Annotated in this window: 62 protein-coding genes, 4 pseudogenes and 1 riboswitch (1 of these 67 running past the window's edge); of the genes and pseudogenes, 11 read left to right on the top strand and 55 right to left on the bottom strand. The window is 40.6% G+C overall.

The window, feature by feature from the left end; all coding sequences use genetic code 11:
* From UQ64_RS32110 to UQ64_RS13155, 3 genes and pseudogenes are all read right to left on the bottom strand, one after another.
* A pseudogene (locus UQ64_RS32110) lies at positions 1-154 on the bottom strand (IS110 family RNA-guided transposase); the annotation flags it as partial.
* A 154-nt stretch (positions 155-308) separates the two neighbouring features.
* Positions 309-638 carry an HIT domain-containing protein gene (locus UQ64_RS13150; protein WP_060623925.1) on the bottom strand — a complete coding sequence of 110 codons (330 nt, stop codon included), beginning with the start codon at positions 636-638 and terminating at the stop codon, positions 309-311.
* Between the two features lie 391 nt (positions 639-1,029).
* Positions 1,030-1,692, bottom strand: a complete 663-nt coding sequence (locus UQ64_RS13155; RefSeq protein WP_060623926.1) for an NAD-dependent epimerase/dehydratase family protein — start codon at positions 1,690-1,692, stop codon at positions 1,030-1,032.
* Between the two features lie 354 nt (positions 1,693-2,046).
* On the opposite strand from UQ64_RS13155, the gene UQ64_RS13160 reads away from it, so the two are divergent.
* Positions 2,047-2,550 (top strand): AAA family ATPase, encoded by a 504-nt coding sequence (locus tag UQ64_RS13160; protein WP_209445787.1) that lies wholly within the window; start codon positions 2,047-2,049, stop codon positions 2,548-2,550.
* Positions 2,551-2,909: 359 nt separating this feature from the next.
* Here UQ64_RS13160 and UQ64_RS13165 read toward each other — a convergent pair whose 3' ends face one another.
* The 16 genes from UQ64_RS13165 to UQ64_RS13240 all read right to left on the bottom strand — a co-directional run bounded on the left by UQ64_RS13165 (position 2,910) and on the right by UQ64_RS13240 (position 20,301).
* Positions 2,910-3,137, bottom strand: coding sequence for a hypothetical protein (locus UQ64_RS13165; protein WP_060623927.1), 228 nt, complete (start codon positions 3,135-3,137; stop codon positions 2,910-2,912).
* Between the two features lie 92 nt (positions 3,138-3,229).
* Positions 3,230-4,852, bottom strand: a complete 1,623-nt coding sequence (locus UQ64_RS13170; RefSeq protein WP_060623928.1) for a DUF4179 domain-containing protein — start codon at positions 4,850-4,852, stop codon at positions 3,230-3,232.
* A complete protein-coding gene (locus UQ64_RS13175) occupies positions 4,830-5,420 on the bottom strand; it encodes an RNA polymerase sigma factor (RefSeq protein WP_060623929.1) in 591 nt (196 codons plus the stop codon). Before UQ64_RS13175 ends, UQ64_RS13170 begins: the two co-directional genes overlap by 23 nt.
* 302 nt (positions 5,421-5,722) lie before the next feature.
* On the bottom strand, positions 5,723-7,276 hold the full coding sequence (locus UQ64_RS13180; protein WP_060623930.1) for an ABC-F family ATP-binding cassette domain-containing protein: 1,554 nt from the start codon (positions 7,274-7,276) through the stop codon (positions 5,723-5,725).
* A gap of 435 nt (positions 7,277-7,711) precedes the next feature.
* Positions 7,712-8,443, bottom strand: a complete 732-nt coding sequence (locus UQ64_RS13185; protein ID WP_060623931.1) for a MerR family transcriptional regulator — start codon at positions 8,441-8,443, stop codon at positions 7,712-7,714.
* A 13-nt stretch (positions 8,444-8,456) separates the two neighbouring features.
* Positions 8,457-9,194, bottom strand: a complete 738-nt coding sequence (locus UQ64_RS13190) for an ABC transporter permease (RefSeq protein WP_060623932.1) — start codon at positions 9,192-9,194, stop codon at positions 8,457-8,459.
* Positions 9,191-9,907: an ABC transporter ATP-binding protein gene (locus UQ64_RS13195; protein ID WP_060623933.1), complete on the bottom strand. Its 717-nt coding sequence runs from the start codon at positions 9,905-9,907 to the stop codon at positions 9,191-9,193. The genes UQ64_RS13190 and UQ64_RS13195 overlap by 4 nt, the downstream gene beginning before the upstream one ends.
* Positions 9,908-10,073: 166 nt before the next feature.
* A complete protein-coding gene (locus UQ64_RS13200; RefSeq protein ID WP_060623934.1) occupies positions 10,074-11,378 on the bottom strand; it encodes a voltage-gated chloride channel family protein in 1,305 nt (434 codons plus the stop codon).
* Positions 11,379-11,446: 68 nt separating this feature from the next.
* A riboswitch (Fluoride riboswitch) is annotated at positions 11,447-11,508 on the bottom strand.
* A 5-nt stretch (positions 11,509-11,513) separates the two neighbouring features.
* Positions 11,514-12,233, bottom strand: coding sequence for a YebC/PmpR family DNA-binding transcriptional regulator (locus UQ64_RS13205; protein WP_060623935.1), 720 nt, complete (start codon positions 12,231-12,233; stop codon positions 11,514-11,516).
* A gap of 166 nt (positions 12,234-12,399) precedes the next feature.
* Positions 12,400-13,509, bottom strand: a complete 1,110-nt coding sequence (locus UQ64_RS13210) for a 5-methyltetrahydropteroyltriglutamate--homocysteine S-methyltransferase (protein ID WP_060623936.1) — start codon at positions 13,507-13,509, stop codon at positions 12,400-12,402.
* Between the two features lie 16 nt (positions 13,510-13,525).
* Positions 13,526-14,458, bottom strand: coding sequence for a LysR family transcriptional regulator (locus tag UQ64_RS13215; RefSeq protein WP_060623937.1), 933 nt, complete (start codon positions 14,456-14,458; stop codon positions 13,526-13,528).
* A gap of 122 nt (positions 14,459-14,580) precedes the next feature.
* Positions 14,581-15,696: a phosphodiester glycosidase family protein gene (locus UQ64_RS13220; protein WP_060623938.1), complete on the bottom strand. Its 1,116-nt coding sequence runs from the start codon at positions 15,694-15,696 to the stop codon at positions 14,581-14,583.
* Positions 15,697-15,865: 169 nt separating this feature from the next.
* On the bottom strand, positions 15,866-17,413 hold the full coding sequence (locus UQ64_RS13225; RefSeq protein ID WP_060623939.1) for a TPM domain-containing protein: 1,548 nt from the start codon (positions 17,411-17,413) through the stop codon (positions 15,866-15,868).
* 273 nt (positions 17,414-17,686) lie between these two features.
* The gene (locus UQ64_RS13230) at positions 17,687-18,040 is read right to left on the bottom strand and encodes an acylphosphatase (protein ID WP_060623940.1); all 354 of its coding nucleotides are present in this window, start codon (positions 18,038-18,040) and stop codon (positions 17,687-17,689) included.
* Between the two features lie 226 nt (positions 18,041-18,266).
* Entirely contained in the window at positions 18,267-19,205 is a 939-nt protein-coding gene (gene cysK, locus UQ64_RS13235; RefSeq protein ID WP_060623941.1) for a cysteine synthase A, read from the bottom strand.
* A gap of 70 nt (positions 19,206-19,275) precedes the next feature.
* Positions 19,276-20,301 (bottom strand): LacI family DNA-binding transcriptional regulator, encoded by a 1,026-nt coding sequence (locus tag UQ64_RS13240; RefSeq protein WP_060623942.1) that lies wholly within the window; start codon positions 20,299-20,301, stop codon positions 19,276-19,278.
* Between the two features lie 325 nt (positions 20,302-20,626).
* On the opposite strand from UQ64_RS13240, the gene UQ64_RS13245 reads away from it, so the two are divergent.
* Positions 20,627-21,679 (top strand): 2,3-butanediol dehydrogenase, encoded by a 1,053-nt coding sequence (locus UQ64_RS13245; protein ID WP_060623943.1) that lies wholly within the window; start codon positions 20,627-20,629, stop codon positions 21,677-21,679.
* A gap of 79 nt (positions 21,680-21,758) precedes the next feature.
* Here UQ64_RS13245 and UQ64_RS13250 read toward each other — a convergent pair whose 3' ends face one another.
* Positions 21,759-22,355, bottom strand: a complete 597-nt coding sequence (locus UQ64_RS13250) for a GNAT family N-acetyltransferase (RefSeq protein ID WP_060623944.1) — start codon at positions 22,353-22,355, stop codon at positions 21,759-21,761.
* Positions 22,352-23,032: an HAD family hydrolase gene (locus UQ64_RS13255; protein ID WP_060623945.1), complete on the bottom strand. Its 681-nt coding sequence runs from the start codon at positions 23,030-23,032 to the stop codon at positions 22,352-22,354. The genes UQ64_RS13250 and UQ64_RS13255 overlap by 4 nt, the downstream gene beginning before the upstream one ends.
* Positions 23,033-23,165: 133 nt before the next feature.
* On the opposite strand from UQ64_RS13255, the gene UQ64_RS13260 reads away from it, so the two are divergent.
* The gene (locus tag UQ64_RS13260) at positions 23,166-23,660 is read left to right on the top strand and encodes a DUF6803 family protein (protein ID WP_060623946.1); all 495 of its coding nucleotides are present in this window, start codon (positions 23,166-23,168) and stop codon (positions 23,658-23,660) included.
* A gap of 66 nt (positions 23,661-23,726) precedes the next feature.
* Here the strand turns inward: UQ64_RS13260 and UQ64_RS13265 are convergent, their stop codons facing one another.
* Complete coding sequence (locus tag UQ64_RS13265) at positions 23,727-25,175, bottom strand: MDR family MFS transporter (RefSeq protein ID WP_245237955.1); 1,449 nt, start codon at positions 25,173-25,175, stop codon at positions 23,727-23,729.
* 152 nt (positions 25,176-25,327) lie between these two features.
* On the opposite strand from UQ64_RS13265, the gene UQ64_RS13270 reads away from it, so the two are divergent.
* Positions 25,328-25,876 (top strand): PadR family transcriptional regulator, encoded by a 549-nt coding sequence (locus tag UQ64_RS13270; RefSeq protein WP_060623947.1) that lies wholly within the window; start codon positions 25,328-25,330, stop codon positions 25,874-25,876.
* A gap of 59 nt (positions 25,877-25,935) precedes the next feature.
* On the opposite strand, the gene UQ64_RS13275 is transcribed toward UQ64_RS13270, so the two are convergent.
* The 4 genes from UQ64_RS13275 to msrA form a co-directional block, all read right to left on the bottom strand.
* Positions 25,936-27,342 carry a sensor histidine kinase gene (locus tag UQ64_RS13275; protein ID WP_060623948.1) on the bottom strand — a complete coding sequence of 469 codons (1,407 nt, stop codon included), beginning with the start codon at positions 27,340-27,342 and terminating at the stop codon, positions 25,936-25,938.
* Positions 27,339-28,046 (bottom strand): response regulator transcription factor, encoded by a 708-nt coding sequence (locus UQ64_RS13280; RefSeq protein WP_209445788.1) that lies wholly within the window; start codon positions 28,044-28,046, stop codon positions 27,339-27,341. Before UQ64_RS13280 ends, UQ64_RS13275 begins: the two co-directional genes overlap by 4 nt.
* A 96-nt stretch (positions 28,047-28,142) precedes the next feature.
* Positions 28,143-29,333: an ArsR family transcriptional regulator gene (locus tag UQ64_RS13285; protein ID WP_060623949.1), complete on the bottom strand. Its 1,191-nt coding sequence runs from the start codon at positions 29,331-29,333 to the stop codon at positions 28,143-28,145.
* Between the two features lie 153 nt (positions 29,334-29,486).
* Positions 29,487-30,020 carry a peptide-methionine (S)-S-oxide reductase MsrA gene (msrA, locus tag UQ64_RS13290; RefSeq protein ID WP_060623950.1) on the bottom strand — a complete coding sequence of 178 codons (534 nt, stop codon included), beginning with the start codon at positions 30,018-30,020 and terminating at the stop codon, positions 29,487-29,489.
* Positions 30,021-30,185: 165 nt separating this feature from the next.
* Here msrA and UQ64_RS13295 point away from each other — a divergent pair, with 165 nt between their 5' ends.
* The gene (locus UQ64_RS13295) at positions 30,186-31,094 is read left to right on the top strand and encodes an aldo/keto reductase (protein WP_060623951.1); all 909 of its coding nucleotides are present in this window, start codon (positions 30,186-30,188) and stop codon (positions 31,092-31,094) included.
* Between the two features lie 68 nt (positions 31,095-31,162).
* On the opposite strand, the gene UQ64_RS13300 is transcribed toward UQ64_RS13295, so the two are convergent.
* A complete protein-coding gene (locus UQ64_RS13300; RefSeq protein WP_060623952.1) occupies positions 31,163-32,032 on the bottom strand; it encodes a MerR family transcriptional regulator in 870 nt (289 codons plus the stop codon).
* Positions 32,033-32,499: 467 nt separating this feature from the next.
* Here UQ64_RS13300 and UQ64_RS13305 point away from each other — a divergent pair, with 467 nt between their 5' ends.
* Positions 32,500-33,030 carry a GNAT family N-acetyltransferase gene (locus UQ64_RS13305; protein ID WP_060623953.1) on the top strand — a complete coding sequence of 177 codons (531 nt, stop codon included), beginning with the start codon at positions 32,500-32,502 and terminating at the stop codon, positions 33,028-33,030.
* Between the two features lie 99 nt (positions 33,031-33,129).
* Here UQ64_RS13305 and UQ64_RS32680 read toward each other — a convergent pair.
* The 21 genes and pseudogenes from UQ64_RS32680 to UQ64_RS13395 all read right to left on the bottom strand — a co-directional run.
* Positions 33,130-33,354: pseudogene (locus UQ64_RS32680) on the bottom strand (insertion element protein); the annotation flags it as partial.
* Positions 33,355-33,414: 60 nt separating this feature from the next.
* Positions 33,415-33,534: pseudogene (locus UQ64_RS32685) on the bottom strand (class I SAM-dependent methyltransferase); the annotation flags it as partial.
* A complete protein-coding gene (locus tag UQ64_RS32690) occupies positions 33,504-33,689 on the bottom strand; it encodes a hypothetical protein (RefSeq protein ID WP_156417548.1) in 186 nt (61 codons plus the stop codon). The gene UQ64_RS32690 and the pseudogene UQ64_RS32685, both read right to left, overlap by 31 nt.
* A gap of 56 nt (positions 33,690-33,745) precedes the next feature.
* A complete protein-coding gene (locus UQ64_RS13315) occupies positions 33,746-34,375 on the bottom strand; it encodes a class I SAM-dependent methyltransferase (RefSeq protein WP_060623955.1) in 630 nt (209 codons plus the stop codon).
* Between the two features lie 74 nt (positions 34,376-34,449).
* Positions 34,450-34,848, bottom strand: a complete 399-nt coding sequence (locus UQ64_RS13320) for an RrF2 family transcriptional regulator (protein WP_060623956.1) — start codon at positions 34,846-34,848, stop codon at positions 34,450-34,452.
* A 107-nt stretch (positions 34,849-34,955) separates the two neighbouring features.
* Positions 34,956-35,336 (bottom strand): annotated as a pseudogene (locus UQ64_RS30100) (GNAT family N-acetyltransferase); the annotation flags it as partial.
* Positions 35,337-35,516: 180 nt separating this feature from the next.
* On the bottom strand, positions 35,517-35,921 hold the full coding sequence (locus tag UQ64_RS13325; RefSeq protein WP_060623957.1) for a hypothetical protein: 405 nt from the start codon (positions 35,919-35,921) through the stop codon (positions 35,517-35,519).
* A 67-nt stretch (positions 35,922-35,988) separates the two neighbouring features.
* A complete protein-coding gene (locus UQ64_RS13330; protein WP_060623958.1) occupies positions 35,989-36,801 on the bottom strand; it encodes a DUF817 domain-containing protein in 813 nt (270 codons plus the stop codon).
* A 27-nt stretch (positions 36,802-36,828) separates the two neighbouring features.
* Positions 36,829-37,044 (bottom strand): helix-turn-helix domain-containing protein, encoded by a 216-nt coding sequence (locus UQ64_RS13335; protein WP_060623959.1) that lies wholly within the window; start codon positions 37,042-37,044, stop codon positions 36,829-36,831.
* A 10-nt stretch (positions 37,045-37,054) separates the two neighbouring features.
* Positions 37,055-37,528 (bottom strand): DUF2975 domain-containing protein, encoded by a 474-nt coding sequence (locus tag UQ64_RS13340; protein WP_060623960.1) that lies wholly within the window; start codon positions 37,526-37,528, stop codon positions 37,055-37,057.
* 202 nt (positions 37,529-37,730) lie between these two features.
* A complete protein-coding gene (locus tag UQ64_RS13345) occupies positions 37,731-37,946 on the bottom strand; it encodes a helix-turn-helix domain-containing protein (protein WP_042127458.1) in 216 nt (71 codons plus the stop codon).
* 10 nt (positions 37,947-37,956) lie between these two features.
* Positions 37,957-38,439, bottom strand: coding sequence for a DUF2975 domain-containing protein (locus UQ64_RS13350; RefSeq protein ID WP_060623961.1), 483 nt, complete (start codon positions 38,437-38,439; stop codon positions 37,957-37,959).
* A gap of 214 nt (positions 38,440-38,653) precedes the next feature.
* Positions 38,654-39,868, bottom strand: coding sequence for a hypothetical protein (locus tag UQ64_RS13355; protein WP_060623962.1), 1,215 nt, complete (start codon positions 39,866-39,868; stop codon positions 38,654-38,656).
* Positions 39,869-39,892: 24 nt separating this feature from the next.
* Positions 39,893-40,738 carry a hypothetical protein gene (locus tag UQ64_RS13360; RefSeq protein WP_060623963.1) on the bottom strand — a complete coding sequence of 282 codons (846 nt, stop codon included), beginning with the start codon at positions 40,736-40,738 and terminating at the stop codon, positions 39,893-39,895.
* Positions 40,735-41,421, bottom strand: coding sequence for an ATP-binding cassette domain-containing protein (locus UQ64_RS13365; RefSeq protein ID WP_060623964.1), 687 nt, complete (start codon positions 41,419-41,421; stop codon positions 40,735-40,737). Before UQ64_RS13365 ends, UQ64_RS13360 begins: the two co-directional genes overlap by 4 nt.
* Positions 41,418-41,834: a GntR family transcriptional regulator gene (locus tag UQ64_RS13370; RefSeq protein ID WP_060623965.1), complete on the bottom strand. Its 417-nt coding sequence runs from the start codon at positions 41,832-41,834 to the stop codon at positions 41,418-41,420. Before UQ64_RS13370 ends, UQ64_RS13365 begins: the two co-directional genes overlap by 4 nt.
* Before the next feature lie 493 nt (positions 41,835-42,327).
* Positions 42,328-43,824 carry a malate:quinone oxidoreductase gene (locus UQ64_RS13375; RefSeq protein ID WP_060623966.1) on the bottom strand — a complete coding sequence of 499 codons (1,497 nt, stop codon included), beginning with the start codon at positions 43,822-43,824 and terminating at the stop codon, positions 42,328-42,330.
* A gap of 546 nt (positions 43,825-44,370) precedes the next feature.
* On the bottom strand, positions 44,371-45,372 hold the full coding sequence (locus UQ64_RS13380) for a Gfo/Idh/MocA family protein (protein WP_060623967.1): 1,002 nt from the start codon (positions 45,370-45,372) through the stop codon (positions 44,371-44,373).
* A gap of 31 nt (positions 45,373-45,403) precedes the next feature.
* Positions 45,404-46,492, bottom strand: coding sequence for a Gfo/Idh/MocA family protein (locus UQ64_RS13385; protein WP_060623968.1), 1,089 nt, complete (start codon positions 46,490-46,492; stop codon positions 45,404-45,406).
* Positions 46,493-46,521: 29 nt separating this feature from the next.
* The gene (locus UQ64_RS13390; protein WP_060623969.1) at positions 46,522-47,283 is read right to left on the bottom strand and encodes a sugar phosphate isomerase/epimerase family protein; all 762 of its coding nucleotides are present in this window, start codon (positions 47,281-47,283) and stop codon (positions 46,522-46,524) included.
* A 27-nt stretch (positions 47,284-47,310) separates the two neighbouring features.
* Positions 47,311-48,474 carry a Gfo/Idh/MocA family protein gene (locus tag UQ64_RS13395; RefSeq protein ID WP_060623970.1) on the bottom strand — a complete coding sequence of 388 codons (1,164 nt, stop codon included), beginning with the start codon at positions 48,472-48,474 and terminating at the stop codon, positions 47,311-47,313.
* A gap of 155 nt (positions 48,475-48,629) precedes the next feature.
* On the opposite strand from UQ64_RS13395, the gene UQ64_RS13400 reads away from it, so the two are divergent.
* The 4 genes from UQ64_RS13400 to UQ64_RS13415 all read left to right on the top strand — a co-directional run bounded on the left by UQ64_RS13400 (position 48,630) and on the right by UQ64_RS13415 (position 51,863).
* A complete protein-coding gene (locus tag UQ64_RS13400) occupies positions 48,630-49,466 on the top strand; it encodes an AraC family transcriptional regulator (protein WP_342447587.1) in 837 nt (278 codons plus the stop codon).
* Positions 49,467-49,650: 184 nt separating this feature from the next.
* Positions 49,651-50,541 carry a LysR family transcriptional regulator gene (locus UQ64_RS13405; protein ID WP_060623972.1) on the top strand — a complete coding sequence of 297 codons (891 nt, stop codon included), beginning with the start codon at positions 49,651-49,653 and terminating at the stop codon, positions 50,539-50,541.
* 184 nt (positions 50,542-50,725) lie between these two features.
* Entirely contained in the window at positions 50,726-50,959 is a 234-nt protein-coding gene (locus UQ64_RS32115; protein WP_060623973.1) for a hypothetical protein, read from the top strand.
* Positions 50,943-51,863, top strand: a complete 921-nt coding sequence (locus UQ64_RS13415; protein WP_245237956.1) for an asparaginase — start codon at positions 50,943-50,945, stop codon at positions 51,861-51,863. The genes UQ64_RS32115 and UQ64_RS13415 overlap by 17 nt, the downstream gene beginning before the upstream one ends.
* A 68-nt stretch (positions 51,864-51,931) precedes the next feature.
* On the opposite strand, the gene UQ64_RS13420 is transcribed toward UQ64_RS13415, so the two are convergent.
* The 4 genes from UQ64_RS13420 to UQ64_RS13435 all read right to left on the bottom strand — a co-directional run bounded on the left by UQ64_RS13420 (position 51,932) and on the right by UQ64_RS13435 (position 55,859).
* On the bottom strand, positions 51,932-52,624 hold the full coding sequence (locus tag UQ64_RS13420) for an ABC transporter ATP-binding protein (protein WP_060623975.1): 693 nt from the start codon (positions 52,622-52,624) through the stop codon (positions 51,932-51,934).
* A complete protein-coding gene (locus UQ64_RS13425) occupies positions 52,621-53,739 on the bottom strand; it encodes an ABC transporter permease (RefSeq protein WP_060623976.1) in 1,119 nt (372 codons plus the stop codon). The genes UQ64_RS13420 and UQ64_RS13425 overlap by 4 nt, the downstream gene beginning before the upstream one ends.
* Before the next feature lie 69 nt (positions 53,740-53,808).
* Positions 53,809-55,185, bottom strand: a complete 1,377-nt coding sequence (locus UQ64_RS13430) for a sensor histidine kinase (RefSeq protein ID WP_060623977.1) — start codon at positions 55,183-55,185, stop codon at positions 53,809-53,811.
* Complete coding sequence (locus tag UQ64_RS13435) at positions 55,182-55,859, bottom strand: response regulator transcription factor (RefSeq protein WP_060623978.1); 678 nt, start codon at positions 55,857-55,859, stop codon at positions 55,182-55,184. Before UQ64_RS13435 ends, UQ64_RS13430 begins: the two co-directional genes overlap by 4 nt.
* Positions 55,860-56,003: 144 nt before the next feature.
* Here UQ64_RS13435 and UQ64_RS13440 point away from each other — a divergent pair, with 144 nt between their 5' ends.
* Positions 56,004-56,477, top strand: coding sequence for a ferritin-like domain-containing protein (locus UQ64_RS13440; protein ID WP_060623979.1), 474 nt, complete (start codon positions 56,004-56,006; stop codon positions 56,475-56,477).
* A gap of 432 nt (positions 56,478-56,909) precedes the next feature.
* Here the strand turns inward: UQ64_RS13440 and UQ64_RS13445 are convergent, their stop codons facing one another.
* The 3 genes from UQ64_RS13445 to UQ64_RS13450 form a co-directional block, all read right to left on the bottom strand.
* The gene (locus UQ64_RS13445) at positions 56,910-57,089 is read right to left on the bottom strand and encodes a Rossmann-fold NAD(P)-binding domain-containing protein (protein WP_060623980.1); all 180 of its coding nucleotides are present in this window, start codon (positions 57,087-57,089) and stop codon (positions 56,910-56,912) included.
* A gap of 117 nt (positions 57,090-57,206) precedes the next feature.
* Positions 57,207-57,416, bottom strand: coding sequence for a MarR family winged helix-turn-helix transcriptional regulator (locus tag UQ64_RS32120; RefSeq protein ID WP_245237957.1), 210 nt, complete (start codon positions 57,414-57,416; stop codon positions 57,207-57,209).
* Between the two features lie 169 nt (positions 57,417-57,585).
* Positions 57,586-57,671 carry the 3' portion of a metallophosphoesterase gene (locus UQ64_RS13450; RefSeq protein ID WP_060623981.1) on the bottom strand. The gene runs 1,108 nt beyond the window's last position, so the window shows 86 of its 1,194 coding nt (coding positions 1,109-1,194); the start codon falls outside the window, past its right edge; the stop codon is at positions 57,586-57,588.

The raw sequence follows: 57,671 nt of genomic DNA on the forward strand, positions 1-57,671 counted from the left end.
TCATTTGAGAAAGATAGTGGATTGCCAACGACGATCCCGCGGAAATTCACCGCACGAGCGACGTGAGTTAGCTGTGCGATGTCGATTCCGACGACGAGTGAGGGGTAATTTTTTCAATAAGTTGATTTTGTTTGTCCTGGGCTTTAAACTTCATAGTAGAGCGTCCTCCTGGATGATGGGATTTTAAGGGCTGACCCGTTGCGTACTCCCATCGTACCGAGGCGCTTTTCTTTTTGCAAAGCTCGTAATTAACGCTCTACAGGAATGCTAGCGTGTCCCGTTAGATCAACAACGAAGAATAAGATGATTTAGCGTATTGGTTCACCATAAAACACATGAAAATGAAGATGCTTTGAGTCTTGGTATTTCCCTAAATTAGTCAATACTCTACAAGCTCCATGCTCAGACTGCACTTTCGATGCTACTTTTTTAACAACGTCCATCAACTCAATTAAGAGGGCATTGTCACTCTCATCTAGTGTTAAAAGAGATGAGATATGCTTCTTTAGAATTGTAATAATGTGAACGGGATAAAAAGGGCGAGTGTGATGGTACGCAAGAACGTTATCAGTTTCAAGTACTTTCTTTACAGAAGTACGACCACTTAACACCTCATCGCAATAAAAATCCTCAGTCATCAAATCTCCTCCTCCTTATTTTTCTCATTATAACATTCGTTATTATTTGTAACTATCCTGCCCGTTTAATAAAAAAGAGCAGGCTACGAAGCACCTACTCATCATTGTGTAAGCACTCATGGGAGATTAATCCTACTCTGGTTTTTGCACCAGCCTAGTCTTTAGTGATTGTAGAACGAAGTTTGTTGTTTTTCTATCTGCCTAACTTTATTTAAGTACACATAAGGCTCAGCCCCTCCTCATTTAACGGAGTATGATCGCTCGCTTACGCATATTCTGGATGCGCTTTGTGCTTGAAGAGAGCGATACATTGAGAATAATTACCCGGATAAAATAGCTGTATTATTGAGCTCAGATGAATTAGATGATGAGATCAGCCAAAAGTACCCAGTTAGGAACTAGCCAATTTAATGATATCCTTGCTCTCCAGAATTGATTTATCATATCCTTTTGTAACAGTATGAATCATTGCAATACCAAGCTCCTTTAAAGACACGGTAAAGTTTGGAAATAGTCTTCTTAGAATAGGATATAGCCACATCAATGCATAATAAGATTTATGCGTATTTTTTAATCCCTTTATTGGATGGATGTAGGCAGGGCGAAACATATACGTTTTTTTGAAAGGCAGCTGCATGAGGTGGTTTTCTGTCTTGCCCTCCACTCTTGCCCACATCCTTTTTCCTAGTTCTGTACTATCCGTCCCCATTCCGGAAACATAGCAGAATACCATATCTGGATTCAAGCTTGAAAGTATGCCTGCCACATGCATTGTAAGATCATACGAGAAGCGCGCAAACTCTGCCTCCTTCAAACCAACAGAGCTTACACCCAAACAAAAGTAGCATGCATTATAGTTACTTAATTGAGATTTTATTGAAGATAAATCAAAAAAATCTTTGTGGATGATTTCAGTTAATTTGGGATGCGAAACGCCGCATGGTTTGCGGTTAATCACTAAAACGTGTTCCACATCAGGATGCTGCAGGCTTTCATGTAATACACCCTCGCCAACCATCCCCGTAACACCTGTAATTATCGCTCTTATTTTCACGATGGAACCCTCCTTTTTCTCAATTAAATTGTTATTAACTATTCGTCTGTCCATTGTGAAACTTGGCTCTCGCTGCCATTAGCCTAGACGCGACGAGTATAGCCTGTGCGTCTATGTCTAGGTTATAGCGATCAATCTGACGCTTGGATTGTACAAGTAAGGGAATAGCCTCAATGTCATTTATTTTTGTTGTCCATATATAGTATGGTCCCTAACTACTTTTGTGTCAACACATTGTTATAACACATCAACACCCCGCCTTTCTTCATATCTGGAATTTTTTATCTAAAACCCTCTAACATGTATGATTTTGTATTAAACTATTCTAAATGGAAAAGAGGGGCGATGAGTATTATGAATTCAACTACATTATCTAAAGCAATTATTATGGTTACAGGAATGTCAGGGACGGGGAAATCTGCGGTTCTCGCTGAATTGGCTCGTAGAGGGCATCAAACGATAGACACTGATTACGATGGGTGGAGCGAATATCTAGATGATTTCGGTCAGGTATGGCGTGAGGATCGCATAGATACACTACTTACTGAACATAACCAAGGTGCACTATTCATTTCAGGTACTGTATCAAATCAATGGAAATTTTATTCACGATTCAATGCAATCGTGCTGTTAAGCGCTCCGCTGGAAGTAATCCTTGAACGTGTGGCTTCCCGTACGACGAACGATTACGGAAAAACTACTGAACAGCGTGAAGAGATAATAAATTACATTATGACAGTCGAGCCACTCTTACGTTCCGAGGCAACTTTTGAGATTGACACCCGGAAGCCAATAAATCAAGTCGCAAGTGAGCTTGAAGTAATCGCTACGCACCAAGGTATAAAGACTATAGTTTAAACATTATCCTGAGTCACTAAAGGCGGAGGCCGTTCGGCTTTTTATCGAATGGTGCTATCGCAAGATTACAGAACGCTTAGAGATACATGATAAGAATAGGGTTAGAGTCTGGGCGAGGAAGTATCGGGTCAATGGACAAACCGCCTTTGAGGATAGACGTGGAGATCCTCAAAGGATTGAGACTGCGCAGGAACGAGAACTGCGTCGTTTGCAATTGGAGGTGGATGTCATAAAAAAGTGGTTACAAATCTTGAATCGGGAGGGTTGAAAGAGAGTCTACTAAATGGGGTCTTGACCAAAAGAGGGTGAACCCTTAGGTTCACCCGAAATTATACTTACTTATATATTCTCTTTACGAATTAACAAGCACAAGTAACGTCTTTTAAATTTCGTATAGCAATAGCATTGAGTCGGAGCGCTTCTACGATTGAATCTCTTACTGCTAACAATTCAAATCTTTCACGACTGCCAATAGGCAATCTGCAAAGCAATGCTTCAATTCTTTTAAGACTTTCCTTCAGAACCACTCTTTGCTTACGCAAAGCATTCAAAGCTCTTTGAATTTTTCTCTTCTCTGCAGCAGTCATAAACTACCACCTCTTTTCGATTGTGATAGTATATGAGATGCTTATTCCTCCTTTTCTGCTTGTACAATCCGGAAGCTAAAGGATTGATTTTACTATTTTTTGCTAACCTCCATGATAGGAACGGACCAATCTACATTGGTATACAATCGGTTAACTATCGTGCGTATTAATTGAAGCTGATCAGGGATCTTGGTAAGGCCAGCAGCACGGAACTCAAAAAAATTCTTTTTGTTATTTGACTGCGATTCAACGATTACGATATAACCATCTTTCCATCCGGACCCATCAGTAGAATAAGCTCCTTGTCCTGAGAGAGGATACTCTTTACCCTCAAGATCCTTAAATATCCACTCACTGTTCATAAATTCATTTCTCAATCTCCCGCTAAAATGTAATGAACCTTCCTTCTCGGAGCTGTTGGTATTTGGTGGTGATTCCACTGTAAAATCATTTAACATCAGCTCATCCCCATCAAATGCAAAGGGGATTGGATGTTCCTTCAACTTGGATGACTCAAACTGTACCATCGAACCATCCTTTTCTAGAATGAAATACCCATCGAATACAAAAGTATATGGCGTATCCTGGGGTAAATATTTAAATGTATAACTCCAATGCATTAATCCAGGTTTATCACCGGGTGTCGAAGATCGTGACATTACACTATCCTTACTCGGCAATTTTCTCGCATTAACACTGTGAATCTCTTCTCCCGCGTTATCCTCAAAATGGAACTTCATCCCTTGCTGCTTCCATAGTTCACCAGGAGAACGACTCAATGCCTCTTCACTTAACTCCGTATCAAATTCAAAACGGACACCTTGTACCATATGCGTTAATCTTTTCAAGGTCACTGTTAAACCATCCGGAGAGGTGTAGCTCCCCATCAGTGGAGTTGAGGTCGTTTGTTTATTTGCTTCAGTCATATCCATCGAAAAATTGAAATTCCAATCTCCTGCAAGTGTAGGGATATTTTTTCGTTTACTTCCCAATTCTGTAATATGACCTTCGATCGTTATTTGATCGGTTTGCAGTGGTTCCGGGAAATTAACGATCATATAGTAAAAATCGCTGGTAAACCCCATATCATATAATTCCCCTACGACCTTCCCTTGATCATCCTTAACTTCTATGCGGTTTCCATCAGCAAAAACCAAGCGTTCTCTGTCATGCTTCCCACCCGGCCCGAACAACTGTAGAGCGACAATCAGACGAGTAGGATCTGCTACGGCTTCATCTATTTTGATCGTATAGCCTTTATCCTTCACCGTAATATTAGGGTGTTCTACTAACCCAAATTCTTGTGCTCGAAGAAGGCCTATGTCCATATTATTTTTTACGAAAAGAGAACGTAAAGCCTCTGCTAACGAAGGTACGGAATACAAAATCACGGCACTCAGAACAACAAGTAACAAAGCCGCTCCCATGGCTATTCTTAGTGTCTTAAGTATCTTCGGATTTTTTCGCTTCCTGTTGGGTACCGTTACTTTCTCAAGTTCTACAGATTCTATTGAATCCATAACTTGAGCAGTAAAAGAATCTGGCAACTTCTCTTCAAACAACGCTTGCAACCACTCCTCTTGTTCTTCTAATAGTGTATGATAGATTAAATTGCAATGGGTACAAGCAGCGATATGATCAACTACTTCCAATGGCCGGGAGGTGGGTGTACTTAGGATATATTGCTCTATCTCAAATGGACTTAAGCACTTCATCGCTCTTCACCTCCTGGGGTGTCATGATTTGCTTCAATCGCTGCTTTGCACGATAAAGGTCATTTTGGATCTTGCTTAAAGGGACCTCTAAGAGAGTACACATTTCTTCATAGCTTAAATCATTAGTGTAACGAAGCAACAAAGCCGTCCGATAATTAGGCGGTAGCTTCTGCATTAGGTGATGCAGCTCTCTGCGATGCTCCGATCGAATGAATTCTTCTTCTGGATTATCTGAAAGAGAAAGTTCAGTAAGATCGTCCGGTAAGCTCGCTGTAGTACGAGTTTTTTTCCACAGATCCTTCAGTAAATTAGTCGCGATCGTATACAGCCAAGCCGCAAAGTTTTTATCTAAATCATGTGAGGCTAGCTTACGATAAGCTTTTATAAAAGTCTCCTGAGTGATGTCTTGCGCGTCTTGGTGATCGGCCCCCATCCCTCTCAAAAGGCCATAGATTTTATTCTTATATCGATTGACAAGATACGAATAATCTTCCTTATGCCCTTCCAGAACGTTTAGGATCCATTGCCTCTCATCCTCTTTTTCATCTTTCGGTACATGTCCCTTCACCCTTAAGCCTCCTTGAAGCACGATACTGTATAGACGATCCCTATCAGAAAAACTCTCACTTTATACAAAAAAAAGTAGATCTTCAATTGTATTGAAGACCCAACACTGTTATCTAACCATTGCGCTTAAGTGCAAAATATACGAATTGATCACGAAGTTCCGTGTCCCTTGCCTCTTCTAGATTTAAAACTCGAAAATCGGTTCTTTCTGTTTGTGAACCACTTGGACGCTATTAACTAACGGACCAAACAATCGCATATTGAACAAGTGAAGATCCAAATAAAGATATGGTTTGCATTAGCTTATTTAACTCCCTTATTTCTGGTTTCATCTCCAATGTTAAACACACGATCGACCCATCCCTGGTAAAACTGTTCTTCATGAGAAACAAGAATCACAGTTCCGCTAAATTGGATTAAAGCTTTCTGTAAAGCGTCTTTCGTTTCTGCATCTAAGTGATTGGTTGGCTCATCCATGATGAGGAAGTTGTATTCTGAGAGCAGTAAAAGGCACAACTTAACTTTAGACTGTTCACCGCCGCTGAGTGTACGGACAGACTGTGTTACAAGGGTATCTTTAACCACACACTGCGCCAGATGGCGACGTATTTCCTTTACCGTCAGTTTGGGATCATAAGCTGAAATCACCTGAATAGGTGTCATCGTATCATCTTCCCAAGTCAAATCTTGCTCGAAGTAACCGACTTTGACTTGTTCTGCGAACTGAAACCTACCGGTAATTCCTTGGATCTCTCCAACCAACGTTTTAAGTAATGTTGATTTCCCGATTCCATTGAACCCCGTAATCACCAGCTTTTGACCGCCACGGATGGAGAACCTCAATTTAGGCAACAAAGGTTTATCATAACCAACCACTAAGTGATCCACTTTAAGCGCTACTTGTGACGTGCACGGAAGCTCCTTAAAGCGAATAGACGCTTTGGAGACAAATGTCGGAGCAGCGATTCGTTCCAGCCTATCCAGCTGTTTCTGGCGACCACGGGCAATTTTGGAATTGACACCTGCACCGTTTTTTCGAATGAATTGCTCAGTAGTTTCGATTTTTTTCTGCTGTGCATGATATTGCCGGATATGACTCTCTCGTAAATGTTCCTTCTGCTTCACAAATTCCGAGTATTTCCCATGGTATTTTTTAATCGTTTCCCCTTCAATATCACAAATACTAGTGGATATTTTATCGAGAAAGGCATAGTTGTGAGATACGACAATGAACGCTTGATTGAATGCAATCAGATATTCAGCGAGCCAGTTAACATGTTCCTTATCCAGATAATTGGTTGGTTCGTCGAGCAATAGCACATCAGGTTGTTCAAGTAAAAGCTTGGCCAGTATGACTTTAGTCCGCTGCCCCCCACTTAACTGCTCTATGGGGCGGTCGATTCCAATCGCGTTAATCCCTAGACCCGTAACCATTTTACTAATGTTGCTCTCCATCGAATAATAGTCTAGCGCTTCTAATTGTTCCTGGTAGTCTGCTGCCTTTTGCAATAACTTCTCATTGCCAGTTACAGCGCATTCCTCATAAAGCTCATTCATTTTTCGTTCTAGTTTATATAATTCTGAGAAAGCCTGTCTTAAATAATTATGAACCGTACGGTTTCCATCCATGGCAGCATATTGATCGAGATGACCGATTGTAATGTTGGGCTGCCACTTTATCATTCCATCATCCGGAATCACTTCGCCCGTCAAGATGCTAATTAACGTACTCTTCCCCGTTCCGTTCTGTCCAACCACGCCTACATGCTCACCTTTGTACAATTCCATAGAAACATGCTTGTAAAGAACCTTATCTCCAAAGGCATGTGATAAATTTGAAACCTCAAGTAAACTCATTTCCTATTCCTCTTTTCTGAAATGAATGTAACGCAAAAAAAGCAGAAGACACTGCACCCTTAGGTGCAAGCCTTCTGCTTGTCAGTACACGAATGAACGGCACAAACAAATAAATGTCAGTGTAGAAACTGAGCAATATAACACAAAAGGCTGTAGACGAAAATTGTCTACAGCCTCTTAATCATTAACATCGAAAGATAGCATAACCAAATAAGCATGACATTTCACGCTAAATCGGACCCGCTATCATTCGATGATATAAAAGCAAAACGCTTTTGATTAAGCTCCGGACAACGTTTCATCGTTTGTATCCGTTTGTTCGGAGCAGCCTCTGGTATATAACTTTACAGTTTCTACATGAATCATGTTAAACCATCCCTTCATTTGGTAACAGTTTAAAACGCATACCGTTACTTGTCAACTTAGAGCGGGAAATCATTCTTTATTTTTAGACTCCAACATTTGTATAACCTCTTTTGCTTTATCTATCGCTTCTTCTAGAGAATAGATTAAACGATCTGTTACTGTAACAATATCTTCGTATTCTCCAGGCGTATCTAGTATTTCTTTAATGCTTAGTTCCTTTAATTGTCCAGCTGAATTAAGAAGCCGAAGTATGGCACTCATTGAATAGTGAGCTGCTCGCAATGTACGAATAATCTTCATTCTATTTAATTCTTGTTCAGTGTATATGCGATAATTATTCGGTAGTCTAGGAACCGTTAATAAACCATTTCTTTCCCAGTTACGCAGGATCTCAGGCGATAAATTCAATAACTGAGTGATTTCAATCCGAGTATAGGTTTGATTAGGCAATGACTCCTTGCCACTGAGCCATTGTTCAACCAATAGAACCGCTTCTAAAGCTAGTTGATATTCTTGTTCAAGATGAGCCAAATAGTTATGAGCAAGTTCAAATGCCCGCTTAAAATCTCTTTTACCACTAGCCTCAGCAATAGCACGTGCTTTTGCACGGCTATGGCCTTGAATTATCTCACAATGAAAAGCGGTTCTTACGATTTGAAGCTGAAATAAATGGAGCTCTGAAAAAACTCGATATCCATTCACTGCACGAGGAACTGGAGAAATATACTTCCACTCTTCATAAATGCGAACGGTATTGGGATGTACGTTAACAAGACTCGCGATTTCTTTGGTGCTATACATCCATACTCCTCCTTCACTTCCATTTAAAAAATTTGATTGCGCCACTTAAACCAATCAATATACATAAACCAAGAATTATAATGCTTATAAATAAGTGCTGAATAGGCTCACCAATCGAAACTTGTTTTAGTAAATGAATGCCATGTGAAAGGGGTAAAATATCCATTAACCATTGGAAAAATTGTGGCATAATCTCGTACGGAATCGTCGCACCCGAAAATAGAAGCATTGTGAAGTAGGCAACTGAACTCCATAAATTTGCAGACTTTTGATCAGGAACGACACTGCCGATAAGAATCCCAATACTGTACATCGCACACACTACAAATGCATAACTGAGGAGAAAGACTCCCCATGAACCGCCCATTTCGTAATCAAATAATAAAGTATATACAGCAGTTACGCCAATAAATGAAACAAGTGCTGAAGATAACTGAATAACGACTTGTGCAAATAATATGTGTAAAGGGGACACGGGTGTTACTTGGAATCTTTTTAAAATCCCTCGGTGGCGATAGTCAGCAATGGTAAGAGGTACACCCATCACTCCTGTCGCAAGTACCCCTATACAAATGACAGCAGGGTAGGAGATTTCAAACATGGATGCTCCACTGGCTGACACTTCTTTACTCATGACATATCCAAAAAGAGTCGCCAAAATGATCGGGAGTATAATCCCGAATATTAGTATATCCATGCCTTTCCAAACAAGCTTACCCTCTATCTTTAGTAGTGTCCAAAATAATTTCATTCCCATTCCTCCTCACCTGAAAAATATAAATAAGCATCCTCTAACGTTGCTTGTCCACTAAGCTTTATAATTTCCTGAACGGAACCAGACGCGACTGTTTTCCCATCTCTTAAAATGATTAAATGATCGCAGAGAGCTTCTACTTCGTCCATGTAATGAGAGGTGAGTACAATCGATAGTCCTTTTTCTTTCATAGTTAAAAGCTGTTTCCACAGTATTTTACGTGCCTTGGTATCAAGACCCGTTGTTAATTCATCTAGAAAGACGAGCTGAGGATTGGGCAAAAGGGCCAACAATACAGCTAACCGCTGCTTTTCACCACCAGAAAGCGACTTCACTAACTGCTTTTTCTTTTCATGTAATCCAAAGGTTTGGAGTAAGGGCTGGATAGCTTGTGGTTTTTTGTACAAAGCACGCCATTGGATACAAGCTTCTTCTAGGGTTAGGCGATCTTGAAAATTTGTGTCTTGAAATTGCACTCCAACTTTTTGAAACACTTCCTTTCGTTCTGTTATTGGCGATTTCCCCAGTAATACAAGCTCTTGGAATTCACTTTTTTCGATGCCAAGAATTGCGGCAATACTCGAAGACTTCCCAGCACCATTTGCACCTAATAAACCTATCACTTCACCTTCGTGTAAATTAAAATTTAAATCCTGGACAGCCATTTTATCTCCGTATCGTACAGAGAGATCTTTTACGGATAAAACCATATCCCCACCTCATTTCAGATATTAGGTTTACACTATATCAAATGAAGTAAAGGCTGGTGGTATATTGGAGGGTTTGTTTTTTGAAACAAAAAAAAGAGGCGGTCAGCTCGTATTACGAACTAACCATCCTCTGTCAGGTGCTTATATTTTCAAAAATCCAACAAATTTATTTTCTTTTTTTAACATTACTTATCCTAGTCCCTTGAGGAATTGAAATCAACCGGCTCTTCGATACACCAATAAGCTGTGAAGTATAAATACTACTATGTCCGGAGAACAAATAACTCACCACACAAGCGATGAACATGTATACTGCACCCTCTGAACCAAACAGCTCGATCCCCATTAAAAAGCAAGCGATAGGTGTACTTGTAGCTCCACAGAAGACAGCAATAAAACCGAGGGCAGCCAAAAAGGGTCCATACACATGTAATATTCCAGCCAAAGCATTGCCTAATGTGGCACCCATCGCAAACAACGGAGTAACCTCACCGCCCTGAAATCCTGTTCCTAAAGTAAAGGCGGTAAAGATTAGCTTCCATAAAAAAGCGAACGGCGAAACATCTCCCTCAAAAGAATCCTTGATTAATGGAATTCCGAGGCCTAAGTAATCACGGGACCCTACAAGGAATACTAAGGCAATGATAATTATTCCACCTACTGCACCTTTTATCATTGGATTGCTTATCATGACGGTGAAGGTTCTTTTTAGAAAATGAGTCAGTTCACTGAAAAGCATACTCACGAGACCAAAAATTACAGAGGCCAATACCACTTTTAGAATAATCATTAAACTTAAGATTGGAAATTCGTTCACTACATAGTGAGTATGATGAACGCCCCACAATCGAGTGGTGACCAAATCACCAACAAAGCTGGCCACAAAACATGGAAGTAACGCCTGTTGGCTAATGATTCCAATCGTTGCTACCTCTAGACCAAATAAGGTACCGGCCAGCGGTGTTCCGAAAATAGAACCAAAGCCTCCACTAATCCCGCACATTAACAGTATTTTGCGATCCAGTGGGCTGATTTTGATCAGCTTTCCAAACCACTCCGCGAGGCTTCCTCCCATTTGTACAGCTGTTCCCTCACGCCCGGCAGATCCGCCAAACAAATGAGTTACTAGTGTCCCGAACAATACTAAGGGTGCCATCCGTAAAGGAATGGTCTCGTTGCCATCTTGAATTTGTTCTAAAATAAGGTTATTTCCTTTAGCGCTGTTTTTTCCGTAACGCATATATAAGAAACTTACAAGTACTCCCCCAAGAGGTAGCAAATAAAGCAGCCATGGATGCTCTAAACGTTCATCTGTTACATAGTCCAAGCTTTTCAGAAAGAAAGCCGAGGCAGTTCCCGATAAGAGTCCAACCACACTTCCGAGTACAATCCATTTGACAAATGTACTCCATAGTGCAAAATGACTTCTTTTCTTAGCGAATTCATACCATCGTGCAGACCGTTGATTCATAACAGCAACTCCCAAAGTCAGTATAAATTAGTCTCTGGCAACAAAACAGACTCCTACCAGTGAAGCACACTCTGGTAGGAGTCATTAGTCTGAAGAGACAGTTGAGGCGAACTCCATCGCCTAGTTATGTTATTCTTAATCCTCAGAATCTACGTTATGATACACTTGTTGAACATCTTCTAAATCTTCTAAGGCATCAATCAATTTCTCGAACTGAACTTGTGCATCTTCAGGAAGTGTTACATAGTTCTGTGGAAGCATGTTAAGCTCAGCAACAGTAAATTCAGTGATTCCTGCATTCTTGAATACTTCTTGTACGGCATGGAACTGATCAGGCTCAGCGTACACGATAACCGCTTCATCCTCTTCCAATACATCACGTACATCAAGTTCTGCATCGAACATCATCTCAATGACTTCATCGGCAGTTTTACCTTCTATTCCAATAACAGCCGTTGAGTCAAACATGTAGGCTACAGATCCGCTGACACCCATATTCCCGCCATTCTTACTGAATGTGGAACGGATTAAAGGCGCTGTACGATTAACATTATTCGTAAGTGCATCGACGATAATCATCGAACCGTTAGGTCCAAATCCTTCGTAACGAAGCTCCTCATAATTCTCATCACCGCTGCCTTTGGCTTTATCCATCGCGCGGTCAATAATCGCTTTTGGTACATTGTAAGTTTTTGCACGTTCTAATACAACCTTCAAGGCCCGGTTTGCTTCTGGATCGGGTTCACCTTTCTTGGCTGCTACATAAATCTCAACACCAAACTTTGCATAAACGCGACTTGTGTTGGCATCTTTGGAGGCTTTCTTTTCCTTAATATTATTCCACTTACGACCCATATTGTTCCCGCTCTCTTTCAACATGAATTAAAAACAATTGTTACTTATTATACCCTTGATTAATAGCTCTAGTAAAGTGCGCTGGTAGGTTAATCCTCTAAGCTGTCACAATACACGCATAAAAGACCCCTTAATCAGTCAGGAGTCTTCTAAAAACTTATTTTATTTATACCCAAACCTCTTGGGCGGTTTCAATCACGAGACGTATTTTATCCCACTGCTCTTCTTCGGTTAGAATATTTCCTTCCTCGGTTGAAGCAAACCCACATTGAGGACTTAAGCAAAGCTTCTCAATATCTACATATTGCGCCGCTTCTTCAATACGCGCTTTAAGCTGTTCTTTGCTCTCAAGACCACCATGTTTCGTAGTTACTAGTCCCAATACCACAAATTGATCTTTAATAAAACGTAAGGGTTCAAAATCGCCCGCCCGCTCATTATCATACTCTAAGAAAAAAGCGTTCACTTTGGTATTCGAAAAAAGCTCTTCGGCCACAGGCTCATAACCACCAGCAGCGAACCATGTGGAGCGAAAATTACCTCGGCATACGTGAAGCGCGATCGTCATATCATCCGGACGATTGGCAATACTCTCATTGATCAGCCTGACGTAATCCTTAGCTAATTGATCTGGATCTGTTCCTCTGCTTCGTAAATGTGCCCGATGTCTACCACTACACAACGTTCCCCAAGTTGTATCATCTAACTGGAGGTAGCGGCAGCCTGCATCATAGAACGCTTGGATTGCAGTTCGGTAAACAGCAATAATATCTTGTAATAGGGTTTCCTGATCTGGATAAACTTCATTCCCGTTAAACTCCTCCACAAAGTGAAATAAAGCGGGTGAAGGTATCGTCATTTTTGGAATTCGGTCTCCAGCCATTTGCTTCAGAGCGATAAATTGCTCAATCATCGGATGATCTTCAAAGGCAATTCGGTCCACGATTCGAAAAGATTCCGCGCGCTGAGCTGCTTCCGCTCTTCCTTGATTTAAGTTTATCTTCTCCGTCCCTTTAATCCCTACAAAGAAATCGAGATGCCACCAGGAACGGCGAAATTCCCCGTCTGTGACCGCAAATAAACCCACTTCTTTTTGCAGTTCTAGTAACTTGGTGATTTCAATATTCTCTATTTCATGAAGCTGACTGCCCGTGATTTCACCATTGTCATATTGGAGGCGGGCTGCTTTAATCTCATCCGTTCGTAAGAAGCTGCCAACGATATCGTAGCGAAAGGGTGGAGCATTTCTCTGGGTGCCAATTACGGGTCTAATCATACCGATCCTCCTACTGCTATAGTAAAAAATGATTTAGATCAAAATAACTTCCTGAAACCAGGTCATTCAAAATCTCGATATACTTAGATGCCATTACACTCGGTCTGCGATCTTTATGCGCTATCCAGCCAACCGTAAATACTTCATTGCTCTCAAAAGGAATCGTCTTCAGTCCATCTCCATTGAGATCAGATGCCAGAATTCCAGTACCTACCGTATAACAATCTGTACCCATTAATAAATTGGTCAGTGTCGCCCGGTCATTCACCTTAATATTCTTCTCAATTTGTGAAAAGCTTAACATTTCCTCCGAGAAGTGCAGTGAATTGTTCTCACCCTGTTCAAAAGTGATATAAGGGAACGGCACAATATCATTCTGTGTAATGACTTCCTTATGAGCAAGCGGATGTCCGGTTCGAACATACAGATGTGGATCGGTATTAAAGAGTGGAGTGAATTTCAGATTGCCATCACTAAACAGTTTATTCATATGCTTATAGTTACTCTCGTTAATATAAAGAATTCCTAAATCACTGCGCAAGGTACGTACATCTTCGATGATCTCGTAGGTTTGCGTCTCTCTCAAGCTAAAGTTGTATTCTGAGACGTCATTGTGCTTCATGAGATTTACAAAGGCGTCAACCACAAAGGCGTAATGCTGCGTAGAGATGGAAAAATAGACCGGACTACGCTTTTTCCCGGTATAACGATTCTCCATAAGCTCCGTCTGTTCAATAATTTGGCGGGCATAACCCAGGAATTCCATCCCCTCAACAGAAATACTGATTCCACGGTTGGTCCGCTCAAAGATCGTAATCCCCAGTTCACCTTCTAACTCTTTAATGGCATTGGACAGGCTCGGTTGAGAAACAAAGAGCTTTTTTGCCGCCTCATTCATGGAGCCACTATTTGCAATTTCGATAGCGTAGCGGAGTTGTTGCAACGTCACTCCTATTCCCCCTGTTCCAGACCTGTTAGTTCTGTATTCTGTATCATGCTAGGTGATATCGTAGCATATTTTCATATGGCAATCCAAGACAATCCTTTTCTTATTTACGTATTAAGAGTGCTTTAGTGTGTACGCTTCTTAGCAGCATCAATTTGGGAGGGGTCAAGTCCCTTCCAAATATTCGGCATATCGACTTGCTCAGGGTTCTCAAATACAAGAAAAGCCGTAGGTAAATATCGTTCTCCATATTGAGAGGATGGCTTGTTCATAATCTCGTTGTCTTTTACCAGCACGGTGGAAGAACCTCCATCCAGATTCGCTGCAATTACAGCGCCATGCTTAAGAAGGATTTGTTGCACATCATATAGATTAGCACCAATACTATAAGTGGGTTGTCTTCCATCAATAACAACAAATATAATCGCCCCGTCAGCTCGCTGGCCCATCGCTGTTCTTGGTGCAATTCCCCAACCTTCAGCCGCGTTCTTAATCAATCCTTTTCCATTGACGATTAAACGAGGGCTAAAAGTTACTGCCTCCTGAACACCCATTTTACTAATCTCGTCTAAAGTATAATTTCCAGCAACCATTTTCCCTTGTTTATCAAGGCCTACGATCTGTGTTGATTTCTTGCCACCGAGGCCGTTGTAATATAACTTACCTTGTGATATCACAATACCGATAGGCTTAAATCCGTTACCTTTCCAGTTGGGATCAGCGAATCCACCACCGTTAACGCCCGCAATAGCACCTGTGCGCTTCACCATGCTAGTTACTTTCTCACCTGACCCTACTTTATCCGGAATTCCCAAACGAACTTTAGTAGGATCATTAACGATCATGACATATCCGGAATATCCGGTACCTGATACATTTTCTATCTCGACCAGTGGTTTCTCTTTTACTTCTGGTTCAGGAGTGATGGTGTGTGTATCCTTTTCGACCCCCATCTCTTCAAATAGGGAGCTATATTCAGTTACTCTGTCCTTTAATCCATCCTCGCCAATAATATATTTAGCCATGTAACGGTGCTGTGTTGTAATCAGTGTATCAGCGATTGAATAGCGCAGATTTTTAGCCGAAGGTGCAAAGTAAAACCAACCGCCTCCAGCAATCAACAAAATTAAGCAGAATAGAAACACTTTGGATAGTGTTCGGAAAAAGCCCCGTTTCTTACGTTTTTTTGTTGGCTTCTTTTTGCGTACGGTGGAACGTTGAGGTAATGATGAAGTGCTCACTTCTTTTTCCTCCCTGACTATTACGGAATTTGAAAATAAATGTCTAACTTTATCATAGACGATACATTTTATGAAAAGTTACTATTAAGTAACAACCTAAAACAAATAAGTAACCTCCTAAACCAAAACGAGCAGGTTTCCAATAATTCGGAAACCTGCTAGCCATTAACTATCTGTTTCTCCCTGCTCCGCCACCACTGCTTGCGCTACCTCCACCGCCAGATGAACCGCCGCCGGAAGAACCGCCTCCACCTGAAGAGCCTCTATCATTGTTAGAGTAGCTGCTGCTACTGGAAGAACTTGAAGAATGTCTTCCTGCACCTCCACCACTGCTGGAACCTCCATCACCACGGTTCTCGTTGCTTGAGGAGTAACGTCCGGCTCCTCCACCTCTAGTAGATCCACCTCCACCACTGTTCCCCCAGAAGCTTGACTGTGAGTTATTGGATGGTGTGTTTCTATGATGATGGTGGTGATTATGATGGTGATTATGATGGTGATTATAATAACGTCTGTGCCAACGTCTACCATAACCGTAATCCGCTTGACCGTACCAATTCCCATACCGACGAATATTTCTTGGGCTATATGGATTTATTGGCAAACCGTACATTTCAATATATTTATTGCGTCGTGAAAGACCATATCCGAACAGTATGAGCGGAGCAAATATCAATATGTAAATTAGAAGACCTTTGCCTACACTAACACTAGTCTCCTTTGCTGAAGTGGTTGTTGAGGATGCATTAGTGGCTGTAGTGCCTCCACTATTTCCCGTCGCTCCAACGGATTGATCCGCTCTTGCCAACAAGAAACTGTACAAAGCATTGGAAGTCGCCGTAGCTCCAGTTCCATAATCTTTTTTCACAAATTGGGGTTCAAGTACGGTGTCTAAAATACTGCTGATCGCATCATTAGTTAGAACCTTGTCGATGTCCTTCCCTTGCAGAACATGATAGTTCTCTCCACCAATGTCTAGCACGAGCATAACATCCTTAGGGCCAGCAGCAACGGAGGCAAACTTCATGTAGGTATAATCCTGAAGTTTTTTATCCCCTGCATTCTTTACAGTAACCACATAAATTCCGCTGCCAGTTGTAGTTTTATATCTGTTGCTAGATTCGTTCAAATAATCCTTTGTTACTTTTTTGAGTACACCGGCATTATCGGATACATAGTTTTTGGTGCTGACATTTTCCACCCAGGTCCCACCCATGGCTTGAATAAAAGCGCCATAAGTTTTACGTGCACCGTTACTATAAGTTTTAGCTGCAAAATCCGGCTCAAGATATTGAGAGAGAATATCTTTAATCTTACTGTTAGGCAACGTGTCCTCAATACCCTTACCTTGTACCGCCCAGTAGTCATCATCTTTTATAGAAAGCAGCAGCAAAAGCCCGTTATTCTTATCCGCGGAACCTACGCCCCAGCTATTAAACAGCGAGGTTGCATACTCTTCCATCGAAACTCCATTTGTAGAATCAACTGTCACCACCACGACTTGAGCGCCTGTATCCTGGTGTAATCGAATTCCATAGTTCACCATGTAATTCTCAGCTTTCTCGTCGATCACATTTGCAAAATCATTCACATAAAATGACCCGGTATGCTTAGGTACGGCTGTTTTGGCTGAAGTTAAAACCGAAAAAAGCAAAACACTTAACATCAGGGCGGCAAGTGTGGTAAGAAGCATTTTTCTGAAAATTCTGTAGTTCATATGTACCTCCTGCGCTATCATAATCTCTTTTATTTATCGGTTACGCTCATCTCAGATAATAGTTCCATTTTATTCTATTCTGTATATTACACAGCGAAGAATGACATTTCGGCCATCAATTATTCAGAGAAAGCAAAGAAGCTATAGTTAAAATGAACAGAAGAATGAACTGAGAAACTTTAGTCCCAATTAATCTATTCATGTTTTTCTCCTCTATCTTCCTAATCCTAACGCAATATAATCTACTTCAGAATTCTACTAATCCATATGTACTTATTTTACTATCATGAAATCTTTCTCACACTCATTAATAGGCAGATCACTCATAGTTACTTTCTTTACAGATGCCCGTTTCAATGATTGCATGCAATGGACTAGAAAAGAGATTTGCTGCTCTTCTCCTTGTACTTCTACCTCTACACTTCCGTCTTTTAAATTTTTTACCCTACCCTTTAATTTCATTCTTTCAGCAATCGTATATATTTCCAAGCGGAATCCTACATTTTGAACTCTACCCGAGAAAACCACTTTCTTTCTAACGACAGGGCTTGAAGGAAAATCCAGTAACTGAATACGATTTGCATGCCAAATCACATAATTATTTCTAACTTTTTTGAACACATTCACACGTTTCATACTCCTTTTTTAGAACTACTACGATTTATGCTATATTGTACCATAGCCATTGGTAAAATAAGGGGCCAAATTGATCACTCTTCAATTACTAAATACACAAAAAGACTCAGCATTCCGCTGAGCCTCCAAATTTGTATTAACTTCAGTGCTAGCAATTAAAATGATCCGGGTCTGCACCCATCCGATGGTTTACATTCAAGTCATAAGTTGGTTCAATCTATTCGTTAAAATCAAACAAAGTAGTTGTTAAATAACGTTCACCAGTATCCGGCAAAATCACAACAATCGTCTTCCCTTTATTCTCTGGACGTTTAGCAATTTCTGTAGCTGTATATACCGCGGCGCCAGACGAGATCCCTACAAGTAATCCCTCGGTCTTGGCAATTTCACGTGCTACATTAAATGCGTCTTTATTCTTCACCTGAAAAATCTCATCAACAACCTCTTTATTGTAAATCTCCGGAATGAAGTTAGCACCAATCCCCTGAATTCCATGCGCACTAGGCCGGCCACCAGATAATACCGGTGAATCAAACGGCTCGATAGCGACGATCTGTACCGAAGGGTTCTTAGCCTTCAAAGCTTCCCCAACCCCAGATATGGTGCCTCCAGAACCAACACCCGCAATAAAAATATCTACATTCCCATCAGTATCCCGCCAAATTTCCTCTGCAGTTGTCGTTCTGTGAATTTCAGGATTTGCTGGGTTGCTGAATTGTTGTGGAATGAACGCATGTGGAATCTCCGCTGCCAATTCCTCCGCCTTTTTCAGAGCACCGCTCATCCCTTCAGCTCCAGGTGTTAATACAAGCTGAGCACCAAGTGCAGCCATCACCTTACGGCGTTCAATACTGAACGTATCCGGAAGTACGATAATCAACGGGTACCCAAGGCTAGTCGCAGCCATTGCAAGGCCAATGCCGGTATTGCCACTTGTTGGCTCAATAATTACAGAATCTTTGTGAATTAAGCCTTTATCCTCAGCATCTTTGATCATCGCATAACCTATACGATCCTTGACGCTACCTCCAGGATTAAAAGACTCAAGCTTGGCAAGGATTTTTGCTTCAACGTTCTGAGATTTACTATATCTCGAAATTTCCAATAACGGTGTGTTGCCAATCAAATCAGTTACGCTTTTATATATATTAGCCATAATATTCTCCTCATTTCTTATTACCCTATCAACTTACTTAGTATTAAGTCTAACAGGATTTAGAGGATTTTCAACCTGTTGGACTACGTTTAACTGAAACACTAGACTCTCGCACAATTAAACGCGGATCAAGCTGCACCCTTTGGTAGTCGCCCGTAATATTATCCTGAATACGTTGCAAAAGAAGCTGAGTAGCCAATCGGGCCACTTCATTTCCCATGATTGACACCGAACTTATCTGCGGACTTGTAATGGTTGTCAATGCGTTATTATCCACCCCTACCACTGCCACATCCTCAGGAACACGAACGCCTAACTCTTTAAACCGATTTACAATCCCTATAGCGACCATATCATTTACAGCATATATTGCATCTGGCATATGGGTCAGGCTATAGAAATAATCTGCAGCTTGTACCCCCGTTTGCAAGGAGAAATCCTCTCCAAAATAAACCAAAGAAATATCCACTTGATTTAACGCCTGCTGATAGGCAAGATAACGATCCTCAATGAGATCCTTCTGAGCTCCTGCGTAAGCAATTCTAGTTCGACCAATATTGCTTAGATGTTCCATGATTAGCTGGCCCTCAAAACGTGACAAGCTTACGATATCGGCTTTCACATTCTCTGTAATGCGTTTCCCGTAGTTAATGATGGAGACAGGAACACTCGATTTATTAATTAGCTCTACCATAGTCTTTGGATAAGCAAGAGGCATGATAATGAGTCCATCGACATGTAATTTCTTGATCTCACGAATCGTTTCGAGCTCTGTCCGCGGATTTCCGGAAGTATTAATCTGAATGACCCGATAACCGTCCTGTTTAGCTGCTTGTTCCACGGACCAGGCGATATCTGGAATAATGGCATTTCGAATGTCGGGAACTGCCAGAGCAATTTGCTTCGTTTGGCGAATCTTCAGACTTTGTGCAGAGGTATTAGGTGTAAAACCCATCTCCTCAATCACTTGCAGCACTAATGCCTTAGTCTTGGAACTAATTCCCTCCGAATTATTGATCGCTCTTGAAACTGTAGCAATACCTACTCCCGCTCGTTTCGCCACATCCTCTATGGTTACTTTGTTTTTATTAGCCACGCTGATAGTCCCCTCATTTTCGGAATCGTTTCCGTAATCATATCTATTGTGATATCTATTTGGCTCATTCAAGCCGTTTTTCCAATGTATTTATTATAACATAAATGTGCTTATAAAAGCACTTATAGCAAGTACAATATAGTCTAATAATCCTGCTATTGCTGAGTTTAGGTGAAATATTTCACTAATTTTCGTTATTAATTTTTTAGTATTTAAATTTGACAATATGAAAATTGTGTGACATATTTGTTCTCGGAAACGTTTCCTCTTTCCCAGGAGAAAAACACTATTTATAATCAATTAATTAATCTAGGAGATGAATGATATGCAAGCATTAAGATGGCATAACGTCAAAGATCTACGGTTAGAAACGATTGCAGAACCAGCAGCGCTTGAAGGAAAAGTGAAAATCAAAATAGAATGGTGCGGAATTTGTGGCAGCGACCTTCACGAATATGTAGCCGGTCCTATTTTTATTCCCCAAGGTACAGATCATCCCCTTACTGGTGAAAAAGCGCCAGTCGTAATGGGACATGAATTCTCTGGACAAATCGTTGAAGTAGGTCAAGGCGTTAGCAAGTTTAATGTTGGTGATCGAGTTGTCGTTGAACCAGTTTTTGCATGTGGTGAATGTGTAGCTTGTCGACAAGGCAAATACAATCTTTGTGAAAAAATGGGCTTCCTAGGCTTGGCTGGAGGCGGCGGTGGATTCTCAGAATACGTTGCAGCAGACCAACATATGGTCCACAAAATTCCTGATAGCTTGTCTTATGAGCAAGGCGCTCTAGTAGAACCTTCTGCAGTTGCTCTGCATGCTGTTCGTTCCAGTCAATTGAAGGTTGGTGATAAAGCTGTAGTATTCGGCGCTGGCCCAATCGGCTTGCTTGTAATTGAAGCATTGAAAGCTTCCGGTGCAGCAGAAATCTATGTCGTTGAACTCTCAGAAGAACGTAAGAGTAAAGCTGAAGAACTTGGTGGTATTGTAATCGATCCTAAGCAATATAATGTAGTCGAAGAAATTCAAAAACGCACCGATGGTGGCGTGGATGTTGCTTTTGAAGTAACAGGTGTCCCTCCCGTTCTAACACAAGCAATAAATTCCACTAAATTGAGTGGACAAATCATGATCGTTAGTATTTTTGAAAAAGATGCTACGATTACTCCAAACAACATCGTGTTGATGGAACGCAACTTGACGGGCATCATCGGTTACCGTGATGTATTCCCAGCAGTAATTAGTCTCATGGAACAAGGTTACTTCCCTGCGGACAAACTGGTGACTAAGAAAATCAAATTAAACAAAGTGATTGAACACGGGTTCGAGGCGCTTTTGAAGGAAAAAAATCAAGTTAAAATTCTTGTAAGTCCTAAACAATAACCATAAGCAGCCAAGTGGCTGAACTATAGAATAAGAGTCCTTCTCATTAAGAGAAGGACTCTTAGCTTTTCTTATACAATTATGAGTACTTCTCATTTACTAAATAGTGCAAATTTTCTTTTACCGATGGCCATTCTTTATCCAAAATACTAAAGACAACATTATCATGAATCGAACCGTCAGATCTGATTCTATGCTGGCGCAGAACCCCTTCTTTTACAGCCCCTAATCGTTCTACTGCTCTTTGTGACCTCAAGTTAGTCTTCACCACTGTAAATTCTACACGAATCAACTTCAGCTCTTCAAAGCAATAGTGAAGCAGTAACGACTTAGCCTCGGTGTTCACACTAGTTCTCCAATATTCAGGCGAGATCCATGTACATCCGATTTCAGCATTGCGATGAACCAAATCCGGATGCATAATTCGAGTGGTACCGACGATTTGTCCAGAAGCTTGTTCAATGATGACGAAGGGAATTTGCGATCCATTGTTCTTATTCGTGAATGCGGTTGTGATTAAATCCTGCACCTGCTCGTCCGACGTAATTTTTCGCCAAGTAAATTCCCATATGTTTGGATTTCTTAATACTCTCGCCAGCCCTTCTACATGGCTTTCATCCATTGGAACCAGCTTGATTGTAGTGCCCTCCAAGATTGAATTATGAGGTCGGATCATTTCGCACACCGCTCTCTTAATGATATATGTTGGATGATATCCGCAATTTCATCTACTCGATAAGCGATATGATCTGCCCCAGCATTCTCCAGTTCTTCTTTAGGTCCGTAACCAAACGTAACACCGATAGATTCTACTCCACAACCTATAGCTCCGATAATATCATGCTCGCGGTCTCCTATCATCACAGCTTCCTCTGGAAGAATAGCATTCTGATCGAGTACGTACTGTATCACGTCTTTCTTTTTAGAACGGGTGCCATCTAGATTACTACCACCGATATGCTCAAAATAATGATTTAGTTTATAATGCTCAAGAATTTGTTCTGCAAAAACAGTAGGCTTGGAGGTGGCTACATACAATGAATATCCTTTATTCTTAAGACCTTCCAGCAATTGCGGTATACCCTCAATCACCATATTCTCAAGCATCCCAACGGTGCTGTAACGCTCACGGTAGAAGACAACCGCTTGTCGTGCTTGTTCTTCTGAGAACTGGTGCAGCTCAATAAATGAATCGTAAAGAGGTGGGCCTATGTAAGGAAGAAGCATATCCAAATGCTCGATCTGAAGATCAAATTTGTTCAATGCGTATTCAACGCTTTTTGTTATGCCTTCTTTAGGGTCCGTTAATGTACCATCCAAATCAAATAAAATACTTTGTAGTCCTCTTCCCACGGTTGTCTTGCTCCCCTCAACTGTTATTAATGGATGTAATGTATTTATAATACCTTCGTTTCTACATACTTTCCACATACTTCTCGAATACGATCAGTACGAAAGTTATTTTTTTATATCGGAGGAGTATTTTATGAACATGACGCATTATATGTCTTTGCTAGCGGATAATCAGCCATGGAACTTGATTTTATTCATGGCGATCCCCGTGATTTTTGCTGAGACGATCACCGTTACAGAGTTTATTATTTTGTTCACCAAGAACCTAAAAGGCTCGTTACGAACCTTCAACAAAATCTGTAGCATTCTAGCCGGATTGTACTTCACAGGGGTATTCCTCTACTTGTTTCCAACCGCATTCATCCCTTTGACAGTAAATGATGAGTGGCATACATGGGTTGACGTGGTAGCAGTAGGCTTCTATTTGAGTGGAGTGCTCTTCTTATTACCGTTGGCTTTGTTAGATCTTGGTCTGATCGCTCGTAAACGAACAGATGAACAGAAAATGAAGCTTCATTTTATCCTCATCAGTGGATTCTTGGTTGTAGCGCATATCGCAATGATATTCGGGATGATCAATCCGGAAATTGTGGGCAGTATGGGTGGAATGGGCGACATGATGCACTAACTTAACATATAAAAAAAGCAGATCAAGGCTAAGCCCTTGGTCTGCTTTTCTAATGTGATGCAAAGGTTATCCCGCACTTTGAACAGAAATCACACTACGCTTCTTGCGCAATAAAAACATAAGTGGTAATCCAAACAACACGATGATAGAGCCGACTACGAATACATCATTCACACCCATAGTGAACGATAATAATCTTATCGAATCTGCATTACCCGCACCTGAACTAATCAATTCTTTAGAGTGCAGTAAGGATCTTGTGGACAAAATGGAGGTGAACACTGCAATCCCCAGTGAGCTTAACACATTCCGAACCCAGTTGTTGATCGATGTGGCATGACCTGACCATTCGACTTGAATTTCCTCCATTGACGCTGTGCTACTCGGAACGTTAGCTAATCCAATTCCTAGATTTCGAACGACCATCGCCCACATAACGAAGCTGTAAGAAACGTTCGTATGCAGCCGACTCATCATGAATAAGCCGATGGAAATGAATAAAATGCCAGCAGAAATTAACTTCACAGGCCCAAACTTCGGATACATCTTACCTACGATTGGACTTAGCAAAGCAAGGAGGATCGAAGATGGCAATAAGATTAACCCCGTTTTAAGCGTTGTTGCTCCTTCTACCGTTTGTAAGAACAATGGAGTTAAGTAGGTTCCAGCATACATCGCTATCGTCACCAAACTGTAGATACTAAGCATGGCAGTAAAGCGGCGATTACGGAAGACACGCAGATTCAGCAGAGGCACTTCTGCCTTCAGCTCGTGCAAGACAAAGTAAACTAGAAGAACGATCCCCACAAGTATTAATAATAAGGTCTTCCATGAACTCCATCCCCAACTGTTGCCTTGACTAAATGCAGTTAGCAAAGATAAACTCCCCAGTACAACAGTAAGAAATCCAGGAATATCAAATGATTTCGGAACATTCATTCGATAGTATGGAATTAACGTTACGGTAAGAATAATAGCAATGATCCCAATGGGAATGTTAATTAAGAATAACCAGTGCCAGCTGGCATACTGAAGTAACCATCCGCTAAACGTCGGACCAATGGCTGGGGCAACCATCGCGGACAGTGACCACAAGCTCACGGCGAAAGGTCTGCGTTCAGCTGGAATCACTTGGAATATAATCGTCATCGTACAAGCCATAATCAGCCCGCTGCAAGAACCTTGAAGCATTCTAAATACAATCAGAGAGGTTGGATTCCAAGCTATTGCACAGAGTAAAGAGAACATGGTGAATCCCATCAAGGCGAATAGATAAAGTCGCTTATAGCTGAATCTGCCACCAAGATATCCGGCAAGTGGTGCAGTTACTCCCGTTGCTAACATAAAACCTGTAACCATCCATTGCATAGCGTTCAGGTGCGAATGGAAATGATTCATTAAAAGAGGAACAGCTATGTTGATGGTCGTTGTACTTAAGACAGAGACGAAGTTTCCGAAGAATATGGCAATCATTATAGGCCAAAAATGAATATTACTTTCTTGTTTAACGTCCACGCTACCCCTCCTTATCTTTTCTATATGTCTACTTTTACATATATAAATTAACTTAAATAATGTTATAATCGTATGGATAATATGTCAATGATGACATAGTCCCAAAAATCACAATAATAACGGATTTATAATAACTGGAGGGCTTCAGAGTAATGAATACACTGTCTTACGGACTTCTTACTTTACTTAGTGCTAACTCGTTGTCTGGATATGAATTAACACAGAACATCAAACCGTTATGGCGAGCTGGACATAGTCAAATCTACCCTCTTCTAATGAGCATGGAGCAGCAAGGCTACATTTCATATCAGCTCATTGAGCAGTCGGATAAGCCGGATAAAAAGGAATACTCCATTACGGAAGCAGGACTTGAGCAATTGCGGAAATGGGTGGAAGCTCCAGCAGAGCCCCCAGTTCTACGGGACGAGCTACATTTTAAGCTATATAGTCTATGGCTCACCAAACCCGAGGAAGCAAAGGACCTTCTACAAAAACGAGCGGAGTTTTGTAAAAGCGAGCTAGAGCGATACAAAGTCTTGCTGAAAGCTAACGAAGTCTTACGTGATGAACGAGGTGAGACTCGTGAATTAAAAGCAACGACTTTTGGACGCTATTTACTCATTCGGAAACGAGTGCTGGATATGGAGAGCTCTATACAATTTTGTGAATGGGCGCTTGAAGAGCTTGAGCCAGCAAAATAGCTTAGTTGACTGCAAGTAAAAAGAGACTTCGCGTATACACGCAAAGTCTCTTTTGGTTATTACTTTTCGGATTTTGGTAATCTAGGCAGCTGTACCTCACAACGGGTTCCAACTCCAGGCTGACTTGTAATTCGAATCTTACCACCATGTAATTCTACAAGCTTTTTAACAATTGATAGTCCAAGACCTGTACCACCATATTGCCTGGATCGTGATTTCTCAACTCTGTAGAATCGTTCAAAGACATAGGGTAGTTCTTCCTCAGGAATACCTATTCCGGTATCTTCTACAATAAATACAGCGGAATCCCCGTCAACATCCTCATTCACATGGACAGTAATCTCCCCTTCATCCGTATAACGGATCGCATTCTCCAGAAGGTTCATCATAATCTGTTCCATACGCTTTTCATCCCCACGAACCCTATACGAATCTCCATGATACGTAATCTTCAGCTGAATCCCCTTCTCTTTGGCTTTCAGTTCCACTCTGCGCACCGCTTGTTCTGCCATGTGCTTAAGATCTATCCACTCCAGCGTAAGTGTGATTTTACCTTCTTCCATCTTTGCCAGTTCAAATAAATCTTCTACCAGATGCTCAAGCCGATGCGCTTCCTCATGAATAATATCCAAATACAGATCTCGTTCCCCTTCGGTCTCATAAAGTCCATCCTTTACGACCTTGGTATAACCTTTCAAATAGGTGATGGGTGTTCGCAGCTCATGAGAAATGTTGGCTAGAAACTCTTGACGTGTATCCCGGTATCTTTGCAGATCTACAGCAAGGTCGTTAATCGCTCCTGCCAAAAATCCGATCTCATCGTTGCTCCGTATGGAAAGTCTCGTTTCCAATTCACCGGCAGCGATTTTTCGAGTCGCCTTCTGCATCTTGATCAGCGGCCTTGATAACAGCAAGCTAATTATTCCCGTGATCCCTAGTGCTAATATAAAAGCCCCAATTCCTGCGAGCAGCAGTAGGTTGCGGATAGAAGCTAAGGATTGCTTCATGTTCTCTGTAGAAGACATTACATAGAGTACAGACTGGATGGTGCGACCATCTGAAATTGGTTTTCCAGTGATGAAATATCTGTGTCCTGTAGGATCTGTATACTCAAAATCCACACTTTTTCCGGCAAAAATCCGATTAATATCCGAAGCATTTATGAAAGAACGATCTGCGCGGTCATGAACACCCGAATGTAGAATGACACTACCGTCTTTTGAAATGTTAAATATACTCACGTCCGAAAACTCTGCAAAAGTACTCATCATCTGCTCGTTTGAACTATCCGGCGATTCAGCCATTCCGATAAAATGAGAGGTTAGCTCCTCGGTTTCTTTTTGCATCTCGTTGTAATAAAAGCTGGTAAACATTCGATCAATGGTTATCCCAAGAATAAGCAAAACAACTAAAAAAACAGACATGATAACCGACCCAAGCTTCAATCCGATAATATTATTCTTCATAAATGGTTGCCTGGGATCTCAAATTTATAGCCTAACCCCCATACCGTTTGAACAGGATTATAAGACAGGCCGGCCTTATGTAATTTCTCGCGAATATTCTTAATATGTGTGTCGATGACACGGTTCTCACCCTCATAATCATTTCCCCATAAACGCTCCACTAGTTCTTCTCTCGTAAAGACACGGTGAGCATTTTGCGCCAAGACCGTTAACAGATCAAATTCCTTGAGTGTAAATTCAACTGCTGTGTCCAGAATATGTACCTCACGAGCGTCCGGGTATATTACTAGCTCAGGGTAGGCCAGAACCTTTTTCAAAGGTTGTTGGGTCAATGTAAGCATTGAACGCCGTACCAAAGAATAAATTCTTGCCACTAATTCCTCTGGCTCGAACGGTTTAGTGAGATAGTCATCCGCACCTATGCCGAGGCCACGTACTTTGTCCTTGGTTTCCGAGCGAGCTGTTAGCATTAGAACGGGGACAGAGCTAACCTCCCTAACGGCTTTACAGACCTGCCAACCATCCATATCTGGCATCATCACATCCAGCAGAATTAGATCAAAGTTCTGTTGTTTCAGCAAAGTGAGTGCCTCATGCCCCGTTGACGCTTCTCTAGTCGTTATTCCTTCTTTCGTTAAATAAATCCGTATTAAATTCCGCATGTTCCATTCATCATCAACGATCAGTACCTGAAGCTTATTCAAGTCGTTCACCCTCTTCGTGGCCTAGTTCTTCTTATTATACAAAATAAACACAGAACAAGCCGACACCATTGCTAATGATGCCAGCCTGTCATATCCTTAGTGACCGGAATGTGGATTGCCTCCTGCAGCCGGTGAGATTTCCAGCATATCATCGATTTCGCTTTGGGTACTCTCTTTTATAGCGTTGATGTCCCCGGTTAACCAAGCATGGTTATACGGTCCTTCCGCTGGTGAATCTTGAAATTTAGGTTGAAGAGTCATCATATATTCCATTACGGAATCTGGCAACCCGTCTTTTTCCGTAAAGACAAGCGGTGCGTGTTTCCCTAAATGTGAAAAAGGTGCAGCTGCGATCGCCAGCATCGTTGAATCAACAGTCAACAAAGACAAGTTATGCCCAGGCGTTGTTATGCCCCAGCCAAATCCGTTGCTAGCGTCCTTAAAAGTAGCAAAAGCAATAGCATTCTCATAGGTGTCTTTTCCAGCTATACGGGTTACTGTACCGAATTCCTGTAATTGCTTTTCTACTGCTGTAGATACAACGTCTTCAGGCCCTAAGATATAAATTTTAGCCGAACCTCCACGCTCTTTCAAAGCATCAACCGTAGGCACTGGAATTTCATCTTTTGTTACATAGAGAAGCGGCTCCGGCATATGCGCGATCCAATTCACTGCTGGCAGTGTGTACTCAGGACTATCCATAGAACCAACAATGACTGCCTTTGGAAGATCACCGGAGGCTTTTGCGTAATAAGTATCAATGGCTTGAGCTACAGCTGCCGGCTCGTCCCCTTCAATTTGGTCTACTTTCAGATCCAGCGTCTTTAATTGTTCTTCGACATTGGAAGCCATGGGTCCGACGAGCACTACCTGTACACCATTATTTCCTTCCGCGCCTAAAGGATTCAGTCGCTTAAGCTCTGCTAACGTTGCTTCGGGAACACCGTCTTTCGTTGTATACAAAATGGGACCATTATTCGGATGATGGATCAAATCTGCACTGACCGCGGCAATCTGCCAATTGCTTACATCCGTCAATACTACACTTGAAGGTCTGTTGTTCTTCGTCTGTGCGGTCCATAGAGTTTGTGAGACGATAACTGCCGCCTCAATAGGGTCAGAAGTGTTAACGCGTGTTGTGTTCTTCGTTGCGATCCAGGGTTGATCCAGTGATGATGTGACAGCTTGCTTTTCTGATTCAGATGGGGCTTTATCGCTTGATTGACAGCCAGCTAACACTGCACTTAGAAGCAAGGTTACAGCAACTATGGGTATGATTTTTTTCACTCTAAACCCTCCATTTTGATTTTCTCGCTTGATTTAGAGTAGTTTAGTCTATAAATGTGTAGAAAGTATGTAGAATTTAAAATATATAAAATTTGTATATAAGGCAAAAAGAGCATCCGTAAGCCACGAACGTCTTAGAATGCTCTTATAACTTTAGAAACTCTGTTTAAGTGATTGCCAGTGGTTAGTGATAAAGGTATCCCGGCCGGATTGCTCACGATCCTCTTTATAGTGCTTAGGATTCTTGTGGTGATAGTCCTGATGATACTCTTCCGCTCGATAAAAGGTTGGCGCTGGAAGAATTTCCGTCACGACGGGTCCTGAGAATCTGCCACTAACAGCAACCTGCTCCTTCGAGGCAAGTGCTGCTATACGTTGTTCTTCGTTATAATAAAAGATAGCTGTCCGATATTGTGTTCCTCTATCCTGAAATTGTCCACCATCATCCGTGGGATCTATCTGAGGCCAATATAACTCTAGCAGCTTCTCGTATGAAAAAAGCGCCGGATCAAACGTAATTTGTACCACCTCGTAATGTCCTGTTGTTCCTGTTTTGACTTCTTCGTAAGATGGGTTCTCGGTTAAGCCTCCAGCATATCCCGATACAATTCCTTGGATACCTGGTAACTCCTCAAACGGTGTAACCATGCACCAAAAACAACCACCTGCAAACATTGCTTGTTCCATATGTTCAAGTCTCTCCCTATCCATCATCATCTAGTAAATAAAATATATGCTATGACGATAATGCTTATAGGTTATAAAGTCAAAGGAAATCAACCGTTTATATTCGAATTCAGTAGTATAAGACGTTATAATATAACCATCAACGGAATCAGAAAGGAACAAACTATGAATAAAAATCGTTTGGGTCAGTCCGATTTGTATGTAAGTGAAGTAGGTCTCGGATGCATGTCCCTAGGTACGGATGAAGCAAAGGCCATTTCCATCGTCCATGAAGCGCTCGATCAAGGCATTAACTTTTTAGATACAGCTGATCTGTATGATGAGGGTCGTAATGAAGAGATCATTGGTAAGGCGATTCGCCACCGCCGCCGTGAGGTAATATTGAGCACAAAAGTGGGTAACCGCAGAATTCCAGGTCAAGAAGGCTGGAGCTGGGATCCATCAAAATCCTATATTAAATCCGCAGTCAAAGACAGTCTAAGACGCCTCCAAACCGATTATATCGATCTGTATCAGCTGCATGGCGGAACGATTGATGATCCGATGGATGAGACCATCGATGCTTTTGAAGAACTTAAGCAAGAGGGGCTAATCCGATATTATGGGATCTCTTCTATTCGTCCTAATGTCATTAAAGAGTATGTGAAAAAATCAAATATAGTCAGTGTAATGAGCCAATACAGTATTTTAGATCGACGTCCTGAGGAAGAAATTCTCCCTCTGCTGGCTGAGCATGGGATTAGTCTAATTGCCCGGGGACCTTTGGCGGGGGGCATCCTTTCGGAGAATGGCCGCAGCAAGGCAGAGAAGAAGTACTTAGATTACAGTAGTGAGGAACTTCTGAAATTGCATGATCAGCTTGTGCAGGAAACGAGTCACTCTCGCCCCCTAACACAAACGGCACTTCATTATCCGTTAGGTCATCCGTCTGTGGCAGTTATTATCCCTGGTGCGAGTAGCATGGAGCAATTGAAAAATAATGTAACGGCTGCTAAGATAGCCCCGCTGTCTTCGGAGGAAATCGAAATGATTCGAGCGTTTAGTAAAGCGAATCGCTACACACTACATCTTTAAATGTAGTCCGTCCTATATAAAACACAAAACACACGTCAATCGTACTGGTGCTTTGTGCTTTTATCTTGTTATCGTTGCGGGAACCGAGAAATGAACTTTTCATTGGCCACATGTAATTTTTCGAGATACGTTCTATACGAACTACTGATTATTTTCAAATTTGAAATAAAAATATCGTAATAACCTGAACTCTTTTGAAACTCAACTAAAATTTGCTGCATCCTATAAGCAGGACTAGCTTTAAAATCGTCAGAATTACGATATTCTAAATAGCCAACTACAGATTCAAGATTAACCTCCAAGTAGTTATCCAAGTCATTCATAATTGAATCAAAGTCTGCAGCCATTTTCTTTAGATGTGTCCGTGACAAAGCATCGAATGATTCTGCAAGGAATACTTGCAAATCCTCCGGGAACTCCAAATTACCCATATTATCAAGGAATTCAACTATTCGATTATAGGCAATAATTTTGTCATTCGTATCAATCTTCTCGTCAAAGAATTTTCCGAAGTGAAAATACAAATACAGTCCATAATTACCTGGAAAAGCTAGAAGTAATTTGTCTTTGATAGTCATATTAGCGTCTAGTTTGTACCCAACTTCATTAAAGGCTTCCTCAATCGACGACTCACTTTCGAGCAAATAATTGAAGCAATCAAATTGGACTTTTTCTTGCTGCAAGCGAAATTCTTTAATAAATTTGAAATCATGTAGCGCTTTAGATTTATCTTTACTCGTTAGAATTAGTTTAATATCAGGAACACTCAACCCAAGTTTTCTGTATATAGCAATCTCTTTCAATATAGCTATGTCATCTTCATTGTAATTTCGATACCCATTCTCAGAGCATTTTAAATCTAGAAGTCCTTGTTGCTCATAATAACTAATGGCTTTTTTTGTTATATTACATATTTTCGAAACTTCACTTATTAACAATGCTATCACCTCAGTATAATTCTAAACTGATCCCTTAGGTAACAGTCAACACTTCAAAAATAAGAGCGCCAGTCTAGTAACTGTAACGGGTTACGTTTTGAAGTGCTTTATATAAAATTTTATAAGTATTCACAGATAAAATCACAAAGTATATTTACTAATAAAACCTAAAAATTTCGTCAAAAGCAAAGGCGTTTTCACCTGTTTTTAGATTTTATATTAAGCATAATCATTAACTTGAAATTGAATTTAGTAGAAAATTAGATATAAATGTTGTATAATATTGGCATTCGTTTTTACAAATTTGTTATAATTTGTGAAGTGAATATTATTTTTATTTAGCAATCTATTAATATATATAGATTTAATTTTAAAGAAAGGAGAAATTTTCATGAAAGTATAAATTTTTAGACCAGTTAAAATTATAGGAGGTATACATCTCCTATAGAATAGAAAGGGAGATAAAGATGGAAAGTATAGTTTCAGATAGATTAATTATTAGAAAGTTTAAGGAAAATGATTGGCATGATTTATATGAATATTTATGTGATGAAGAAGTTGTTAAATTTGAGCCTTATGATATTTATTCTGAAAATCAAGCTAAAGAAGAAGCAATTAATAGAGCAAATAATGAATCCTTTTATGCAGTTTGCTTAAAAGAAAGTGGAAAGTTAATTGGAAACCTATATTTAAGTAAAGGAGACTTTGATACTTGTGAATTGGGTTATGTTTTTAATAGAAAGTATCAAAGCAAGGGTTATGCCACAGAAAGTGCAAAAAGATTGCTTGACTACGCATTTTCAGATTTAGGGGCAAGACGTATTATTGCTATGTGTAGTCCAAAGAATACTGGTTCTTGGAAGCTTCTTGAGCGTTTACAAATGAGACGTGAAGGTCTGCTTTTACAAAATGTTTATTTTAAAACCGATAGCAATGGACAACCTATATGGTTTGACACATATGAATATGCTATATTAAAATCAGAATGGCATAAGTAATACGATTATAAATACAGCAAAATAATAAGTATAATATATATACAATATTATTTTCTTGTGTAGCACAGGCTAATAACCTGTGCTATTTTCATAAAAAAATTATCTAAAATATATTATATCTTTGTACTCAAAATCTTTATCAGTAATACCAAGTCTTTGTACAGGGGTCAGCTCTTTATCCCAAACCTTTGTTGTCCAACAAAAGTTATAAAATGTTCTAAATATAGTTATTATTTGTTATGCATATTTAGGGTTGTAGTTAGCATAAATATAGCTTTTTCCATCTGCTCATGCTGTTATTAAAGGTCTCTCTAAAGGACCGAGCATCAGCGAAACATCATAGTTCTCATCAGGTATTCCTTCTAAATCTATCGCATTCAAGTTATGAAACCCGTCAAATTGCTGAGTTAATTCTAGTTCAGCTGCCTTTTCTGTTGCTACTTCAACTAATTTAGGTGTTATGTCTGAAAGGGTTACTTTGTATCCGAGCTTAGCCAGTTCCATGGCGTATTTACCAGGTCCTGCCCATTATCCAGTATCTTCCCAGTTGATGGCATATATTTCTTGATATAATGCAGATTAATAATGAACTCTAATGGTTCTCTATCCAGCCTACCCCACTCGTCAAAGCTAGAGTAATAATCAATAATATTACTCATCTACATATCACCTACTTTCTTTTGTTATATATTATCTGTGATATGTCGAAATTTTTCTATAGTTCTTTCTTACACTTTACCATTAAAAAATTTATTGAAGGTTTATTGATCATATCCTTGTGCGGCTCGTCAATTTCAGAGAATTCAACGAGTCCATAGGCTTCAAACTCTTGTATGATGGATTCAGCATCATAAAAAAATATTTTCACGCCATAATCTGTCTCGTAATAATCCTTATCCAATAGAGTACCATTTCCAAACATAGGGGCGTTTTTTGAAACCGTTGTAAATATCATATATCCATTTGGTTTTAACTGATTGTAACAATCTTGAATAAACTTCTCTCTCTCACTTCGATTCAATAAATGAATAAGGGCATGGCAAAATATACCTTCATAGCGTTTGTTATCAAAAGGCATGTCAGATACTGAACCATGAAAAATGCTTATATCAAGTCCGTTTTGCCTCGCCAAATCAATCGCTGATTGGGAAATCTCAATCCCTGTTACATTTATTCCACTCTCAATAAAAACCTTTGCATTTCTGCCATACCCAATACCTGGTACCAATATGTCCTTAACATTCTTTTCAAGGAAAAAGTCTTTAGTCGCGATAGCGGAGTCTGTAGGCTCAAATCCCCACATCGTTTGTTTTTCTATAAAGCTTGATTCCCAGAATTCCGTCATACCTCATTCTCCTTTGTATTAAAGTCATTACGGATTTATATTATCTTTAATAGTTCCCAAAAAAGAACGGATCTTCACTCCGTCTTCATTGTTTTCGCCAAATCTGCAATTTTCTTGTTCTCCAAGTACTGCTCCATCTGTCTCTCAGCGTCAATCACAACCTGTTGAATCAGACACTCGCTTCCGTGGTCAAAGCTGCATTCGAACAAAGAAGCAGTCCCTTCGATCGCATGGATAATATCCAGAAAGGAGATATCTTCCGACTTCCGTCTAAGACGATACCCACCGTTTGCGCCGGGTGCAGATTGAATCAATCCAGCCTTCACTAGCTTGGTCATCATTTTGGACAGATAGGTTTGTGAAACACCCAGCTTCTCAGCAAGCAATTGAACGCCTACGGGCTTATCGGACGCCGCCGTCACCAGATAAAGCATTGCATGAAGCGCATAGTCTGTCGCTTGGGAATATTTCATTCAGCACCTCCATTAACGACTTTAAAAATCCATAATAACTCTAATCGTTAAAAAAGACAAGCATAGGCAATATGCGCCATCGGTTTCTCAAGCTGCATTTGAATAACTTACAATTTGCTTTGTAAGTCTTTAGTTAAATAAAGTAATAGATCATCATCGACCATGACTGATTGTCCTGGTAAGACCGGAACATTGTTATACGTTATCCCTCTACCGTCTAAAATATAACCGCGAGAAGTGTACATTCGTTGTGCATTACCGTAATCCTTATAGAGACCTACCCCTAACCCTATAAATCTAGATGTCTTGCCCGCAATACGTTCTAATTCATCAAATAATTTGCTGGCAATCTGCTTTCTTCTATAATCGGGAAAGATATTCAAATCGTTAATTTCTGGGATGTGATCCTCACGAAAAAAAGGATATTTTGATTCATAGAGTAAATGGCAGCACCCTGCTACGGAATCATTGTAATATGCAATTAATGTTACCCTTTTATTGGTTTGGTTCTCTTCAAGGCATTGACGATAGTAATCTCCTCATTGATACCATTTAAAATGTTCAGCGAATTTCAGATCAAGTAATTCAGCTTCTTCGATTGTGGTAAGTCTTGTAATGTTTATTATTTCATTCATCTTTTCCCCTCCATCTATCAAGTTCATTAGGCTCTATTTAACTTCCCTTACAACAGGTTCTGATGTTGAAATAATATCAACGACATGGTCAATACAACAGATCCCATAATGCTTATACGGTCTTGCAAAATCCTTTGATGCAAATATTCCATTAGAAATAAAATCAAGATACCTTGATTTCTTATAAATCCTAAATGTTTTTCCGTCAAACTCCTCGTAATCATCCCATGAAGTAAAGAATTCATTTCTAATCGAATATGCAATGTATGAGTTAAAATTAACTTGTATTAATGAAGAGCTTTTCTCTCCAACCATAAGTGGCTCAGGTCTATCACTAACTTTGCTTTTACAAAAAGATAAACTTAGTTGATTCACCTCTGGCTCTATTAGACCAAAGAAAAACACATCCTGCAATTCTTTTAAATCTGTATATTCCATCTCAGCTCCCCCTTATCACTAATTTATTCTCACTACATGTACCACTATTTCCTTTGAAGCTGATACTCTACTCTTTCGTTTTACGGTTGGCTTTAACATGTTTGAGCTGAGCAACTATAATGACACTAATAATGACCAGAAGGAACCACGAACTAATCTTACTGACACTAACCACATGCCATACCTGATTCTGATCAGGATATTTCCAAGCATTAAAGAATGTAGCGATATTCTCAGCCAACCAGATAAAAAAACCTACTAAGAAAAAAGCAAGTGTCAAGGGCATCCGATAAGTAGTGTTTCGTACCCGATAAATGATCCGAGTTTTCCAAAAAACAATGAGTACAAGCCCCTTTAGCCACCAGCGAAAATCAGGAATAAAATGATGCGTGAAAAAGTTCAGATAGATAGCTGCTCCGAGCGTTCCCGCAGCAGTAAGCCCCGGCCAGCCGGTCATATCCATTTTCAGTCTACGCCATATTTGACACATATAGCTCGCGACACTCGCATACATAAACCCGCTATAGAGTGGCACGCCAAACACCTTGGTTAGCCCGGGTTCAGGGTATGACCATGACCCCATTCTTATCTTATAGATTTCCAGCAGTAAACCAATAATGTGAAATACACAGATGACTTTAATTTCATCTAGCGTCTCTAATCCAGTACGGTACATAAGATATTGAACGGTAAGCAATATAATAAGAATGGCATCATATCGGTAAATGTAAGGCAGATCTATTACGTTAGAGAGCGCTAAAGTCCCAAAGATCGCAATAGGAAATATGCAACTCATCGCCTGATGATAGCCAAAATGCAGAAGCTGCGTTATTGATTTCAATGCTGCTCTCTCCTTTCCAGGCAATGCTAATTTTTTCATTCTACAGGATCGATTACTTATTACATCTTAAGTATCTTCGTCCATTAGGTATTCTAAAATATCTCCAGGCTGACATTCTAAAGCTTTACAAATCGCATCAAACGTTGATAATCGAATCGCCTTTGCTTTTCCATTTTTCAATATAGAAAGATTTGCCATTGTAATTCCAACCCTTTCTGTAAGCTCTGTAACGCTCATTTTTCTTTTAGCTAACATCACGTCAATGTTCACTATAATCGCCATTATTCTCACCTCAGACTGTTAAGTCATTTTCTGATTTTATTTCTATGGCATTTTTTAAGAGCTTTTGAAGAACAGCAGCAAAGACCGCTATTACAATTGGAGCGCAAGTCATGACTAGTCCGAGTACTACGAGACCTGGTGCATCGGCTTCTTGTGCCATTTCGTAAATAAGTGGCATGCCCGCCCCATATAAAATACTGATGATGATTGCACAGTATATTATATTTTTCAATGCCTTAATGGATAGTTCTGAGAACGCTTTGTTCTTGTCAATGTAGCTTAGAAGTCTTAACGCCTGATATAACGCTACGAAATATGCCATCACCGTTACATACACCCCAATAAGGACGGGATAAACCAAATACACCGGATAATCGCCAGCTGTCTTGTTAGGTATCGTAGGCAACCAAAAAATACACAAAGCAAGAACCGGAAGTCCAATAAGAATTACAACTATCTTTAAAAAGAGTGTTTCCCGTTTCATAAACTGCACCTCACAAAGTTAATAATGTGAATTCAATTTATCACACAATTTATCGTTTTACAATATATTTTGATTGTATTACAGATATTTTTTATCATTAAATTGCCCCATTTTATTTCCCGCCTCCATCATTGCACGACAAAAAGGCCCCCTCCTCATAAAGATTGAGAAAAGAGCCCTGCCTCTACTGTTTATTTATTTCTTAAGTCTCCTCGTCACTTTTGTATTCTAAAATATCGCCAGGCTGACAATCTAAAGCCTTGCAGATCGCCTCTAATGTTGATAATCGAACCGCTTTCGCCTTTCCATTTTTCAATATAGACAGGTTAGCCATTGTTATTCCAACCCGCTCAGAAAGTTCGGTCACGCTCATTTTTCTTTTAGCCAGCATCACGTCAATATTTATAATAATCGCCATTGTTTTCTCCTCAGACCGTTAAGTCATTTTCTGATTTTATATCAATAGCTTCCTTCAAAAGCTTCTTAAGCACTGCAGCAAACACTGCAATCACCATGGAAGCAAAAATCACAACCATCCCAATGACAATGAACCCTGGGGCATCATCTCTCTCCGCGACGAGATAGAAAAGTGGCAATCCCAGTACATAAATTCCACTGATTGTGATTGCACAGTTCCTGATGTTTTTTAATACCTTTACAGATAAATCTGAGAACGCGTTGTTGTTGTCAATATACCCTAACAATTTAAACGCTTGATACAATGCAAAGTAAAAAGGGATCGCCGATGCATACATATCAATGTACAAGAGATATTTAATAAAGCTATGATCGGGGTATAATTCTGCTGCATAATTCGAAATCGCAGGCACAAAAAATATACACAAGGCAAGAACTGGAAGTCCAATAAGAACAACAGCTATCCTTAAAAAAAGCGTTGATCCAAGTTTCATAAAACACACCTCACAAAGTTATTTTCAAAATTGAATCTAACATATTGTTTATCGTTTTACAATATATTTTAATCGAAAAATAGTGTTTATTGGCTATATTTTTCGACTAAAAGGCCGAGCTAATTGACTATTAGAAGTCATTAGCCCGGCCTTTATCACCTTTTCATATCTCTTTATGTCTCTTTATATCTAATTTTCTATTCTAAATATAATTCTAGTACTGACCAAGATCGATAAAATTCAAATCCATGTTAGCTTCATCCTCAGCCTGATTTGTAGCCTCTGTTGATACTGCTTTTCCTTCGTATTCAAGCTTACTGCTAGTCAAATTGAATACATACAGACGATCACCTTTGAAGTACTTATTACCCATATTCTTATGCCCAATAATATAGAGATGGTCTTGTTTAAAAGCATAGGTAATGTTCTCACTTGTATCTATGCTTGTATTCTTCAGAATAGTCTCATATTCTTTACTCACGAGATCGTAAGAAATAACAGTGAATCCTATATTTTTCTTACTCGATGCAGCTTCTTGCAGGAAATATATTTTCTGTCCATACGCTTTCATAATATTATTCAATAACATTTCATGCCCTTGGAACGCGAGTGGCGAGATTTGTCCTCTTGTAACATCGACTTGATATGCCTTTTTATGATTATCTTTACTAACCGTTAAAATCCATTGATCCGTGTGATCCAGATTTTGATTGGCTAACCTTACGAATTGATTATCCCCATTTGCTGCTTCCGATTTAGCTCCTGGTAACGCGAGCGGCTCATTCATAATCTCCTTTGTTGTTAGATTAACACGGATAATCTGCGGTTCAGATACATAACCTTTGGCTCTGTGGTTCAAAAACACCATTGTAACAAGCTGTTGATCAACAAGCTGTACATTTTGTACATAGATATCTGAAACATCATTATCAACACGAATATCAGTTGTGATTTCCTGCGTATTGTTCTTTTCCTTGTTGAGCACAGAAATACTGAGCTTAGCATTTTTTTTCGCCGATAGATCATTTGATCGTTTCGAATCTACCGTCATATTCACATATGCAAGCATTTCCTCATTCTCATAGAAACCAGATGTGTTCGTCTTACCGCGCATGAACTGATGATGCTCTTCAATCCACCGATCCAATTGCGTTTTCATTGGTCTTCGATTTAAGCTTTGGCTTATCGCAGACTTTTCATCTGGATAATCTGTACTATTTATCGTGATATAAGCGCGTTTGATGCCAAAAACACTATCCTTAGACATGTAATTTCCGTATAAAGCTATACCTTCAACGAGGGAAGCATCCCCTTGAACCATCGTCAGCTTATAATTAGGTGGCGTCTCTTGTGAAGCCTGTACATAATACGTCCCGATTGTAACAACCGCGAACACTACAAGAACGGCGGTAACCATATATTTTCTCATTCCTTAACCTCCATAGCCCTTCAATTATACCGATATTTTCTTACGCAATAGATACAAGCTATACCAAAGCGAACCTCCAGCAATGATTACTATTAATCCGAGACAAGTACCTATGATTTCTCCTGGATAGAAGTAGCTATCATATCTGCTATAACCCATAAGATAGGGTATTGAGGCTAGTCCAGCCAGAAGCGCTAAATACAGCACGATAAATCCAATTCCTCTCTGTCTGTAGCTCCGCTCCATTAGAATCGCTGTGAACAAGACGATCAGACCCGTAATACCCAGTCCATAGTACAGTACAAACTCAGAAAAGTAGGGCGGAACCAGAACTTTAAGCACATTAGTATACTTCAAATAATCAACTACAGCGATATTCCGATATAATTCAGCAGGAAGAATCGACTGTGCTATCAAACGCTCCAGTGGAACAAGGACAATTTGCAGGGCGACAAGTCCAAATGCGAATAGCAAGATCGTAACCAGCTTGGCAAAATACAAATTCGCCCGATTGGATGGCAACGTGAGCAGACGATATACTACCGTATTTTTACCTCTCCAGTCACGGTACCAGATGAAGCAGCTATATATTAGCAACACTGTTATGCTCAAAAATATGGGTCCGAAATATAGAAGTGCATTATAGTGATCATACACCATACTGTTTAGCTGAATATATCCAGTCACATTGTGATATTGCTCAAGGGTCCATTGATTCACTCTCATTGCCTCATTCGCAGAATCCAGCCAATGATTAGCACCGATGGTGACTGCTGCAAGTTGCAAGGCGACTGTCAGCACCATGAGTCCAATATATATTTTAGCAAATCGGTTCATTTCAAAATTCAATAGCTTCACAAAAGCTCTCATTTCTTGTACACCTCTCTCATTACGTCCGTAATGGACTTACCTTCCTGCTCGCGAACTTCTTCACAGTAGAATTCACGTTCTACCTTCCCGTGCTGTAGCAAGACCGCTTTATCAATTAAATGCTCAATATCGTTAATTTCATGAGTTGTAATAATTACGCCACGATCCTCGATCAATTCACTCGTGAACACGTCGGTAATTTGCTCGCGGCTGAACATATCAATCCCTGAGAACGGTTCGTCCATTAGGATGTAATCACAATCCAGGGCAAGTCCTAGCAACAAATTAAGCTTCGCAGCCATTCCCTTCGATAATGAAGATACGCGATCTGCTGCGCTTAGTTGGAAGAACTTAATTAATTCCTCTGCACGTTGTGTGTTCCAATTATGATAGAAGTCCGCCATAAAGCTCATGCAATCAGCAATTCGCATATTAGAAGGCATCGTTAAAGAATCTGGAATGAAAGTGATTTTCTCATACATCGCAGGTGTTAATGATGCATTATCGATTAAGACTTCACCTTTGTATGGTGTCAGTCCCATAATGGATTTCAGCACCGTTGACTTCCCGGCACCATTGATTCCGATCAGGCAGGTAATCTCTCCCTTGGCAGCAGTGAAGCTAACGCCATTTAGTACCTTCTTGAATCCATAATTCTTCACCATCTGATTCACTTGGATCATCTTGTGTCACCACCCTTTGGAGATAACTTTCGCTCGGATGTATATTTTGTCTTTATGATGTCTACCAGCTCTTCAACTGGAATTTGAATATTCCGAATGGAACCGATGAATATATCCACTGCACTTTCGATTAATTCAGCTCGAATCGAGCTTAGAATTTGCTGATCCTGTGTAATTCGACTCGGGGAATTTCCTTCTGTTACGATCAAACCCTGTTCCTCCATTTCCTTATATGCCTTCTGCGCCGTGTTCGCATTAATCTTCATTATTGATGCCAGTTCACGCCGTGAAGGAATTTTGTCACCCGCTCCGATTTGCCCTGTAGCAATCTGTTCCTTGAAGTAACGGACAACTTGAATATATACCGGTTCTCGAATATTAAAGCTGACACCTGATTTTTGTTCTTCTGTCATACAACCAACTCCATATACTAAGTGTGTGTACTAAGTGGTTCATACATATTATACATGTACTATACGAGTAATACACTTTTGTGTCAATAGTTTGGTTTTGGGCACAGGCTTCTAGGGATTTTTTTGGGGTCATTGTATTTTGTGCAACAGAAATTATTTAAATCGAGCTGAACTGGAGTTCTGTTGTATTCTGTACAATCAATCCTAGGAATAATACCCTTTAATCGCATAATTCTGTAGTTTGATTGCACAAAGTGCAGTAGATGATATTTTAGAAGCTGATAGGGTGATTTCTATTGTACAATCTGCAATGGGAACGTAATGTTCAAGATCCTGACCAATAGTTCACTCGGTCCTTACAATCTGAATTCGTACACTTTTTCTTGGAAGTATCCACATATTTGGTGAAATGTATAATTTTCTCCCATAAAAAAAGCTGCCCCTCGGCAGCCTTTGCGTAAAATATAAGTATTTATTAGTTTCACGCTATACATTATCCTTGAACTCGTTCTCTTTCACCTAAATCCAACGTAGCCGCAATTGAAGTGCGAATTTCGTTTAAAAGCTCTGGATTTTCCAGTAGTGACAGACCATAAGAAGGAATCATTTCTTTAATTTTCGGTTCCCACTCTTTTATATGTTGAGGGAAACATTTGTTAAGCACTTCAAGCATCACATGAACAGCCGTAGAAGCACCTGGAGAAGCCCCGAGTAATGCTGCAATCGAACCATCTGCGGCGCTAATTACCTCTGTACCAAATTGAAGGATACCTTTGCCGTCTTCTGTATCTTTGATAACCTGCACGCGTTGGCCTGCTACGACTAGATCCCAATCCTCGATTTTGGCATTCGGGATAAACTCTCGTAATTCCTCCATGCGCTTTTCTTTTGATAACAACACTTGCTCGATCAGGTATTTGGTCAAAGACATGTTCTTTGCACCTGCCGATAGCATCGTTAGGAGATTATCCGGTTTTACGGAAGTTATCAAATCAAGCATTGAACCGGTTTTTAAAAATTTTGGTGAGAAGCCAGCAAACGGTCCAAACAGCAACGATTTTTTGTTGTCAATAAATCTAGTGTCCAGATGCGGAACAGACATTGGAGGCGCTCCAACTTTAGCTTTACCGTATACTTTTGCATGATGCTGAGCTATAACTTCTGGTTTATTACACACCATAAATATTCCACTTACCGGGAATCCACCAATATGTTTTCCTTCAGGAATACCGGATTTTTGCAGGATATGCAAGCTTCCTCCCCCGCCACCGACAAAGACAAATTTTGCAGTATGTTGTTCGATGGTACCGCTGTCGTTCTTCACTTTCAAGTCCCATGACCCATTGCTAGTACGTTTGATTCCATCCACACTATGTTTATAATGGAGATCTACATTCTTACTCTTCAAATGATCAAATAATATGCGCGTTAAAGCACCAAAGTTAACATCTGTGCCAGTGTCGATTTTTGTTGCTGCTATAGGTTCATTCGATGGACGATTTTGTATAATAAGCGGTATCCATTCCATTAGTTTACTAGAGTCATCGGAAAATTCCATTCCTTGAAACAAAGGATTTTTTGACAGCGCTTCAAATCTTCTCTTCAAAAATTCTACATTCTTCTCCCCTAGTACCAAACTCATATGGGGTAATGGCATGATAAAGTCCTGCGGATTATGTATCAGCTTACGATTTACCAAATAAGACCAAAATTGCATTGAAAGCTGAAACTGTTCATTAATTTGGATGGCTTTACTTATATCTACAGTTCCGTCGGATTTTTCGACAGTGTAGTTAAGCTCGCAGAGCGCCGCATGTCCAGTTCCTGCATTATTCCATTCATTAGAGCTTTCCTCACCTGCATTTTCGAGCTTTTCAAACACTTTAATTTTCCAATTTGGCATCAATTCTTTTAAAAGTGTTCCTAAAGTCGCACTCATGATTCCAGCACCAATTAAAATGACGTCTGTTTCAGTTGCACTTTTGCCCATTATGACCATCCTTATCCCCTGAATTTTACAGAAAGGATGTGGGCGCTCCTTCTTAGGCGTCACACCTTTTCTGATTCAATTATACCTTTATCCTAGTGTATTACAATTATTTATAAATTTAATATCTACTATTATATGAAAAAAATAAATTATTTAAAAGCTTGCAAAAAAGGTAGAAATAAGTCCTCAAGGTTAAGGATCTTAAGTGACAGTCATAAACCCGCTTCTTGCAAGGATTAATAACATTCAAGCATTATTAATAAAATAAATGAACACAATGGTCTGCACAATGGAAATTAGCTTGTTGTTCGTTCTAATGTTCTGTAGTAATTTCCCCATATTGTATGCGCCCTCCAAATATTTTGCTTTTTTTAACCTATACAATATTTAGATTATTCCACTAAAGGGAATTAATCAAATCCATCTCCCTCTGTAAGTCGCAGTCTTCATAGTGTTTAACCCAATATGGAAAGTCCCTAAACACGAAAAGGCCGTCTCATTTGTAGATAAATCTACTCTTGGAACAGCCCTTGCTATATTAATGATTTATTTATCCCTCAGCGATGAACTATAAATATCCTTCACTAGCTCCAACGCTTTTATCCCCTCAGTACCGTCCAGCCAAAACTTTCGTCCACTAAAAATATGGTCATAGAAGTCCTCAATCAGCCTCTTATGTCCCGTCCCCCAATACGATTTACCTTCCGTAGGACTGAATATAGGCTCACAAACCAAGCTTTCCTTACCATCTTTCCAAAGATACAAGCAGTCTCTACGAAGGTTAAGTGTCCCCTCTTCAAAGACTAGCTCCAACTCCACCGGAGAGTTCTCTAGATAGGTATTCGTACCATAAAACAGCCCGCGAACATTATTGGTGAAGTCGATGCAAGCATGAGCGGTATCTTCCACTTCAATGACGCCATCAAGCACATCAGTGGTTATACTGCCTTTCACGGATTTAATCTCACCCCCATACCACTGGAGTAAGTCCAAACTATGAATGGTCTGATTAATTAGAACACCTCCACCTTCTGTGGACCATCGTCCTCTCCAGTTACTAGCTTTGTAATAACTTTCGTTTCGGTGCCAGGTTACATTCCCCTTCATACAAAGCAGTTTTCCTAATGCACCAGAATCAATCATCTTCTTAATATAGATGGAAGAATCATTATAACGGTTCTGGAACACCACACCTAGCTGGCCTGAGCTCTTTTCCGCTGCTTCCAGCATACGCTTGGCCGAAGGAAGGTCAACGGCGATTGGCTTTTCTGTTAACACATGCTTACCTGCACATAACAGATCTACAGCCATTTCTGCATGAAGATAATGAGGTGTACAGAGATGTACAACGTTAATACGATTATCATTTAGTATTTCTCTATAATCATCAGTGGCATGGCAGGTGTATTCCATTCCCGCTCGTGTAGCTTTATCAGCATCAATATCTACAATTGTTAGTAGATTTACATCTTTTATAACTGATATCGCTTTAGCATGGAGGGGAAAAATCGCACCGCAGCCAATAATCGCTACTCCAAGTTTGGTCATCTATACCAACCTCCATAAATCGTTACATTCGCTATTTTAGTTGATTAGGGGTTAGATTGGTCGCTTGGGCTTGAGCCTTCAAACATAATTCAGCAGCCTTGAAGACATGTGCTTGTGTCATGGCCCGCTCCGTCCGGTTCAGACAATCGAGGATAAGCTCACCAAAGAACGGAAATCCAATCTTTCCAGCCACATGCTCATAATGCTCCCCTTCTCCGTTCACCCAGTACACATGATCTGTTGTATTTGAACGCCCGACATCAGTATATTTCCGCAGTTCGATGTAACCTTCCGTTCCCATGATCATTGTACGCCCATCTCCCCAGGTTCCGAGTCCATCAGGCGTAAACCAATCTACACGGAAGTATTGGGTTGCGCCATTGTCCCCAACAAGCGTTGCATCACCAAAGTCCTCCAATTCAGGATAGGACGAATGATTATAATTAGCTACTTTACTGTGAACAACTTTAGCATCCTGGCAATCTGTATAATACAGAAATTGTTCGATTTGGTGGCTGCCAATATCGCACAGAATTCCACCATATTTCTCCCGCTCAAAAAACCATTCTGGACGGCTAGAAGCATTTAAACGATGTGGCCCTAATCCAATGACTTGAAGAACACGGCCAATAGCCCCCTGACGGATCAACTGTCCCGCATAGATAGCGCTTTCAACATGAAGTCGTTCACTAAAGTAAACCATGTACTTCTGATTGGTAGCTGTTGCCATAGCTTTAGCGGATTCCAGCTGTTCAAGTGTAGTAAAAGGTGTCTTATCCGTAAAATAATCCTTCCCGTGAGCCATAACCTTATTTCCTAATGGTCCTCTTTCCGAAGGAATAGCTGCCGCCGCAATTAAGCGGACTTCAGGGTCTTCTAAAATTTCATTCATAGACTCAGCAGCCCTAGCTCCCGGATATTTGGCTATGAACGCTTTAACCTTCTCCTCATCCGGATCATATACCCATTTCAGCACTGCCCCTGCCTCAACGAGCCCATTACACATCCCGTAAATATGACCGTGATCTAGTGCAATAGCAGCGATGATGAATTCACCTGGCTTCACTACTGGTTTAGCTTCATATGTGGGGGCATAGTTCATTCCATCTCTTCTATTCATCAGAATCCTCCTAGTGGCTTCTAATCGATTTATAATAGGTTTAGTAGATAACGCAGACTGATCTCCAAGCTCTCAAAAGGATCACGGTGACAAACATCCTGCTCCACAACATACCATTCAACACCTGTTTCACGACAAGTGATAATGATCTCCCCGTAGTTCATGTTTCCTTCACCGATTTCAGCGAAGACTTGTTGCCTATCTAGAATCGCCATATCCTTTAAATGCACAACCTGCATTCTGCCTTCAAATTTACGTATCCATTCTACTGGACTGGCACCACCTGCCTGAACCCAATATAAATCAAGTATAAAGCCGACCGCAGGATCAGTCTCGGTGAGCAGTACTTCCATCCCCGTAATACCGTCAAAACGTTCAAATTCAAAATCATGATTATGATAAACAAATTGCAGACCATGTTGTTCTTTTAGTGTTATTGCGATTCCGGAGATTAGTTTTGCGAACTTGCGATAGCTTTCGAGCCCAGCACGAAATTCTTTTGGTAAACTTCCAAGTCCAATATATTTGCAATTCCACAGCTTATGCTCTGCGGCCAGAGCCTCCAGATCGTTTACTAATCGATCCCAGGACACATGAGTCGCACATATAGCCAGTCCTGTTTCATCCGCATATTGTTTTACGAGCTTCGGATCAATCGGACCAATGGCTGAAATCTGAATGCTCTCATAACCCATTGCCGACACCTTTTGAAAAGTTGCTCTTAAATCCTCCGCAGTTTGAGTAAAATCACGCAACGTGTACATTTGAGCAGCGATCGTCGAACGTTTCATAGGTTTTAATCTCTCCTCTCCTTCGATTTAATGAGTTCCTTTAACATTCAATGTTTTAGTTGTTGAGGTTTCCTTTTTGAAGGTCGAGCTCTTCACTTTTTCCATCAGCTTATCGTAGAATAAATCCGAATCCATCGGAAGTTCCACCCAATTGTCCGTCCAAGCTGATAAATACATGGCATTCGAAAGGGTTAGTCCCTTAATCCCTTCCTCCCCGGGAGCAAGTAACGCTTCATCATGCAAAATGGCATTCGTAAAATTCCGTAGAATTCCTTTATGCTGCTCCCCTCCGCCATTTTCTACAGGAATCTCACATTTCCAACACTCTGGACTACCGAATCCTCCCGTAAATTCTGCGTTGAATTGAGGCTCAGGTGTACGTAAACGCCAAAAGGTTAGCTTTCCATCTTCCACTACAATTTTTCCATTATCGCCATTAATCTCAAAACGATTGGTCCCCGGTGCCTCTCCAGTTGTTGTAATAAACAGACCTGTGGCTCCATTCTCATATTCCACATAAGCGGTTACATCATCTTCTACCTCAATGTTGCGATATTTGCCAAAGTGGCAAAATGCTCTTATCCGTTTCGGCATCATGCCTGTCGTCCACTGCCATAAATCTAGCTGATGAGGATCTTGATTAAGCAATACCCCGCCACCTTCACCCGCCCATGTAGCCCGCCAGCCACCGGAGTTATAATAATTCTGCGATCTATACCAGTCGGTAATGATCCAATTCGTCCGGCGGATCTCACCTAATTCACCAGACTGAATAAGATCCCTCAGCTTCTGATACAAAGGATTCGTACGCTGATTGTACATGATCCCAAATTTGCGATCAGACCGTGCCGCAGCATCGTTCATCTGTTGAACAGCTTTCGTATATACACCTGCTGGCTTCTCCACCAGTACATGATAACCATGTTGAAAAGCCTCGATCGCAAGTGTAGGGTGATCATAATGCGGAGTACAGATCAATACTACATCAATGATACGTGACTCGAATAATTCTTTTGGAGTTGAATACTTCCTTACGTTCTCAGGTAATTGCTCTTCAGCCCATTTCAAACGTTCTTCTCTTTTATCACATACAGCTGTAAGCTCAGCCCCCTTAATTTCACTCAGCAGACTTTGCGCATGTGCCGTTCCCATATTTCCAATGCCTATAATTCCATAACGAACTGTACTCATCTCTGATCACATCCTTATTAGTGGTTATGCTTAGAGGATATACTTAATTTATGGACATGAACATGATTGAAATTAAGGTTTATTTGTACTTAAGTAAGATGTTTTAGTTAAATAGAACCGTTATAATGAGGATATACGAGCGTTAAAGGAGTTAGATGATGAACAACCCAGGTAACTTATCAGGACGTCTCCTGCAGAATCTCAAGGTTACTGTGACCCATGCCCAACTTAGTAATAGATATCCCGGATGGAACCGCACGCTGGAAACACCCGCTTTTAATCGGCTGTATTTTATAGATGGGGGTGAGGGAAAAGTAGTTATAAATGGTATTACTCATTATCCGAAGCCAGGTCAACTAATGATCATGCCTGCGGGGAGTACACAAACTACTGAAACCTCTGTTGATGATCCCTATATCCGCTATTACTGCCACTTTGATGCTGACATCGGGGAGTGGCCCTTATTCCATGCGGAAAAAAAACTATATATCTGCGATTCGCCTAATCCAGATACAATAAGGACAATCTTCATAGAGATGATCGAACAATTTCAAAAGGACGATGTCTTATCAATCTTACGCACTCAAGCTTGTTTGCTTAATCTCATTGCCACTTGTCTTGAATCGAGCGACAGTAATCATACAGACTTTATGACTCAATTCATACACACCGGTGACCAGGGCAAGCTGGCTCATGTGCTCCATTACATCGATAAATGTCTAAATAAGCCCATAGAGATTGATGAGCTTGCAGAGCTTGTCCACCTGCACCCGAACTATTTCATTCCTTATTTCAAAAGATTCATGGGGGTGACTCCTATGCATTATGTACAATTGAAACGTATGGAGCACGCTAAAAGACAGCTTTCTTACACAGATTTCAGCATTTCAGATATTGCGGAGCAAGTCGGCATGGAATTGGCTCATTTCTCTAAATATTTCAAAAAGACAATGGGGCTTTCCCCCTCGGCTTATCGGAATAGTACAAAGTAATTTAATAGAGATGTCCCACTGAATGAGATAAACTATAATAAAGAGTACGCACAAGAGTACGCACCAATCATTTATAAAAAAACTGTACGTTTTTATACACGAATTGGATTCTCACAGAAGAAAGCTCAGTTCGTGCTTGATAAGGAACTTTAAATACATTCGGAACTTTTAGTGAGGGAATTCTATGATTGTGGATACATTACGGGTTTTCGTTACTGTCGCTGAGCAAAGCCATTTCTCTAAAGCAGGAGAAATACTAAATCTATCTCAACCCGGTGTCAGTCTACATATCCGGAATCTTGAGAATGAACTGGGCGCAAAGCTCTTGCATCGATCTCCAAAGCAAGTAAGATTAACCGAGGCAGGTACAATTCTTTATAAACACGCCAAACAAATATTGGCCCACTTTGAAGAAGCTCATCAAGAAATACAGATGCTACAGGATGAGGTTACAGGCAGTATACATATTGGTGCGAGCTTTACGATTGGAGAGTATATATTACCCTCAAGACTTGCGGAATTTGCAAATCAATACCCACAAGTCAAGCTTCAGGTGACGATAGGTAATACAGAAGAAATTATTGGTGGGGTTAGAGCCAATGAATTGGATATTGGGTTTATCGAAGGAGAAGCCCATGAGAATGATCTGATCGTCACGCCTTACATGAAGGACGAGATGATTATCGTCTCCCCTACCAACCACCCTTTGTCAAAAATGGTTTCTGTGGAGCAAGGTATGCTGCAAAATCAGGTTTGGGTGCTGAGAGAGCCTGGCTCTGGTACGCGTGCTTTTAGTGATCATTTCATTCAAGAAGAAGCGATTTCTGTCAAAAGATCATATGTCTTCAACAGTAGTCAGGGAGTTAAGGAAGCGGTCTCCTCCGGTTTGGGAATCGCTATGCTCTCCAGATGGATTGTACGCAAGGAATTAGTAGGTGGAGAAATCTATGAGCTTCCTATCAGACATCATCATCTTGAAAGACAATTCTCCATCATTCGCCATAAAGAATGCTCCACCTCCATGGCTACCAATGTCTTTATTCAAAAACTACTTGTCTCTAGAAAAGATAAGTAGTCAGGTAAATCTAATAACTATGCCGGACAATCCTATAAAGATTGTCCGGCATTTTGTTATTTATTCGATTCATTACCGCAGTCATAATATTTTATTCATAGATATAATCCAATCATAAATCACATCTATGTTATATAACATAACTCAAATGTGAAAATACATAATCAAATGGGAGGCTACATCTATGAATGGATTACAATCAAAGCTCGCCAAAACTACGGTTGCCGCAGGACTCGCTTTCACTCTACTCTTCTCCGCTACAACAATGCTTCCCGTTTCTACCACTTACGCTGCAGAGGTTACCCAAACGATTGAAGGAACGGTTAAGCTTCCAAAGGTCCAAGTCATAGCAACCGGTGGTACGATTGCCGGTAAATCTGTGGATGACCGGGACTTTGTTAATGGAAGATATGGTTAGGGCACTTCCTAACCTTAAAAAGTTCGCTGATGTAACCAGCTTTCAATTTGGGAATGCAGGCTCAGGCTCGTATACCATGCAACAACTATATGATCTCTCTTTAAAAGTAGATAAAGCACTAGAAACCCAAGATGGTATCGTTGTAACTACTGGTACTGATACAATGGAGGAAATTGCCTATTTCCTTGATCTTACGGTGCGCAGCTCCAAACCTGTCGTAGTAACTGGCTCTATGCGCCCATGGACTGTTATCGGAAGTGACGCTCAGGCCAATCTATTTAACGCTATTAAACTAGCTGCTAGTGGAAAGACGAAATATTACGGTACTGTGCTCATGCTAAATGACGAGATTCATACAGCTAGAGAGGTTACCAAGACGAACGCCTATCGCACAGACACTTTTGAAAGTCCACAACTAGGAATCCTCGGATATATCGATGAAAATAATATAAGAATATATCGTGCGAATTCTAGAGCACTATTGACCACTGACAAATGGGCAACACCATTCGATCTAACTAAGATTAAGAGTAGTGATATGCCTAAGGTGGAAATTGCTTATGCCTACCAAGATGCAGGTGCCGGGGCAATTACTGGTTTTGTCCAAGACGGAGCAAAGGGCATTGTTACTTCAGGCACAGGGGCTGGTGGCGTATCTAAAGCTATGGGAGAAGCTCGTACGAAAGCTATTAAGGAAAACGGAGTTATCTTCGTGTCTACCACACGTACGGGTTCCGGTTCTAACTATGCATCAGGTGACGGCATCATTGCCGGAGACAACCTGAACGCAGCACATGCCCGAATTCTACTGGAACTGGCACTGTCATTCAGTAGCGATTTCAACACAATTAAAGGCTGGTTTGACACATACGGCTCAGGCCAAGTCATCATTGCTGATAGATAAGAGTAAACCAATATTCATACAAAAAAAAACGATTCATGCCATTGATGGCATGAATCGTTTTTTTTCTACTAAATTTTGCTTAACTCATGTTCAACCAAATGTCCATCTTCCAGATGTAGCACGCGGTCGCACCACTCAAGCATCCGTTCATCATGAGTAACCATTACAGCAGCTTTGCCCTCACTCTTTACTTCATCAGCAATCATCCGCACGACTTCTCTACCCCGTTTGAAATCTAAACTTGCTGTCGGTTCATCTGCAAACAGGATCGCAGGTTTATTCATCCATGCTCTTGCGATGGCTACACGCTGCTTCTCCCCGCCAGATAGTTGCTCAGGATAATGGTTCCGACGTTTCCAGATATCCAGACGCTTCATCAAATCAGCTGCCCGTTCCTTTGCTTCTTTAGAACTCATCTTCCCCTGTTTAGCTACAAATAGAAGCTGCTCTTCTACCTTCAAGTAGGGCAATAGCTGTGCGCTTTGGAACATAAAGCCTATCTTCTCTAAACGTAGCTCGGTCAGCTCACTTTTGCTTTTGTCGGTAAGCGACTCTCCATCTATAAAAATCTCACCACTGGTAGGTGTAAGAAGTGCTCCCGCTGCTGAAAGGAATGTACTCTTCCCTGTTCCCGAAGGTCCAAGGACGGCAACGAATTCTCCTTCATTAACTATAAGATTCAAATTGTTCAGGACAGATACCATTGTATCGCCGTCTCCGTAGGTCTTGGTCACTTGCTTCATCAATAATTTCGCACTCATGCTCCAGCCCTCCCAATTGCTTCTAATGCATCTACTTTAGCCACTTTAGCGACAGAAATAAGTGATCCTAAAAGAGACATCCCCACGAACAAGCCGCTGGTTAATAGAATCGTAGAAGGTTCCAGTTGGAACGGCATAGTGTCTGGTAGTACCCGATTCATTCCAAAGGTTAGCAGCAAGCTAATGCTTAGACTTGCAATAGCCAATATCATAACCTGCCCTACTACACTCCAAGCCAAGTAAGACATTTTTGTACCCATGGCTTTCAGAATCCCAAACTGGCTTGTTTTCTGAATTGTAATGACATAGAAGAATACAGCCAGAACAAACCCAGCGATTACAAACAGGAAGGCAATCATCATAAGCAGTGATCCTTGTTCTGATGAATAACCCGGAATATTAGAGATCGCTTCTTTTTGCGTAATAACTTCCACATTTTTCGTACTAGCAGAGATCTTATCCACTTGCCCTGCGTTTGCATTAAGCGCAATTACATTAAAAGGCGCGCCTGATGTAGCTTCACTAGCTTGATTAACACCTTGTCTCATTCCCTGCCAATCTTTATTGTTAATATAGACTACTGGGGTATGGCTGTATGAGCTATTCTCAACATATCCTGTGACTTTAAATTCCTTCCCAGTTGCCTGATCTTGGATCGTACTACCAATCATAATTCCCGACTGTTCCAAGTCACGATCAACGATGACGCTTCCCTGCGTATCATTCGTAATCTTGTCACCTTCAATCACTTTTGGAGCCAGTAAACCGTTCATATCAACAGCGAAAAAGGTTACGTCTGCTTTAGTATCCGCATCTTTCGTAGTCACTGTACTCATCTGTAGAGCGAGTGAGGAAGCATTATTATCTCCTACAACTGCTCGAACACTATTGAGCTCCGCATCCGTTAACTGAGAACGTCTAAACGTCTGATCCGCATCCTTCTGCACCACATAATAGTTTGCCGGCATATTCTCTATTGCTGAAATATTAGCATAAGCTAATCCTCTGGCCAGTCCCGTTACGAAAAGTACAAGAAAGGAAACCAATAACATGATCACCATAATTAACAGGTATCTGGCTTTAGAATGCCGCATTTCTCTTAAGGCTAGAAACATATTACCACTCCTTCTAATCTGTATAGTCACAGTTTAGAAGATGAAAATGAACGGAGTATGAATAACGAGTTACAAAAGCGGAATAGTTACGATAAAGGTCGTGCCTTTTCCTACAGTACTGGATACTTCTATAGATCCGTTATGGGTCTCTACAATCTTTTGCGTAATCGCTAGCCCAAGTCCGCTGCTATGTGTTTCTCGTGTACGTGCCCGGTCGACTTTATAAAAACGATCAAAGATGAGTGGTAATTCCTCAGCGGGAATACCTTCCCCAGTATCCGAAAAGGTTACTACACAGTTTCCCTCGTCAAGCTTTGAGGAAATCATAATGGATCCCTCAGCTGGTGTATATTTGATAGCGTTAGTAATGAGGTTCATCCACACCTGATACAATAAATTGGAATCGCCATGTACGCTAATGTCCGCAAGACTTAAACGAACCGCTAATTGCTTCTCTGTTAATCTCCACTCCATGATTTGTACAACCTGCCGAAGCTGCGCACGCAAATCTATAGGTTTCTTCTGCAAGGAATCCGGATCATAATCTAGGGAAGATAACGTTAGCAGCTGTTTACTAAGCATCGATAGACGATGGCTTTCTTGATCAATAATATTGAGGTACTGTATCCGTTCATCCTCTGGTAAAGAAGGATCTTTAAGCGTTTGAGCAAATCCCTGAATAGAAGTTAATGGCGATTCGATTTCATGCGATACATTCGCTACAAACTCTTGACGCGCACGATTGGTCCGTTCCAGCTCGCGACTCATAATCATAAAGTGTGAGGCTAATTGACCAATCTCATCCCGGCGCCAAGTATTTAGTTTAATATCATATCTACCTTTTGAAATCCGCTTAGTTGCCGTTGTCAAACGTGTAATGGGTCTGACCACATGCAGTACGCTGATCATGACGAATCCTAGACTGAACAACACAGTAAAACCGATGATGACAGCAAAAAACACGCGCAGTTCACCGAACTGAACCTCTGCATCCGGACGCATGAATAACGCAAAAGTCTGATTATTGACTTCAATAGGTACACCTATCGTATTGCGTAGTTGATTATCAAAAAAACCTGTAATAAATGCGCTATCAGGAAACTCAGCAACACCGTGATACACTTGACCGTTTAAGACTTTCTCTAACTGTTGCGGATCCAAATCCTCTTTCCGAAATGGCTTGCCGTAAAACCGGGATTGACCTTCTGCATCGGTTAAATAGATCTTATATCCCAGTATAGCTACACTCCGCAGATAATCCTCCATAGATTCCGGGTGAGATTCTGCAAATTGCTGGATTTCAATGGCCATCCCCGTAAGCTTCGCATCGTTCTGCGATTTAATCTGAGCTTGATAATAAATATTAGACACCAAGAAGCCAAGAAGGCTGCTCACCACAATGGCCGAACAAAAGAGAATACACATCCTTACATACAAGGACTTCACGAGTTCACCATCTCCAATTTATATCCAATTCCCCGTACCGTCCGAATTAGAAAGTCATTCTGATAATCCAAAAACCGTTGACGCAATCGCTTGATATGGACATCCACCGTGCGTTCATCACCTTCATAATCCATTCCCCATACTAGTTCAATCAACTCACTCCGTGAATACAGTCTGCCTGGATATGATGCCAGTTGCGCTAGTAGTTCAAATTCCTTTACCGGCAGCAGCAGAACTTCGTCGCCATCTGTGATCTCATAATTTTTACGATCAATAACGAGGGAATTTATACGGATCCGATCATCCGAAGCGATGGAATAACGCCGAAATAAAGCTTTGATCCGAAATAGCAATTCTTCAGGCTCAAACGGTTTCGTTACATAATCATCTGTCCCCCGCAAATAGCCTTGTTCCTTATCACTTAATTGTTGCCGGGCTGTTAACAAAATGATCGGTATATCATACGTTTCTCTTATATGCTGGCATAGCTCTAACCCATCCACATGTGGCATCATCACATCCACAACGGCTAAATCCGCAATGCATTCTTTCAGTTTATTTATCGCGTCCCGGCCATCGCTTGCCTCCATGACTTGGTAACCTTCTCTGGTCAATACATGCTTTAATAATGTACGAATATTACTATCGTCATCTGCTACTAAAATTTTCTTCATCGTTTACACTCCCTGAATAACGGATGACCCCATAGTATCAACTTTAAAGGGTTAGAACAACTAAACAAACGAAAGAGACCATTTTGGGCATTCGTACATATACTACTCTAATAATAACGAACGAATCAGGAGGTAATAAGAACTATGTATTGGACATCTTTAACTCAGAATAGAAATGATTTCAAACCTATCTGGGCAACCTCTCTTCCTCAAGCATTAAATTTAATCAAAGAAGCTGTGCAAGGTGAACGAAATGATGAGCTTTTCTATGATGAAATTATCAAACTAGCCCCAAATTCCGAGCAAGCCTCTATTATCACCTCAATACGAGATGACGAACGGGGTCATAACTTCATGTTCCGCGGGATGTTCAAAGAAATTACGGGGCAAGATATCACTGGGATTAGTAGTGAGCAATATCAACGGATCAGTTCCTATGAAGAAGGATTAGAAAAAGCACTCCAAGGTGAACTGGTTGCAGTCGAAAAGTATCGCAAAATATGGTTTGGTCTGCCTGTTGGAATATATCGCGATACTGTATATGGGATTATATTAGATGAATTAAAACATGCCAGTAAATATAATTATTTACTTACCTTAGATCGAACCACTATATAGTAAAATTAATCAGGATCATTATTTAAACCTGAAGGAAAGTGATTATGCTTTCCTTCAAAGAGGTAACAGGCCGTCCCATTAGTCTCTCCATATCTTTTGAAGTAGAGGCTGTATCTATCTTCGCGAGAAAAGAATAAATCCAGTGCTGAATGCTTGAATCCTGCCGATGAACAATTCTATTTTTTGCCAGCTCTGATAATACCTCCGCAAGTTCGCTGAAATCCCAAGAGCGAGGTGCGGCTAATTCATAAATCTGATTAAGATGACCTGTATCGCCTCTTTCAGACCTAGTACATCCACATAATCCATATACAAAGCGTTGCGTAGAAAGGTATAGTCAATACCTGATTTAAGAATCATCTGCTCTGTAAGTAAGTGAACATGATTAGCAGGAATTTGTCCTTTAGGTGGAAATGCAAAGCTTGTATACAGCTAATGATTCACTCCAGCCTTTAATGCAGCATGAATAACCTCAGAATGTTGATTTAATCTGACGTTATCATCGGGATGTGAACTAGAGATGAATAATAGCTCTGCTACACCTGAAAAAGCTTGAATTAGGGTAGCAGGCTGATCATAATCGCCAAAGCGAATCTCAACCCCTTTTTCCAAAAGATCATTTGCTTTCTCAGGATCACGAACATATGCGATAATCTCACTTCCCGAAGCTCTTGTTCATCCAGACCCTGCATACGTTCAGCGAGCGCTTGACGATTTACGGGAAGATGCTCAAGAAGTAAGCTGTCCTTCACCTGTGATCGAAATAACGCTTTTTCTACCGTCCTGAGTATGATTCGAACGGGTGATCCAACCATCCTTTTCTAGGGGTGTCAGCAACAGACTAATATTAGCTTTGGTGACCCCAATATTGTGAGCTAGTAAGCTTGCAGTAGTATCAACTAAAGTTAAAAATGCCTGAGTATATAGCGGCTGATTCATACGAACGGTTTTAAATGATCCATTTCAGATCTTCAGCTCCATTTTAGTTTAGTGCTTAATTATTTTAAACCATACTACATGCTCTACTAATCGTCAAAAAAAAGAAACTGCCTCAACGCGCAGAAAAATTCTACGGATTCGGGCAGCCTCATAGCATTAAATATTTCTTTTAGATTAACACCGTCTTTGTAGACACGGCTTCTTCGCTATATTGTTTAGTCCCTTCTAACACTACTTCAAGTTTAATGATCTCCG

The sequence above is a fragment of the Paenibacillus etheri genome (genome assembly GCF_001012825.1).
Lineage (GTDB): Bacteria > Bacillota > Bacilli > Paenibacillales > Paenibacillaceae > Paenibacillus_AQ > Paenibacillus_AQ etheri.

Excerpts from the sequence above, each read along its gene's own strand:
- UQ64_RS13150 (WP_060623925.1), bottom strand. The coding sequence starts at position 638 with ATGACTGAGGATTTTTATTGCGATGAGGTGTTAAGTGGTCGTACTTCT.
- UQ64_RS13160 (WP_209445787.1), top strand. The coding sequence starts at position 2,047 with ATGAATTCAACTACATTATCTAAAGCAATTATTATGGTTACAGGAATG.
- UQ64_RS13165 (WP_060623927.1), bottom strand. The coding sequence starts at position 3,137 with ATGACTGCTGCAGAGAAGAGAAAAATTCAAAGAGCTTTGAATGCTTTG.
- UQ64_RS13170 (WP_060623928.1), bottom strand. The coding sequence starts at position 4,852 with ATGAAGTGCTTAAGTCCATTTGAGATAGAGCAATATATCCTAAGTACA.
- UQ64_RS13180 (WP_060623930.1), bottom strand. The coding sequence starts at position 7,276 with ATGAGTTTACTTGAGGTTTCAAATTTATCACATGCCTTTGGAGATAAG.
- UQ64_RS13185 (WP_060623931.1), bottom strand. The coding sequence starts at position 8,443 with ATGTATAGCACCAAAGAAATCGCGAGTCTTGTTAACGTACATCCCAAT.
- UQ64_RS13190 (WP_060623932.1), bottom strand. The coding sequence starts at position 9,194 with ATGAAATTATTTTGGACACTACTAAAGATAGAGGGTAAGCTTGTTTGG.
- UQ64_RS13195 (WP_060623933.1), bottom strand. The coding sequence starts at position 9,907 with ATGGTTTTATCCGTAAAAGATCTCTCTGTACGATACGGAGATAAAATG.
- UQ64_RS13200 (WP_060623934.1), bottom strand. The coding sequence starts at position 11,378 with ATGAATCAACGGTCTGCACGATGGTATGAATTCGCTAAGAAAAGAAGT.
- UQ64_RS13205 (WP_060623935.1), bottom strand. The coding sequence starts at position 12,233 with ATGGGTCGTAAGTGGAATAATATTAAGGAAAAGAAAGCCTCCAAAGAT.
- UQ64_RS13210 (WP_060623936.1), bottom strand. The coding sequence starts at position 13,509 with ATGATTAGACCCGTAATTGGCACCCAGAGAAATGCTCCACCCTTTCGC.
- UQ64_RS13225 (WP_060623939.1), bottom strand. The coding sequence starts at position 17,413 with ATGAACTACAGAATTTTCAGAAAAATGCTTCTTACCACACTTGCCGCC.
- cysK (WP_060623941.1), bottom strand. The coding sequence starts at position 19,205 with ATGGCTAATATATATAAAAGCGTAACTGATTTGATTGGCAACACACCG.
- UQ64_RS13245 (WP_060623943.1), top strand. The coding sequence starts at position 20,627 with ATGCAAGCATTAAGATGGCATAACGTCAAAGATCTACGGTTAGAAACG.
- UQ64_RS13250 (WP_060623944.1), bottom strand. The coding sequence starts at position 22,355 with ATGATCCGACCTCATAATTCAATCTTGGAGGGCACTACAATCAAGCTG.
- UQ64_RS13260 (WP_060623946.1), top strand. The coding sequence starts at position 23,166 with ATGAACATGACGCATTATATGTCTTTGCTAGCGGATAATCAGCCATGG.
- UQ64_RS13270 (WP_060623947.1), top strand. The coding sequence starts at position 25,328 with ATGAATACACTGTCTTACGGACTTCTTACTTTACTTAGTGCTAACTCG.
- UQ64_RS13275 (WP_060623948.1), bottom strand. The coding sequence starts at position 27,342 with ATGAAGAATAATATTATCGGATTGAAGCTTGGGTCGGTTATCATGTCT.
- msrA (WP_060623950.1), bottom strand. The coding sequence starts at position 30,020 with ATGGAACAAGCAATGTTTGCAGGTGGTTGTTTTTGGTGCATGGTTACA.
- UQ64_RS13295 (WP_060623951.1), top strand. The coding sequence starts at position 30,186 with ATGAATAAAAATCGTTTGGGTCAGTCCGATTTGTATGTAAGTGAAGTA.
- UQ64_RS13305 (WP_060623953.1), top strand. The coding sequence starts at position 32,500 with ATGGAAAGTATAGTTTCAGATAGATTAATTATTAGAAAGTTTAAGGAA.
- UQ64_RS32690 (WP_156417548.1), bottom strand. The coding sequence starts at position 33,689 with ATGAGTAATATTATTGATTATTACTCTAGCTTTGACGAGTGGGGTAGG.
- UQ64_RS13315 (WP_060623955.1), bottom strand. The coding sequence starts at position 34,375 with ATGACGGAATTCTGGGAATCAAGCTTTATAGAAAAACAAACGATGTGG.
- UQ64_RS13320 (WP_060623956.1), bottom strand. The coding sequence starts at position 34,848 with ATGAAATATTCCCAAGCGACAGACTATGCGCTTCATGCAATGCTTTAT.
- UQ64_RS13325 (WP_060623957.1), bottom strand. The coding sequence starts at position 35,921 with ATGGAATATACAGATTTAAAAGAATTGCAGGATGTGTTTTTCTTTGGT.
- UQ64_RS13330 (WP_060623958.1), bottom strand. The coding sequence starts at position 36,801 with ATGAAAAAATTAGCATTGCCTGGAAAGGAGAGAGCAGCATTGAAATCA.
- UQ64_RS13335 (WP_060623959.1), bottom strand. The coding sequence starts at position 37,044 with ATGGCGATTATAGTGAACATTGACGTGATGTTAGCTAAAAGAAAAATG.
- UQ64_RS13340 (WP_060623960.1), bottom strand. The coding sequence starts at position 37,528 with ATGAAACGGGAAACACTCTTTTTAAAGATAGTTGTAATTCTTATTGGA.
- UQ64_RS13345 (WP_042127458.1), bottom strand. The coding sequence starts at position 37,946 with ATGGCGATTATTATAAATATTGACGTGATGCTGGCTAAAAGAAAAATG.
- UQ64_RS13350 (WP_060623961.1), bottom strand. The coding sequence starts at position 38,439 with ATGAAACTTGGATCAACGCTTTTTTTAAGGATAGCTGTTGTTCTTATT.
- UQ64_RS13355 (WP_060623962.1), bottom strand. The coding sequence starts at position 39,868 with ATGAGAAAATATATGGTTACCGCCGTTCTTGTAGTGTTCGCGGTTGTT.
- UQ64_RS13360 (WP_060623963.1), bottom strand. The coding sequence starts at position 40,738 with ATGAGAGCTTTTGTGAAGCTATTGAATTTTGAAATGAACCGATTTGCT.
- UQ64_RS13365 (WP_060623964.1), bottom strand. The coding sequence starts at position 41,421 with ATGATCCAAGTGAATCAGATGGTGAAGAATTATGGATTCAAGAAGGTA.
- UQ64_RS13370 (WP_060623965.1), bottom strand. The coding sequence starts at position 41,834 with ATGACAGAAGAACAAAAATCAGGTGTCAGCTTTAATATTCGAGAACCG.
- UQ64_RS13375 (WP_060623966.1), bottom strand. The coding sequence starts at position 43,824 with ATGGGCAAAAGTGCAACTGAAACAGACGTCATTTTAATTGGTGCTGGA.
- UQ64_RS13380 (WP_060623967.1), bottom strand. The coding sequence starts at position 45,372 with ATGACCAAACTTGGAGTAGCGATTATTGGCTGCGGTGCGATTTTTCCC.
- UQ64_RS13385 (WP_060623968.1), bottom strand. The coding sequence starts at position 46,492 with ATGAATAGAAGAGATGGAATGAACTATGCCCCCACATATGAAGCTAAA.
- UQ64_RS13390 (WP_060623969.1), bottom strand. The coding sequence starts at position 47,283 with ATGAAACGTTCGACGATCGCTGCTCAAATGTACACGTTGCGTGATTTT.
- UQ64_RS13395 (WP_060623970.1), bottom strand. The coding sequence starts at position 48,474 with ATGAGTACAGTTCGTTATGGAATTATAGGCATTGGAAATATGGGAACG.
- UQ64_RS13400 (WP_342447587.1), top strand. The coding sequence starts at position 48,630 with ATGATGAACAACCCAGGTAACTTATCAGGACGTCTCCTGCAGAATCTC.
- UQ64_RS13405 (WP_060623972.1), top strand. The coding sequence starts at position 49,651 with ATGATTGTGGATACATTACGGGTTTTCGTTACTGTCGCTGAGCAAAGC.
- UQ64_RS32115 (WP_060623973.1), top strand. The coding sequence starts at position 50,726 with ATGAATGGATTACAATCAAAGCTCGCCAAAACTACGGTTGCCGCAGGA.
- UQ64_RS13415 (WP_245237956.1), top strand. The coding sequence starts at position 50,943 with ATGGAAGATATGGTTAGGGCACTTCCTAACCTTAAAAAGTTCGCTGAT.
- UQ64_RS13420 (WP_060623975.1), bottom strand. The coding sequence starts at position 52,624 with ATGAGTGCGAAATTATTGATGAAGCAAGTGACCAAGACCTACGGAGAC.
- UQ64_RS13425 (WP_060623976.1), bottom strand. The coding sequence starts at position 53,739 with ATGTTTCTAGCCTTAAGAGAAATGCGGCATTCTAAAGCCAGATACCTG.
- UQ64_RS13435 (WP_060623978.1), bottom strand. The coding sequence starts at position 55,859 with ATGAAGAAAATTTTAGTAGCAGATGACGATAGTAATATTCGTACATTA.
- UQ64_RS13440 (WP_060623979.1), top strand. The coding sequence starts at position 56,004 with ATGTATTGGACATCTTTAACTCAGAATAGAAATGATTTCAAACCTATC.
- UQ64_RS32120 (WP_245237957.1), bottom strand. The coding sequence starts at position 57,416 with ATGAATCAGCCGCTATATACTCAGGCATTTTTAACTTTAGTTGATACT.